64 protein-coding genes (2 of these 64 running past the window's edge) are annotated in these 56,078 nt (G+C 45.5%); 22 read left to right on the forward strand and 42 right to left on the reverse strand.

Annotated features, from left to right (window positions below; genetic code table 11):
* The 5 genes from BKB51_RS03855 to BKB51_RS03875 all read right to left on the reverse strand — a co-directional run.
* A protein-coding gene (locus BKB51_RS03855) for a S49 family peptidase (protein WP_085899764.1) crosses the window boundary here: on the reverse strand, positions 1 to 507 show its 5' portion. The gene continues 393 nt to the left of window position 1, outside the view; the window shows 507 of its 900 coding nt (coding positions 1–507); its start codon is at positions 505 to 507; its stop codon lies off the left edge, out of view.
* Between the two features lie 108 nt (positions 508 to 615).
* A complete protein-coding gene (locus tag BKB51_RS03860; RefSeq protein WP_085899765.1) occupies positions 616 to 1,386 on the reverse strand; it encodes a tRNA1(Val) (adenine(37)-N6)-methyltransferase in 771 nt (256 codons plus the stop codon).
* On the reverse strand, positions 1,386 to 1,604 hold the full coding sequence (locus BKB51_RS03865; protein ID WP_085900203.1) for a putative signal transducing protein: 219 nt from the start codon (positions 1,602 to 1,604) through the stop codon (positions 1,386 to 1,388). Before BKB51_RS03865 ends, BKB51_RS03860 begins: the two co-directional genes overlap by 1 nt.
* A gap of 113 nt (positions 1,605 to 1,717) precedes the next feature.
* Positions 1,718 to 2,476 carry a substrate-binding periplasmic protein gene (locus tag BKB51_RS03870; protein WP_085899766.1) on the reverse strand — a complete coding sequence of 253 codons (759 nt, stop codon included), beginning with the start codon at positions 2,474 to 2,476 and terminating at the stop codon, positions 1,718 to 1,720.
* Positions 2,477 to 2,625: 149 nt separating this feature from the next.
* The gene (locus tag BKB51_RS03875; protein ID WP_085899767.1) at positions 2,626 to 3,549 is read right to left on the reverse strand and encodes a LysR family transcriptional regulator; all 924 of its coding nucleotides are present in this window, start codon (positions 3,547 to 3,549) and stop codon (positions 2,626 to 2,628) included.
* A gap of 112 nt (positions 3,550 to 3,661) precedes the next feature.
* On the opposite strand from BKB51_RS03875, the gene BKB51_RS03880 reads away from it, so the two are divergent.
* The 6 genes from BKB51_RS03880 to BKB51_RS03905 all read left to right on the forward strand — a co-directional run bounded on the left by BKB51_RS03880 (position 3,662) and on the right by BKB51_RS03905 (position 10,347).
* On the forward strand, positions 3,662 to 4,384 hold the full coding sequence (locus BKB51_RS03880; RefSeq protein WP_085899768.1) for a glutathione S-transferase family protein: 723 nt from the start codon (positions 3,662 to 3,664) through the stop codon (positions 4,382 to 4,384).
* 318 nt (positions 4,385 to 4,702) lie between these two features.
* A complete protein-coding gene (locus BKB51_RS03885) occupies positions 4,703 to 5,671 on the forward strand; it encodes a polyprenyl synthetase family protein (protein WP_085900204.1) in 969 nt (322 codons plus the stop codon).
* Positions 5,672 to 5,995: 324 nt separating this feature from the next.
* Entirely contained in the window at positions 5,996 to 6,613 is a 618-nt protein-coding gene (locus BKB51_RS03890) for a LysE family translocator (protein ID WP_085899769.1), read from the forward strand.
* A gap of 157 nt (positions 6,614 to 6,770) precedes the next feature.
* Positions 6,771 to 7,436: a hypothetical protein gene (locus BKB51_RS03895; protein WP_085899770.1), complete on the forward strand. Its 666-nt coding sequence runs from the start codon at positions 6,771 to 6,773 to the stop codon at positions 7,434 to 7,436.
* A gap of 203 nt (positions 7,437 to 7,639) precedes the next feature.
* Positions 7,640 to 8,533, forward strand: coding sequence for a DMT family transporter (locus tag BKB51_RS03900; RefSeq protein ID WP_085899771.1), 894 nt, complete (start codon positions 7,640 to 7,642; stop codon positions 8,531 to 8,533).
* 110 nt (positions 8,534 to 8,643) lie between these two features.
* On the forward strand, positions 8,644 to 10,347 hold the full coding sequence (locus BKB51_RS03905; RefSeq protein ID WP_085899772.1) for a methyl-accepting chemotaxis protein: 1,704 nt from the start codon (positions 8,644 to 8,646) through the stop codon (positions 10,345 to 10,347).
* Positions 10,348 to 10,485: 138 nt separating this feature from the next.
* Here the strand turns inward: BKB51_RS03905 and BKB51_RS03910 are convergent, their stop codons facing one another.
* The 5 genes from BKB51_RS03910 to BKB51_RS03930 form a co-directional block, all read right to left on the reverse strand.
* Positions 10,486 to 10,728: a hypothetical protein gene (locus BKB51_RS03910; protein WP_085899773.1), complete on the reverse strand. Its 243-nt coding sequence runs from the start codon at positions 10,726 to 10,728 to the stop codon at positions 10,486 to 10,488.
* Positions 10,729 to 10,918: 190 nt separating this feature from the next.
* Positions 10,919 to 12,028, reverse strand: a complete 1,110-nt coding sequence (gene spbR / locus BKB51_RS03915; protein ID WP_158090139.1) for a SpbR family protein — start codon at positions 12,026 to 12,028, stop codon at positions 10,919 to 10,921.
* A gap of 259 nt (positions 12,029 to 12,287) precedes the next feature.
* Entirely contained in the window at positions 12,288 to 12,935 is a 648-nt protein-coding gene (locus BKB51_RS03920) for a substrate-binding periplasmic protein (RefSeq protein WP_085905393.1), read from the reverse strand.
* Positions 12,936 to 13,256: 321 nt separating this feature from the next.
* Positions 13,257 to 13,901, reverse strand: a complete 645-nt coding sequence (locus BKB51_RS03925) for a class I SAM-dependent methyltransferase (RefSeq protein ID WP_085899776.1) — start codon at positions 13,899 to 13,901, stop codon at positions 13,257 to 13,259.
* 188 nt (positions 13,902 to 14,089) lie between these two features.
* Positions 14,090 to 14,611 (reverse strand): DUF302 domain-containing protein, encoded by a 522-nt coding sequence (locus BKB51_RS03930; protein WP_085899777.1) that lies wholly within the window; start codon positions 14,609 to 14,611, stop codon positions 14,090 to 14,092.
* A 396-nt stretch (positions 14,612 to 15,007) separates the two neighbouring features.
* Between BKB51_RS03930 and BKB51_RS03935 the strand changes: the two genes are divergently transcribed.
* Entirely contained in the window at positions 15,008 to 15,526 is a 519-nt protein-coding gene (locus tag BKB51_RS03935) for an adenine phosphoribosyltransferase (protein ID WP_085900205.1), read from the forward strand.
* 185 nt (positions 15,527 to 15,711) lie between these two features.
* Here the strand turns inward: BKB51_RS03935 and BKB51_RS03940 are convergent, their stop codons facing one another.
* The 5 genes from BKB51_RS03940 to BKB51_RS03960 all read right to left on the reverse strand — a co-directional run bounded on the left by BKB51_RS03940 (position 15,712) and on the right by BKB51_RS03960 (position 20,500).
* The gene (locus BKB51_RS03940; RefSeq protein WP_158090140.1) at positions 15,712 to 16,971 is read right to left on the reverse strand and encodes an amidase; all 1,260 of its coding nucleotides are present in this window, start codon (positions 16,969 to 16,971) and stop codon (positions 15,712 to 15,714) included.
* 107 nt (positions 16,972 to 17,078) lie between these two features.
* Positions 17,079 to 17,429: a hypothetical protein gene (locus tag BKB51_RS03945; protein ID WP_125911779.1), complete on the reverse strand. Its 351-nt coding sequence runs from the start codon at positions 17,427 to 17,429 to the stop codon at positions 17,079 to 17,081.
* Between the two features lie 181 nt (positions 17,430 to 17,610).
* Complete coding sequence (locus BKB51_RS03950) at positions 17,611 to 18,201, reverse strand: hypothetical protein (protein WP_085899780.1); 591 nt, start codon at positions 18,199 to 18,201, stop codon at positions 17,611 to 17,613.
* Between the two features lie 133 nt (positions 18,202 to 18,334).
* The gene (locus tag BKB51_RS03955; protein WP_085899781.1) at positions 18,335 to 19,063 is read right to left on the reverse strand and encodes a GcrA family cell cycle regulator; all 729 of its coding nucleotides are present in this window, start codon (positions 19,061 to 19,063) and stop codon (positions 18,335 to 18,337) included.
* 366 nt (positions 19,064 to 19,429) lie between these two features.
* Positions 19,430 to 20,500, reverse strand: a complete 1,071-nt coding sequence (locus tag BKB51_RS03960) for an ankyrin repeat domain-containing protein (RefSeq protein WP_218043942.1) — start codon at positions 20,498 to 20,500, stop codon at positions 19,430 to 19,432.
* A gap of 194 nt (positions 20,501 to 20,694) precedes the next feature.
* Between BKB51_RS03960 and BKB51_RS03965 the strand changes: the two genes are divergently transcribed.
* On the forward strand, positions 20,695 to 21,108 hold the full coding sequence (locus BKB51_RS03965; RefSeq protein WP_085899783.1) for a hypothetical protein: 414 nt from the start codon (positions 20,695 to 20,697) through the stop codon (positions 21,106 to 21,108).
* The gene (gene murI / locus BKB51_RS03970) at positions 21,095 to 22,039 is read left to right on the forward strand and encodes a glutamate racemase (RefSeq protein WP_085899784.1); all 945 of its coding nucleotides are present in this window, start codon (positions 21,095 to 21,097) and stop codon (positions 22,037 to 22,039) included. The genes BKB51_RS03965 and murI overlap by 14 nt, the downstream gene beginning before the upstream one ends.
* 32 nt (positions 22,040 to 22,071) lie before the next feature.
* Here murI and BKB51_RS03975 read toward each other — a convergent pair whose 3' ends face one another.
* From BKB51_RS03975 to ada, 3 genes are all read right to left on the reverse strand, one after another.
* A complete protein-coding gene (locus BKB51_RS03975; protein WP_085899785.1) occupies positions 22,072 to 23,781 on the reverse strand; it encodes a methyl-accepting chemotaxis protein in 1,710 nt (569 codons plus the stop codon).
* Between the two features lie 161 nt (positions 23,782 to 23,942).
* The gene (locus BKB51_RS03980; RefSeq protein WP_218043943.1) at positions 23,943 to 24,683 is read right to left on the reverse strand and encodes a 2OG-Fe(II) oxygenase; all 741 of its coding nucleotides are present in this window, start codon (positions 24,681 to 24,683) and stop codon (positions 23,943 to 23,945) included.
* Positions 24,680 to 25,759 (reverse strand): bifunctional DNA-binding transcriptional regulator/O6-methylguanine-DNA methyltransferase Ada, encoded by a 1,080-nt coding sequence (ada, locus tag BKB51_RS03985; protein ID WP_245813208.1) that lies wholly within the window; start codon positions 25,757 to 25,759, stop codon positions 24,680 to 24,682. Before ada ends, BKB51_RS03980 begins: the two co-directional genes overlap by 4 nt.
* Positions 25,760 to 26,077: 318 nt before the next feature.
* Here ada and BKB51_RS03990 point away from each other — a divergent pair, with 318 nt between their 5' ends.
* Positions 26,078 to 26,842 carry an SDR family oxidoreductase gene (locus BKB51_RS03990; protein WP_085899786.1) on the forward strand — a complete coding sequence of 255 codons (765 nt, stop codon included), beginning with the start codon at positions 26,078 to 26,080 and terminating at the stop codon, positions 26,840 to 26,842.
* A gap of 87 nt (positions 26,843 to 26,929) precedes the next feature.
* On the opposite strand, the gene BKB51_RS03995 is transcribed toward BKB51_RS03990, so the two are convergent.
* Positions 26,930 to 28,939 carry a bifunctional metallophosphatase/5'-nucleotidase gene (locus BKB51_RS03995; protein WP_198946620.1) on the reverse strand — a complete coding sequence of 670 codons (2,010 nt, stop codon included), beginning with the start codon at positions 28,937 to 28,939 and terminating at the stop codon, positions 26,930 to 26,932.
* Positions 28,940 to 29,243: 304 nt separating this feature from the next.
* Between BKB51_RS03995 and aqpZ the strand changes: the two genes are divergently transcribed.
* The 3 genes from aqpZ to BKB51_RS04015 all read left to right on the forward strand — a co-directional run bounded on the left by aqpZ (position 29,244) and on the right by BKB51_RS04015 (position 33,536).
* Entirely contained in the window at positions 29,244 to 29,930 is a 687-nt protein-coding gene (gene aqpZ / locus BKB51_RS04000) for an aquaporin Z (RefSeq protein ID WP_085899787.1), read from the forward strand.
* Positions 29,931 to 30,302: 372 nt separating this feature from the next.
* Complete coding sequence (locus BKB51_RS04010; protein WP_085899789.1) at positions 30,303 to 30,929, forward strand: helix-turn-helix domain-containing protein; 627 nt, start codon at positions 30,303 to 30,305, stop codon at positions 30,927 to 30,929.
* 120 nt (positions 30,930 to 31,049) lie between these two features.
* Positions 31,050 to 33,536 (forward strand): GcvT family protein, encoded by a 2,487-nt coding sequence (locus BKB51_RS04015; RefSeq protein WP_085899790.1) that lies wholly within the window; start codon positions 31,050 to 31,052, stop codon positions 33,534 to 33,536.
* Here the strand turns inward: BKB51_RS04015 and BKB51_RS20720 are convergent.
* The 4 genes from BKB51_RS20720 to BKB51_RS04030 form a co-directional block, all read right to left on the reverse strand.
* On the reverse strand, positions 33,520 to 33,687 hold the full coding sequence (locus BKB51_RS20720; RefSeq protein ID WP_158090142.1) for a hypothetical protein: 168 nt from the start codon (positions 33,685 to 33,687) through the stop codon (positions 33,520 to 33,522). The two genes, BKB51_RS04015 and BKB51_RS20720, sit on opposite strands and share 17 nt — an antisense overlap.
* A 92-nt stretch (positions 33,688 to 33,779) precedes the next feature.
* A complete protein-coding gene (locus BKB51_RS04020; protein ID WP_085899791.1) occupies positions 33,780 to 33,977 on the reverse strand; it encodes a hypothetical protein in 198 nt (65 codons plus the stop codon).
* 166 nt (positions 33,978 to 34,143) lie between these two features.
* On the reverse strand, positions 34,144 to 34,857 hold the full coding sequence (locus tag BKB51_RS04025; protein WP_158090143.1) for a helix-turn-helix transcriptional regulator: 714 nt from the start codon (positions 34,855 to 34,857) through the stop codon (positions 34,144 to 34,146).
* An 85-nt stretch (positions 34,858 to 34,942) separates the two neighbouring features.
* Positions 34,943 to 35,608 (reverse strand): acyl-homoserine-lactone synthase, encoded by a 666-nt coding sequence (locus BKB51_RS04030; RefSeq protein WP_085899793.1) that lies wholly within the window; start codon positions 35,606 to 35,608, stop codon positions 34,943 to 34,945.
* A gap of 366 nt (positions 35,609 to 35,974) precedes the next feature.
* On the opposite strand from BKB51_RS04030, the gene BKB51_RS04035 reads away from it, so the two are divergent.
* On the forward strand, positions 35,975 to 36,511 hold the full coding sequence (locus BKB51_RS04035; protein ID WP_085899794.1) for a response regulator: 537 nt from the start codon (positions 35,975 to 35,977) through the stop codon (positions 36,509 to 36,511).
* A gap of 108 nt (positions 36,512 to 36,619) precedes the next feature.
* Here BKB51_RS04035 and BKB51_RS04040 read toward each other — a convergent pair whose 3' ends face one another.
* The 6 genes from BKB51_RS04040 to BKB51_RS04060 form a co-directional block, all read right to left on the reverse strand.
* A complete protein-coding gene (locus tag BKB51_RS04040; protein WP_085899795.1) occupies positions 36,620 to 37,393 on the reverse strand; it encodes an anti-sigma factor family protein in 774 nt (257 codons plus the stop codon).
* Positions 37,390 to 37,917, reverse strand: a complete 528-nt coding sequence (locus tag BKB51_RS04045; RefSeq protein WP_198946654.1) for a sigma-70 family RNA polymerase sigma factor — start codon at positions 37,915 to 37,917, stop codon at positions 37,390 to 37,392. Before BKB51_RS04045 ends, BKB51_RS04040 begins: the two co-directional genes overlap by 4 nt.
* Before the next feature lie 193 nt (positions 37,918 to 38,110).
* Entirely contained in the window at positions 38,111 to 38,605 is a 495-nt protein-coding gene (locus BKB51_RS04050) for a MarR family winged helix-turn-helix transcriptional regulator (protein ID WP_085899797.1), read from the reverse strand.
* A 167-nt stretch (positions 38,606 to 38,772) separates the two neighbouring features.
* Entirely contained in the window at positions 38,773 to 39,216 is a 444-nt protein-coding gene (locus BKB51_RS04055) for an organic hydroperoxide resistance protein (RefSeq protein ID WP_085899798.1), read from the reverse strand.
* 214 nt (positions 39,217 to 39,430) lie between these two features.
* Entirely contained in the window at positions 39,431 to 39,688 is a 258-nt protein-coding gene (locus tag BKB51_RS20620) for a hypothetical protein (protein WP_125911780.1), read from the reverse strand.
* A complete protein-coding gene (locus BKB51_RS04060) occupies positions 39,649 to 40,308 on the reverse strand; it encodes a LysR family transcriptional regulator (RefSeq protein ID WP_085899799.1) in 660 nt (219 codons plus the stop codon). Before BKB51_RS04060 ends, BKB51_RS20620 begins: the two co-directional genes overlap by 40 nt.
* A 168-nt stretch (positions 40,309 to 40,476) precedes the next feature.
* Here BKB51_RS04060 and BKB51_RS04065 point away from each other — a divergent pair, with 168 nt between their 5' ends.
* The 3 genes from BKB51_RS04065 (at position 40,477) to BKB51_RS04075 (ending at position 43,255) form a co-directional block, all read left to right on the forward strand.
* Positions 40,477 to 40,848 carry a VOC family protein gene (locus tag BKB51_RS04065; protein WP_085899800.1) on the forward strand — a complete coding sequence of 124 codons (372 nt, stop codon included), beginning with the start codon at positions 40,477 to 40,479 and terminating at the stop codon, positions 40,846 to 40,848.
* Between the two features lie 113 nt (positions 40,849 to 40,961).
* Positions 40,962 to 41,657: a glutathione S-transferase family protein gene (locus tag BKB51_RS04070; RefSeq protein ID WP_085899801.1), complete on the forward strand. Its 696-nt coding sequence runs from the start codon at positions 40,962 to 40,964 to the stop codon at positions 41,655 to 41,657.
* 125 nt (positions 41,658 to 41,782) lie between these two features.
* Positions 41,783 to 43,255 carry an ATP-binding protein gene (locus tag BKB51_RS04075; RefSeq protein ID WP_085899802.1) on the forward strand — a complete coding sequence of 491 codons (1,473 nt, stop codon included), beginning with the start codon at positions 41,783 to 41,785 and terminating at the stop codon, positions 43,253 to 43,255.
* Between the two features lie 14 nt (positions 43,256 to 43,269).
* Here the strand turns inward: BKB51_RS04075 and BKB51_RS04080 are convergent, their stop codons facing one another.
* Complete coding sequence (locus tag BKB51_RS04080; RefSeq protein WP_085900209.1) at positions 43,270 to 44,196, reverse strand: LysR family transcriptional regulator; 927 nt, start codon at positions 44,194 to 44,196, stop codon at positions 43,270 to 43,272.
* A gap of 132 nt (positions 44,197 to 44,328) precedes the next feature.
* Here BKB51_RS04080 and BKB51_RS04085 point away from each other — a divergent pair, with 132 nt between their 5' ends.
* Genes BKB51_RS04085 through BKB51_RS04095 form a run of 3 tightly spaced genes read left to right on the forward strand, consistent with a single transcriptional unit; the run spans position 44,329 to position 45,251 of the window.
* Positions 44,329 to 44,622, forward strand: coding sequence for a putative quinol monooxygenase (locus BKB51_RS04085; protein WP_085899803.1), 294 nt, complete (start codon positions 44,329 to 44,331; stop codon positions 44,620 to 44,622).
* A 16-nt stretch (positions 44,623 to 44,638) separates the two neighbouring features.
* Positions 44,639 to 44,857, forward strand: coding sequence for a DUF2798 domain-containing protein (locus BKB51_RS04090; protein ID WP_085899804.1), 219 nt, complete (start codon positions 44,639 to 44,641; stop codon positions 44,855 to 44,857).
* A gap of 19 nt (positions 44,858 to 44,876) precedes the next feature.
* Positions 44,877 to 45,251 carry a RidA family protein gene (locus BKB51_RS04095; protein WP_085899805.1) on the forward strand — a complete coding sequence of 125 codons (375 nt, stop codon included), beginning with the start codon at positions 44,877 to 44,879 and terminating at the stop codon, positions 45,249 to 45,251.
* Positions 45,252 to 45,281: 30 nt separating this feature from the next.
* On the opposite strand, the gene BKB51_RS04100 is transcribed toward BKB51_RS04095, so the two are convergent.
* From BKB51_RS04100 to BKB51_RS04115, 4 genes are all read right to left on the reverse strand, one after another.
* Positions 45,282 to 45,824, reverse strand: coding sequence for a GNAT family N-acetyltransferase (locus BKB51_RS04100; protein ID WP_085899806.1), 543 nt, complete (start codon positions 45,822 to 45,824; stop codon positions 45,282 to 45,284).
* Positions 45,825 to 45,999: 175 nt separating this feature from the next.
* Entirely contained in the window at positions 46,000 to 47,055 is a 1,056-nt protein-coding gene (locus BKB51_RS04105) for a cupin domain-containing protein (protein WP_085899807.1), read from the reverse strand.
* Complete coding sequence (gene pdxA / locus BKB51_RS04110) at positions 47,055 to 48,059, reverse strand: 4-hydroxythreonine-4-phosphate dehydrogenase PdxA (RefSeq protein ID WP_085899808.1); 1,005 nt, start codon at positions 48,057 to 48,059, stop codon at positions 47,055 to 47,057. The genes BKB51_RS04105 and pdxA overlap by 1 nt, the downstream gene beginning before the upstream one ends.
* Positions 48,059 to 49,135 carry a four-carbon acid sugar kinase family protein gene (locus tag BKB51_RS04115; protein ID WP_085899809.1) on the reverse strand — a complete coding sequence of 359 codons (1,077 nt, stop codon included), beginning with the start codon at positions 49,133 to 49,135 and terminating at the stop codon, positions 48,059 to 48,061. The genes pdxA and BKB51_RS04115 overlap by 1 nt, the downstream gene beginning before the upstream one ends.
* Before the next feature lie 74 nt (positions 49,136 to 49,209).
* Between BKB51_RS04115 and BKB51_RS04120 the strand changes: the two genes are divergently transcribed.
* On the forward strand, positions 49,210 to 50,079 hold the full coding sequence (locus tag BKB51_RS04120; protein ID WP_085899810.1) for a LysR family transcriptional regulator: 870 nt from the start codon (positions 49,210 to 49,212) through the stop codon (positions 50,077 to 50,079).
* A gap of 54 nt (positions 50,080 to 50,133) precedes the next feature.
* On the opposite strand, the gene BKB51_RS04125 is transcribed toward BKB51_RS04120, so the two are convergent.
* The 5 genes from BKB51_RS04125 to BKB51_RS04140 form a co-directional block, all read right to left on the reverse strand.
* The gene (locus tag BKB51_RS04125) at positions 50,134 to 50,550 is read right to left on the reverse strand and encodes a GNAT family N-acetyltransferase (RefSeq protein ID WP_085899811.1); all 417 of its coding nucleotides are present in this window, start codon (positions 50,548 to 50,550) and stop codon (positions 50,134 to 50,136) included.
* A 33-nt stretch (positions 50,551 to 50,583) separates the two neighbouring features.
* Positions 50,584 to 51,405, reverse strand: coding sequence for a bifunctional allantoicase/(S)-ureidoglycine aminohydrolase (locus tag BKB51_RS04130; protein WP_085899812.1), 822 nt, complete (start codon positions 51,403 to 51,405; stop codon positions 50,584 to 50,586).
* Positions 51,406 to 51,534: 129 nt separating this feature from the next.
* Positions 51,535 to 51,693 carry a hypothetical protein gene (locus BKB51_RS20725; RefSeq protein WP_158090144.1) on the reverse strand — a complete coding sequence of 53 codons (159 nt, stop codon included), beginning with the start codon at positions 51,691 to 51,693 and terminating at the stop codon, positions 51,535 to 51,537.
* A gap of 36 nt (positions 51,694 to 51,729) precedes the next feature.
* Positions 51,730 to 52,512 carry a substrate-binding periplasmic protein gene (locus BKB51_RS04135; protein WP_218043945.1) on the reverse strand — a complete coding sequence of 261 codons (783 nt, stop codon included), beginning with the start codon at positions 52,510 to 52,512 and terminating at the stop codon, positions 51,730 to 51,732.
* Positions 52,513 to 52,644: 132 nt separating this feature from the next.
* A complete protein-coding gene (locus BKB51_RS04140) occupies positions 52,645 to 53,547 on the reverse strand; it encodes a LysR family transcriptional regulator (RefSeq protein ID WP_085899813.1) in 903 nt (300 codons plus the stop codon).
* A 115-nt stretch (positions 53,548 to 53,662) separates the two neighbouring features.
* On the opposite strand from BKB51_RS04140, the gene BKB51_RS04145 reads away from it, so the two are divergent.
* Positions 53,663 to 54,217 (forward strand): DUF2000 domain-containing protein, encoded by a 555-nt coding sequence (locus tag BKB51_RS04145; protein WP_085899814.1) that lies wholly within the window; start codon positions 53,663 to 53,665, stop codon positions 54,215 to 54,217.
* A 27-nt stretch (positions 54,218 to 54,244) separates the two neighbouring features.
* On the opposite strand, the gene BKB51_RS04150 is transcribed toward BKB51_RS04145, so the two are convergent.
* From BKB51_RS04150 to tenA, 3 genes are all read right to left on the reverse strand, one after another.
* A complete protein-coding gene (locus BKB51_RS04150; protein WP_085900211.1) occupies positions 54,245 to 54,640 on the reverse strand; it encodes a methyltransferase family protein in 396 nt (131 codons plus the stop codon).
* A 131-nt stretch (positions 54,641 to 54,771) separates the two neighbouring features.
* The gene (locus tag BKB51_RS04155; protein WP_085899815.1) at positions 54,772 to 55,341 is read right to left on the reverse strand and encodes a phosphatase PAP2 family protein; all 570 of its coding nucleotides are present in this window, start codon (positions 55,339 to 55,341) and stop codon (positions 54,772 to 54,774) included.
* Positions 55,342 to 55,688: 347 nt separating this feature from the next.
* Positions 55,689 to 56,078: the 3' portion of a thiaminase II gene (tenA, locus tag BKB51_RS04160; protein WP_085899816.1), read on the reverse strand. Its footprint extends 291 nt past the window's final position; 390 of the gene's 681 nt are visible here — the last part of the coding sequence; its start codon lies off the right edge, out of view; it ends in the stop codon at positions 55,689 to 55,691.

Genomic DNA, 56,078 nt, shown 5'->3' on the forward strand with positions numbered 1-56,078 from the left:
ATCTTTTGGGTTTTCTTTTTCAAAGGGATCAAGTGTTGATTTCAGATCGCCCGCAGTACGAACACGGCGCTCGATACCATGTTTTTTAATGAGTTCTGGAAAACCGAAGCCAGACGAAATAACACCAATGGATCCAATCACAGATGATTCCATGGCATAAATTTCATCTGCAGCACACGCTAGCCAATAGCCACCAGAAGCGGCAACATCTTCACAGAAAGCATAAACCTTCAATTCATGTTTATCGGCCAGATCCCGGACCAAGCGACCGATCAAATCAGATTGAACAGGTGATCCGCCAGGAGAATTGATCGACAAGGCCACCGCCTTGATGCCATCCATCTTAAAAGCCTCTGTTAACTGATCTTCAACAGAGGCAAGCGTAAGACCAGATCGCATTGGACCTGCCGCGCCGATCACGCCATTAAGGGCGACCACAGCAACCTTTGCAGGTGGATTACGAAAACGTTCGACAGGGAGTTTAGCTAACAGCTTTTTCAGCTTCATAATGTGCCTTATTAAAATTGTTCCAAAAACTTGTAACTCTTGAAAAGAAATCCCACAACCGTGAACATCCGTACTTTATGGACCAAAAGCAAAAAATCTTTTCGCTTCCTAAAGTGGGAGTACTTCTCCCCTTCTTAAAGCCCCGTCGATAATATCCGTATAAGAGCCATCCGTTTTATGTAGTTTATGCCCCGCTGTAATGATCATAGGCTTTGATATTCCCCGGCGGGCACGCACTATGACACGCTTGGCTGGTTGTCCCTCGTAAGGCCACAGCGGGCAGACTTCAATTGCCCCTGCCTTCTTCTCTCTAAACACAGACAAGATTTCATCCAAGCGGTCCGCCCGATGAATAATGGTAATCACACCTTTATGTTTGACCAGTTTCAACGCTGCCAACATCCAGTCGCGCAAGGTCGCATCACCTTCATGGTTGGCAAGCAGCTTGATCGGGTCTGGAGATCCATGTGATGTCCCTTTGGGCATAAAGGGTGGATTACACATAACCTGATCAAAAGATCCCAAAGGCAGATCATCAGGTAATTGTAAAAGATCACCATTGACCAGAGACCAACGATCTTCCAGTTGGTTCGTTTGTTTGTTTTTTTGTGCAATTTGAAACAGAACTGTCTGTAATTCCAACCCGGTTACTTTTGCTTCTGGTACACGACCCATTAGACAGAGGCCGGCTGTTCCAACACCGCTGCCCAAATCTAGAATTTTCTCATCAGATTTCACATCAATCGTTGCCGCCAGAAGTACGGCATCAATACCTGCGCGGTATCCCTTGGCTGGTTGAAAAACAGTTACCTTACCACCAATAAACTCATCTTCTGTCAGATCAAAATTCTCGAGTAGATTCAAGGAAAGCTCGGGCATCAGATATTCTCCTCTATCTCACCCGCATCACTTAACACACGGCGGGCGCGCAGCGCATCTTCTTCCAGAACCATAACTCTCCGCTGGATAGCCCCGATCGACCCTTCAATAATAGAAGCATGCTGATCAAGCACGGCGCACTCTATTCCAGCATCAGACAATAAAGCCTGAAGCCAGGAAAGTTTGACAATATCATTGGTTCGATAAATTTCGATCACACCAGCCAACCAAACATAAGGGATAAACTTTCAGGAAAGCTACAGCTCAGACGACACTTCGACAAGCAGGAAGAAATATAAGAAAAAGGGAATAGTCTTTTTTTAAAAGGCTGTTATTGGACCAATTGATAAGTTGTCATAGCTGCATAGGTTCCATCAGCACGCATTTCTCTTAAGACTTCATCCACCTGGTCTCTCAAAGACTTATGCTTTCGCTTCTTTGAAAAGGCAATGTAACTTGGTACAGACTGGATTGGGGGCGATAGTTCGACAACATCATTGACGACACCAAGGCGCTGAAAGCGGTAATATCCTCCCAAGCGATTAAAAGGTATAACATCCACCCTCCGGCTCAACAGCATCTTGATCAAAGCATCTCCCTCTGTGGCCCTATAGACAGATTTTATCCTTTTGCTCTCAACAGCCTGATCAAATTTGTCACCATAGCTGACACCACGTCTGGTACCAAAGCGGTAATTTATGAGGTCTTCTAGCTTCGTATTATTGTCTAACGGAAAGCTCTTCCGGACAAAAAGAGAGACTTCCTGTGGTATAAGCATTTCTTGAGAATAATCGAGAAAAAGTTCCCGTTCCGGTGTTCTATAGACCGTGAAGATAGCATCTGCCCGACCGACCTCAACCATTTTCAAAGATCTAGCCCAGGGAAGAACCTGTATTTCTATTTTACGATCAAGCCGTCGAAAAATTTCCCTTACAATTCTCACAGCTACGCCCTTAACCTTGCCGTCTTCCTTATATTCGTACGGAGGATAGTCCAGAGTGACTAATTGCAATGGTTCTTGAGCAACCGCTACATAAGTGGGAGCACTTAAGGATAGTGCTAACAGAACAGTAAAAACCAAGCTTCGCATAAGGCTTTCCTTTGGCCTTTTATAAATCCACGCGAGCTTTAATCGAGTTCGGACCCCGACATCAATGATCTTTAGAATATATGGTAAAGCTTAAAAAAACCTTGAGCGACTATAAACGAGACATTCGAGGCTCTCTTCACCTAGTCTCCTTATGAAAAGCTGCCCTCTAGTAATATTTTCTTGTTAACAATAGCCTGCGTCAAAAAATCCATACACACCCTGATTCGTCCCACCTTCTGAAGATCAGGGTGCGTAACCAGCCAGAGTTCATTATCAAAGCCTGGCAGAGGTGCTTTTAACGGTAAAAGTGTCGGATCAAGCCCAGCCATAAAACAGGGAAGTATCGCTACACCACCGCCATTTCTAACGGCATCGGCCACAGCCAGCAAAGAATTGTATCTGGTCTTTACCTGTTTATAGAGACCGTTTTTCTCTAACCATTTATATATCCGGAGATGCGCGAGACTTTCATCTGGACCAATCCAGTTACAATCTTTGAGGCCATCCAACTCGTCGATTGTTTTTTTGCCTTGTAGTAGTTTTTGATGCAAACCAATCGAACCATAGATTCCAAATCTTATATCAGAAAGTTTGCGCCCCACCATGTTGTCCGGACTGGCCCTTGACGGGCGAATGGCAATCTCTGCCCCCCTGCGATTGAGACTAACCAACTCATTTGAACAGTTTATATCCAGCTCTATTTCAGGGTAGGCCCTTTGTAAATCAGCAAAGATCGGAGAGAGAAAATTTATCAGCATTGTATCAGTTGTAGTGATCCTCACCACCCCTTTGGGTTGAAGCTCCTCTCCCAATAGTTTGCGTTCTAAAACAAGGAGATCACGATCAAATCTTTCTACCCGTTCGACAATGACTTCTCCCGCTGGGGTCAAACTGTAACCTCCCCTGCTCCGTTCAAAGAGTTTCACTTCCAGCTTTTTTTCGATCTGATTTATATGTCGAAACACGGTAGCGTGGCTTATGCCAAGCTCTCGCGCCGCAGAAGATAAGGAACCTGTCTGTGCCACCGCCAGAACTGTTCTGAGGTCTCGCCAATACTCACCCTGTACATTCATGCAAATATTTCTTTCAAATTTTGCGAATTGATGATCATGAACGTACAGCTTAAATTATAATCATCAGAGAAACAAATCGCTGTAGATGGAAAATACATCAGGAGTTTGATTTATGAGCAAGACAACCCGGGCTGATATAGAAAGCCAATCAATAGATGATACACAAGGCGTGTTAGAGCTGGTTAGCTTTGATCTTTGCCCCTATGTGCAGCGTGCGATTATAATCCTGGATGAAAAAAACATCCCCCATAAGCGCACCTATATAGATCTTTCCAACAAACCTGACTGGTTCAAAGAAATATCTCCTCTCGGTAAGGTTCCACTCCTCAAGACAGAGCAAGGTGTCCTTTTTGAATCAGCTGTAATAGCGGAGTATCTGGACGAAACAACGGGCGCTGCATTACATCCCAAAAATCATTTCGAAAAGGCGCACCATCGTGCCTGGATAGAATTTGGATCATCCATTCTTGCTGGTATTGCCGGACTTTACAGCGCACAAGAGCATAAAACCTACACAGAAAAACGTGCCCTTTTGATTACCAAATTTGAGCAGCTTGAAAACAAACTAGGTACCTGTCGATATTTCTCTTCAGATCAATTCCAATTAATTGATTCCGTTTACGGGCCAATTTTCAGATACTTTGATGTCTTTGAAAGCTTTTCCGACGACAACTTCTTCGAGAGCACCCCGAAGGTTCAGAAATACCGGGAAAATCTAGCCGAACGTCCTTCCATTGTTAATGCCGTATCTCAAAACTATCCCGAACGCCTTACTCAATTCTTGCTCCACAAGAACGCCTATATCTCGCAACTCATCCGAAAAGAAGCTGCATGAAAAATTAAAGAGGCAGTTGTTCTTTCATCATCTGCATAGCTTGTTGGGATAACAACTGCCTCTTTAAAATAAACGTAAAAACTCAACACATAATTACAAAGCTACGGGAAAACACTGCTTCCTCTCGTCACAGCCTATAAAAATAGCGTTATCAGGTTTACTCCCCCCTGGGCTTCCTATAAGAACGACCTATCGGGATTATCGGCCCCAAGGACATGGGTGCCACTTTATTATTAGGGGAAGCACGTGGCCATTGCTGCGGATGTAAAATCTGATCAAAAAGATCCTCTCTCTAACGACGCAGGATCCAAGAACGGTATGGAAGTCCTTATGGATCTCGTTGCCGACGATCTTAAGGCTGTGAACGCTTTGATCATGAAACATATGCAGTCCAACGTGGTTCTTATTCCACAGCTGGCTGGTCATTTGATTGCCGCCGGGGGCAAAAGATTGCGTCCTTTATTAACCCTGGCCTCGGCAAGGTTGTGCGGTTACCAAGGCGATCGTCATTATGGTTTGGCTGCCTGTATTGAATTCATTCATACAGCGACACTTTTGCACGATGATGTGGTTGATGAAAGTGACCTGCGCCGTGGGCGTGACACAGCCAACGCCATCTTTGGTAACAAGCCCAGCGTTCTCGTCGGTGATTTTCTCTTCAGCCGCGCTTTCCAGCTTATGTCACGTGACAGCTCTCTCGAAGTAATCCGTATTCTATCAGACGCCTCTGCTATTATTGCCGAGGGCGAAGTCCAACAGCTGATGACAACAAACGATCTGGAAACAGATCGCGATGCTTATCTGGAAGTTATCAGTGGTAAAACAGCCGTTCTTTTTGCAGCATCCTGTCAGCTTGGGGCCGTAGTTGCAGAACGCCCGAAGAACGAAGAGCAGGCATTGGAAAACTATGGTCAGTATCTGGGCATAGCTTTCCAGCTTGTCGATGATATCCTTGATTATTCTGCCAAACAGGCTGCCTTGGGCAAAACTGTCGGGGATGATTTCCGCGAAGGTAAAATGACCCTGCCCATCATTCTCGCCTATGAACGGGCAAATGATGAAGAGAAAGCTTTTTGGAAGCGCGTCATTGAAAAGCTTGATCAGAATGATGATGATCTGAACACCGCCATCGCCCTGCTAAACAAATACAACGCACTTGAAGACAGTATGGCAACTGCCCGTGACTATGTTGAAAAAGCCATCGCTGAATTGGATATTTTTCCGGATAGCCCCGAAAAATCCGCACTCATTGGCGCAGTGCAGTTTTCGATCGCCAGAGAATTTTAAGAAATAGAATTTTAAGAAATAGAATTTTAAAGACCGTGTTTTAAGACTGAATTATAAAAGATCCTGTTTTAAAACAGCACTCGATTTTCCAACCAGGTCGACGATACTATTACGGATATTCAGGATTCTTTGCGATAGAGGAGTACGAATATTGATTACCAAACATATACCCATTCTATAGTTGTACTTCCTATTGCTAAGCAAAAACATAGCCTGTAATCTGATCTTCCTCCTCGAACGATCAGGCCGTTAATTCATTCAGCCAGATCAACAACAAATTATTATTTAGATATGTTTGTTTAAGTTTGCCAAAGGTTGAGACTTATGACGATCGAATTCTTATTAACTTCTATTGTGATCATATTAATTCCAGGCACGGGCGTTTTGTACACCATTGCAACCGGACTGGCTGCTGGACGAACAGCTAGTATTGCAGCTGCCTTTGGATGCACACTGGGTATTGTTCCCGCACTTATTGCCGCTGTTTTCGGGCTTGCAGCCATCCTCCACACCAGCGCGCTCTTATTCCAAGCTGTTAAATTTGCGGGCGTCGCCTATCTTCTTTATCTCGCCTACCAAACGTTTAAGGATAACGGCCCCGTGTCGCTGGAACAAAAAGATCGCCTTCCTATTAGCGCAAAAAAAATTGTCTCCACGGGTGCTTTGATTAATGTTTTGAACCCAAAGCTCTCCATCTTTTTTCTCGCTTTTTTACCTCAGTTTGTCGAAGCAAAATCAGCCACTTGGATGATGGATACCCTCCTCCTGGGGCTGACCTTTATGGCCATGACTTTTATTGTTTTCATAGGATATGGAATTTTCGCAGCCTTCATCGGAAACTTTGCTCTAAAAAGTGAACGTTTTATGTGTTGGTTCCGTAGAACAACAGCCGCAGCCTTTGCCGGATTTGGCTTTCGACTGGCCTTTAGCGATAACAACTGACCCCCTTCACATATAATTCCTTTTCACGGAAAGCCTCCGCCCCGATGAGAGTGGTTAACATCTGTTAACACTCTATCAATCAGGATGAATTATGCTGCTTCACGTGAATGTTCGGCCAAATAAAGCTGGCCAAGAGGAGAGTTCGGTACGATAGGGCATGAATAAATTTAAAACCACAAAGACTGTCAGTCGCTTAAGCATCATACTTGCGATACTTGTACCTTTGGTATTCATCGGCATTGTCATGCTGAAAAACCAGAAAATTCCAGCTGGATTTGAAATCATTAAATTTGGTGGCATCATGCTGGCCATTGCAATCGCCGTATGGGTTGCCGTTCGTATCACAGCCTTGCTCGCAACAATTCTTGGCGACTGGCTAGATAACATCCTTTCAAAGGCCCTCGGCAATAAGAAATCTGATAAAAAAGAAGACGATCCAAACTCTCGGGCAAGCAATATCATTGATGCTGAAATTGTCGATGAAGAAACATCCGATGGCGTCTGGAAAAACGGGGGTATGCCAACCAAAGCCGAACCCGACTGGGCCAAAGCAACAATAGACCCGCATGGAGCATTATCTTCTACTCAAGACACAGATCAAAAGAACAAGGAAAAACGCGTTCTTGCGCCCCCATCAAAAACGACAAAAACCATCATGGTTGTTATTGCCTTTGTCGTTATTTTCGGGTTGATCAGCAATCTCTTTGATGACGAATGGTTAACTCTGCTTGCCCCCATCCCGGGACTATGGGCCATCATAAGTCTCTGGAGGATTTGGGACCCAAAAAATACAGACAAAAAAACACAAAACCTCTCGGATTAAGACTGCGCAGGCGACATATTGCTATTAGAATAAGATTATCGGTAAAGCCTCTAGCCAATTCAGACGATGATACCCCAAATTAGGAAAACTAATCTTTGAATATAGTTTTTATCGGCTTGTCAGATTTAACAATCCCGCTAAAGTCCCAAGAAGGCATAATCAAAAACATAATAATAGAATTTTCTCAATAACAGGATCACCCTATGTTTCTCGTTGAAATTGCGGCTCTTTCTGCCGCGACCTGCTGGGCCGTTGGCAGCATTGTATCAGTGATGCCCGTAGAGCGTCTGGGAACCATAGGGTTCAACCGCGTTCGTATGATCATCGTTTTTGCCATGCTCGGCAGTTACGTCACGATTTTTGGCGGTTGGGAAACGATCCAGAAAGATCAGATAGCAGAAATAATGTTATCCGGCTTTATCGGTATCTTGCTAGGGGACACAGCTCTTTTTGCAACAATGAACCGGTTGGGGCCACGCCGCACAGCTATTCTTTTTTCCACAAATGCCCCCATGAGTACGCTTTTGGGATGGATATTTCTGGACGAAGCCCTGCCGCCGATGGCGCTTTTAGGAACCATTCTGGTGATTGCCGGGGTTATTCTTGCCATTGTTTATGGTAAACGCCGCGACCAACTCCATAAATGGGAAGCCATCAAGGGTCCATTAATTGTGGGCGTTGGAATTGGCTTGATTGCCGCTTTGGGTCAATCTGTAGGTTCTCTTATCGCCAAGCCTGTAATGGCATCCGGGGCCGACCCCTTTGCTGTTTCTGCCATGCGTGTGGGCATCACAGCTCTTGGCTTGATTGTTTTGTGTTCTGCACCAGTTCAAGCTTTCAAATTAAAGACAAAGCTTGATACTCAGATTATCACCCATATTGTCATATCCGGTTTTCTCGGCATGTTCGTTGGTATGACACTGATCCTTTACGCTTTGGCAAAGGGAGATGTTGGTATTGTTGCCACGCTATCAGCAACAACACCCGTTATCATGCTTCCCATGATGTGGTTCAGAACCAAAGAGCGCCCGGCAATTGGTGCTTGGGTCGGGGCAATGATCGTTGTTATCGGGACCGGGTTAATTTTTATGGGATAGCCGACTCCCCAATAAAGTTGAATTAAAACGGTTATAATTAGCGAAAAAGATATTTTTAATCTTTTCGTCATACCCTTGTATTCCTGACGTCATATGAACCGGGAAGACAAATGAATATAATAAAGAATGCAGGGTTCCGTATCGGGCACAGATTGATCGCCTTGATCATCTTTGCTTCATTGGGCCTACTCATCGTCGGCGGTGTTTCTCTGAGCAGTTTGAGAAGTGACCTGTTCCACCAAAAACAAACTGAACTGAAGCATATTATTGAATCCGCCATCAATCTGTCCGACGGATACTATAAACGTGCCCAGGACGGTGAAATGTCCGAAGAAGAGGCGCAGAAAGCTGCCCTGACAGCTATCAATGGTATTCGCTATGGAGATGGTGACTATCTATGGGTCAACGACAGTAATTCAGTTGTTATTATGCATCCGATTAAACCAGCGCTGGAAGGCAAGGACCTCAGCAAACTGGAGGATCAAAATGGCAAACTAATATTCCCGGCCTTTGTCAAAGTTGTACAAACATCAAAGACAGGCGGCGGTTATGTGGATTATCTATGGCCTAAACCCGGCTCAGAAGATCCCGTCGAGAAGCTGTCCTACGTTCAAATATACAAAAACTGGGGCTGGATTATCGGCACCGGTGTTTATATGGATGATTTTGATGCAGCCCTGTTAGACCGCACACAGCTTCTTATTGGCATTATGCTCACAGTACTGATCATCACGATCATGATTTCCATCGCCGTAACCAGAAGCATCACCTCCCCCTTGAGCAAAATGACACAGGCCATGATGGATCTCGCTCACGGGAAAACTGATGCAGAAGTCCCGCAACCAAAATTCAATGATGAAATAAAAGACATGGCCGCTGCAATGGAAGTCTTCCATGCCAATGCCGTCGAGCGCGAGCGGCTTCAAGGTGAGCAGGAAGAACAACAACGGCGTGCCAATGAAGAGAAACAGGCAATGTTGGCTGAACTTGCCAGTAACTTCGAGCAGTCTGTTGGCGCCCTGACACAGCAGGTGGCCAACGGTGCGGTTCAATCCAGTGCCGGTGCCCAGGAAATGGCCGCAATTGCCGGTGAAACTAGCAGTGAAGCCAGTGCGATTGTTGAAGTTTGCCATGTCGCATCAAAAAGTGTGAATGCCGTTACGAACGCTTCCCAACTATTAACCAACTCTATCGAAGAAATTGATACACGTGTACGTGAATCTTCTTCCGTGGCAACCGAAGCCGTTAGCCAAATCAAAAAGACGAACGAAGAAGTCGAAGGTCTTTCCGAAGCAGCTCGTAAAATTGGTGACGTTGTCGGCTTGATTTCTGATATTGCTGAACAAACTAACCTGTTGGCCTTGAATGCCACCATTGAAGCTGCCCGTGCTGGTGAAGCGGGCAAAGGTTTTGCGGTTGTTGCTTCCGAAGTGAAATCTCTGGCGACGCAGACAGCCAAAGCAACCGAGGAAATTTCAGAACAAATTACCTCTATGCAGTCCGCCACAGGTACTGCTGTCGGTGCGATTAAAGGTATTCAAGATATTATTACCCAAATCGATGAAATTTCTGGTACTATATCAGAGGCTGTAGAACGTCAAAATCAGGCGACGCAGGATATTGCACAGAATGTGCAAGAAGCCTCATACAGTACAGGTCAGGTCACAGATACTGTAGATCGTGTTCGCAGCACCGCCGAAAATGCAAATGCTGCTGCTCAGGCCGTTGAAGGTATGATTACCCAGATGACTGACAATGCAGACCAGTTAGGTAAAGAAGTGGAAGCTTTTTTAAGCAAGGTTAGGGTCGCTTGATCTCCATCCCCTAACTTTTGTTTGATGAGCAGGCCCCGGTACATCCCCCCACCGGGGCCTGTTCTTTATCCAACGCCCAAGATTCAAAGTTCAATTTTGATCCAGAACACGACTTGGATTTAACACCACCTGAACGCATCAGCGTCCCATAGATCTGTTTGCAGACATATGTGCAACAAAATCCTGCCCGCCAAGCAACCCGACAAGGTGTGGCACCATTAAAACAACTACGATCAAGGCCATAAACTGAATCGCAGTTGGAGAAATCCAACGTATTGTCCCCGGAACCCTCGGTCGCTTTGCCCACACGCCGGCAAGAAGGATCACCACGAGACCTGAAAACATTATCGCAAGAGTAATCGTTAAATCTGGTCCGGGCATTTTCTCATCTTGGGACAGCGCTTTTTAGATATGCGTTTTCAATACAGCGTTTTATAGGTTCTTTTCGATTTATTCTTCCCTGCAGTTCTTTACAAGGGTAAATAGCTAAGAGTTTGCAGAATAAGTACAAAAAGTAAAGCGGCCTGAAAACAGACCGCTTTACACATAATCAAAATCAATAATGAAACAATCAGACAGAATACTGCTGAAGTTTATTCATCAGATATTCAATTTCATTAGGGCTAAGTTCCTCATCTGGAACCTCAAAGATGGTCAAAACACGTTCCAGCAAACGACTGGCAAAGACTTCACGATCATTCCCCTCGCCGCTATAATCCATTTCCCGATAAAGTTTAATTGCAGCAGCAACAAACGGGAAATAAGCCATCAACATCCCGGCCTTGTTATAAAGCGATTTAAGACCTAGTTGACCTTCATCATGAATAAGCGCTTGGGCATTGGTCAACTTGATTCCAGCTAATTCAGCCATCGCAGTTTCAAAAAACATCATATCCCCTGAACAAAGGGCGCGCAGTACCAAAGATGGTGTCAACTTGCCCCCTTTATGAAGCTGCTTCACAAGCTTTTCCAACTCTTCCTGACTTGATCCTTCTTTGAGCAACGATACAGTCGCGCGCTCTCGGACCTGAAGAATAAGATTGGATGCCTGATCATAATCGAGTTCGTGCTTACTCACGATATAATGACGCAAACGATCCGACAAAGAATTCATCAAACGTTCTGATACTGATGCCGGTAAAGAAGGGCGTCTGGAGAGAGAACCAGCAACGATCTCACTTTCTTTATACTCGCTCATCACGCGGCCATAACCGTGTTCCGTGATCGCAGCACCTTCATTTGCAACCAGTTTGGCAACGGCATTTTCATTACCAGTGTCAATGACAGCCTCAGAGACGACTTCGGAGACATTTGGACGCAACGCAATTGCTTCCTGTTTTGCCGCACTTTCTGATTTTAAAATATTTACAAGATCTTCGTCAGAGAAGACATCAGAAAACTTCAACACTGGCAAAGAGACAGATTCAACATCCGCAGCCATAGCCAAAGCGACATCTTTTGGAAGATCATCGGCAACTTTCAATGAATTTGCCAAGGCTTCCCTGACAACAATCTCGGCATCTTTGACCAAAGCACGGAAAATATCTTCCGCAACCGCTTTTTCTTCATCGGTAAATTCTTTAGCTTCAAAATGCGAAGCAACTTTGATTGTGGTCTCTGCCCTCACCTCTGGTGAAGAGTTTGCCAGTAATTTAGCTACATCTTGCTGCGTAAGACTCATGGTTCTCCAGCTTCTTTCAAACCCGTTGGTCACAAATCCGGTATGGATTAATAACATTTCCACGGAACATTATGAGTATAGCCAGTTAATTCATGCTTAATAAAAAAATAAAATATTCCGAATTTTTTAATTATATTCTGTAAAAAACAAAACAAAAAAAATCCTGAATAAATATAAATATCAAATACTTAATAAAATATCACAATATATTTAGCTTTAATTTAGTCAAAAACATTTTTTATCACACACCGTATAATTTCTAAAAAACAGACGGCAGCGCACCGTTCCAGTCTGGTAATCCATAAGCTTTCATAATCTCAGGGACACGGCCTGCTTTGACCAAAGCCTTCATTTTCTGGTCAAAATATTCCATAACTTCCAGAACAAAAGCCCTTTTGTTCAAATCAGGCGTAAAAGCCATATAAACGTTTGCCTTGGACACACAGCCCGCTGCAGAAATTTTATCTGCATAGCCTTCCTTTTTAAGTGCGTAAATCGTTGAGTTATAGGTAAACAGGAAGCTATTTAAACGCCCCCTATCAACCATGCGAAAGCTAAGCGGCAAGTAACGGGGTCCATAGGTCAGAAAATGGAAGCCTTCTTTATTTTCAGCGATAAAATCATTTAGCTCTTCTATAGACGTATCATGAGCGATACCAATCATCTGTCCCTTTAAGGAAGCTTCCCCCTGATAAGTCCAGGTTGATCCACGTGATCCAAAAAAACACATTTTTTGGGCGCCGACTTCTTCTTTCGGATAGAGAAGATCAGGTGCTTCGGCACGTGCTGGCGATAACAGAGCATGCACTTCGCCCGTCCGTGCCATATGTATCGACCGAGACCAGGGATAGGTCACGATTTCCAACTCATAGGGACTATCAGTAAAAATTTCTTTCACAGTGTCCATAATGTACCCATCTTGCTTTCCCTTTGGACAAAGCTGAGGACACCAATCAATAGAAGCGACTATTAATTTTTGTTTTGGAACTTTGATTGAATCTTGAGCTTTAACAGGATGGATTGCCAACAGTACTGACAGGAAAAGCGAGAGAAATATGCGCCTAAAAATCCATAAAGCCGACATCAGTAAAAAGACCTCAGCAAAGAGCTCGACAAATTTCGGCAATAAAATAACAAGAAGAAGTACACTCTCATCATTATCGTATAATAACAGATAAAAATAATTTTAGGAAATTACTTGAGGATGTTCTTTGGGAACTTGTGACAGTCATTCCACCATAAAAACATCATACCGGGTCGATTTTCCCATTAACTGATGAGATGGTTTTCTGATGTTCGGTAGAGGGTCACCCTTGGCTGGCCACTTCAAAACCACTCGTTTCTTTGCCACTTCCAAAGCGACTTTCACTAATTCTTCGGCATCTGTGTCTGCGCCCACATAGCTCCGAAGAACTCTCATTTCTTTTTTTACCAGCGCTTTGGTTTTACGGGGTGGATGCATTGGATCAACGACGACGACATCCGCAGATAAGTCTGGAAGAAGCTCTTTGGCATCACCGAATAATAGCGTCATTCTGGAAATTATTTCTGCGATCTTTTCATCAGCAGCACGCCCCCGCTCCAATCCCTCTTCCAACATGGCATGTACATCAGGCGAACGTTCGATCAGCGTTACTTTTGCCCCCAAGGATGCCAAAAGAAATGCATCACGGCCAAAGCCCGCAGTTGCATCTATAATTGACGGTGTCCGCCCCTTGGTAAAACCAGCAGCTTTTGGCAGAGCTTGCCCCCTACCGCCACCAAACTTCAAACGATGCCCGACCGCGCCCCCGGCAAAATCACAAACCAAATCATCTTCGGAAAATTTACCGCTATCTGCTTCGGTCGGCGTATCTTTAACGCGGCGTTTCATTCATGGCCTTCTGGAATCAGCTGATTATCGAAGTTTATCAAAGACACTTCTCTAACCGAACATCATAAAAGGGTAAAGCCATAACAAAAGACCGCGTCAGTATCAAAAGCCTGGGTAGAACAGTACATCTTCTATTGTCAGCCTTGGGTTCTATTGTCAGTCTCGGGCATCGCTCTATTAAATCGAGGCTATTGTGTCGCCCCCTTGGCAATAGCTTCGAAAATACCATCAAGTTCTTTTGCCATCACATCCAGATCAGCAGAGTTATATGGCGCGAAAACCGCCGTTGGTTTACGATACGTCAAAACAGATGTGCCATCACTGCTCTCCGTCAGATAGAACCGGATTGGTGCTTCAATACCTGCAGGAATAGATGCAGTCAGCATGCGCCGGGCAAAATCATTACGATAAACACCCACAACCATGTTTCCCGGTATCGTAATCCCCGCCTTGGCCGCACCACCAGAAGCACTCGCACGAGTAACAAGCCCCATCTTGTTTGCCTTGATAGAATCTGTCAGGTCATCTGCGAGGGCTTTGAAGGACTTCTCAGTTTTCATCACAACCATCCCTTCATAGGGATACCCTTGATCAGCCTGTGCTCCTGACATGAACAAAGACGGAGACACCACACTGCCAAATAAAACCATTGTAAAAAGAGGTAATGATTTCAAAATAAACCCGATTAAACCGTACCGACGCCTGATCATTTGACTTCTCCTGCCATAAAAAACTGAATTTTGGAAAACGCTAAAAAACCTGAAAATAAAAATTGAACACTTCAGGTAGGAAGCAGAGATTGCGACCACAAGATGTTTGTTTCCCTTAAATTATCTATTCGATAGCAACACAAGCTTTATAACATGACAACAGGCCTCACCACTTCGTGATAGACCGCACTCTGACACTCAGAATAACGTTTGCACTGTAGTTTTATTCTGTCTGATTAGCAGTTTCTCTACGCTTACGGTTAAAGTCTTGTTGCAGAATCATTGCAAGTCCGGCGCAAGTTCTGCATAAACGTCAGTGTCATTTATAAGGCAAAGACAACGACCTTCCGTTCAAGCCAACGAGACCAGTGAATAAGGGACATAGAAACTATGAGCATCAACCTGAAAGATCATATCCGGGAAGTTCCTGATTACCCCAAGCCCGGTATTCTTTTTTATGATATCTCTACCCTTCTGGCGCATGCAGAAGCTTGGCACGAAACTATTGAACGGCTGGCTGTTGTAATTGAGAAAGAAAAGCCTGATGTCCTCGCCGGCATTGAATCCCGTGGTTTTCTTCTCGCGGCTCCCCTGGCCATGCGTTTGGGCATGGGTTTTATGATGATCAGGAAGAAGGGCAAGCTGCCTGGTAAAACCATTCCCTATACCTACGATCTGGAATACGGCACAGATACCATCGAAATTCAGGAAGACGCCATCAAATCCGGCCAGCGCGTTGTCATGCTTGATGACCTGTTGGCAACAGGTGGCACAATGGAAGCTGCCGTCGCCCTCATGCAACAAGCGGGCGCCGACGTGCGCAGGATTGCCTGTATTATTGAATTGAACTTTCTTAAAGGTCGGGAAAAACTGGGCGGGTTACCTGTTACATCCCTTATTCAATACGACGACTGATAGGTAAGGAAAGTATTAAACTCTTTCCAGTGACCGATGCCGCTGCAGGGGCAGCTCAACAATGAGTCTGTCCCTAGTATGTAACCTAACTTTCCAGAACTATTATCCCGTTTTGTGAACCAAAAGACATGACTCTTCACTTTCATTTGGTCAATCTTCGGCCCACACATCAAGCTCTTGGTTGATCAAAAAGGTGAAAGACTTTGCTGTTCATCTTCAACAGAACAAAAACTTTCGGCGAAGGCCAAAAGTTCCAAATCGGAACCATGATCCCCCATCAGCGAGAGACCCAGCGGGCATCCATCGACAGTCGCCAGTGGCATCGTAATCTGAGGGTTTCCTGCCAAACCAGACGCAGAAGTCAGCGACAGGATCTTGGACCTGTGTGCATTCAACACATCCGGATCTTCCTTAATCCGTGGAGCAATTCCAGGGGCCGATGGCAAACATACAACTGTCTTGGTTGGGATCAGGGCTTTCATACGTGCTTTGAACAGAGATCTTTTTTCAAGGGCATCGCTAACCTGTTCATCGGTGATTGTTTTTCGCCAATCCATGCGCTGCTGAATTTCCGGACCCATTTTAGGTTTCACGCGATCAAACCATGCCCCATGGGTATCAATGACTTCACGTCCTTGGGTAACTTGGAAAAGAGTAGCCAACCCCTGCAATCCCACTCCTTGCATTCCTTGCAACAACTGTTCATTGAAGCCGATTGCGTGCAAGTTATCAGGATTGAGAGAAACATATTCCGCTTTTCCCAGACGTTGTTCAAGGCGCTCCACATGCGGTTTGAGGGCAGTCCGTGATTTTTCATCCAGCATGTCAAAAGCGTCAACAGCAACCAGCAGCTTTTCAGGCATCTTATCCTGATCGGCCTTGGCTTCCATCAGGACTTCGCCGACGAGATTAAGCAACCAGGCATCGCGGGCAAACCAACCAACGGTATCAAAGCTATCAGCCAAGGGAAGAACACCCTCTTTGGTTAATCGGTCATGCGTCGGGCGCAGACCAAACAAACCACAATAGCTACCTGGAATCCGAATAGATCCTCCGGTATCCGACCCCAGAGCGAAGTCAACCAAGCCACCAGCCACCGCAGAGGCAGAACCGCTTGATGATCCCCCAGGAATACGACCGGGAGCTTCGGGATTTGCAGGCGTGCCATAATGATAATTCTGCCCATCGAGACTACTGGCAAATTCGTCCGTGATCGTCTTGCCAATGACCATAGCCCCGGCATCCAGCAGCTTTTGTACGATAACAGCATGTTTTTTCGAAGGACGACGGCGGCTCTGCCAATCAGGATTGCCATAACCCGTCACATATCCTTCAAGATCGTAGATATCCTTGACCGCGAAACCAAAACCTTTCAAGGGGCCCTTCTCGGCTCCTTCAAAAGTCATATTACCACCGGGAACAAAAGCACCAAGGCTATCAAACATTCCAACCACTCCTTCTTTACGCATCTCTGCTTAAATGAGTTACCTTTGAAAGAGCTATACTGCAAGCCGCGTCTATTTGAATGTTTTATCTTCGCTTGCCAAATAATTTATATCTGTTTGGAATCTTCGGTTTCTTCTGGTGCCGGGGTTTCGTCCAGGTCTTCCCAATCGTCTTTTTGTTTGCGGCGGATAATGATATCGCCGTTTTCTGTAATAACAGGCATTTCGTATTGTGGGATGGAATCAATGACAAGACTGAGGGATTTCATCATAAGCTCAAGGCTTTCCCGGGCCAATTCACCGGGATTATCTTCTTCCTGTGCCCAGCTTTGTTGAGGCAAAGCAGCTGAAAGCACAAGACCACCCATGACAGTCCCACCTGCAACGACCAGAGACAGAGAAAGTTTTTTTAGGGAAACCATAAAACCTGTATCCGACTTTTGAATATTCTTTGTCACAAGATCATCCTCTTTATGCTGTACCATCTTCAATAGAGCTTTGAGCAAGTAGTCTGTCGCTCAACTTTGTGAGAACTCAATAAACCCTTATTCATTCACATAAACATATAATTCTGGCGAAAGTCTGGCAGTATTGGGATTTTTACTTAGTTCACACACATTATGACTGTTAAGGTTTTGCTTAATCCAGAACTTCCTTCAACTCTGCATCCAGTCGTTCGATATCCACATCCATTTTGACTAAAATATCAGTCCGGGCTTTTTTCGCGGCCAATGCCATTCTTTTAATTGAGTTTTGAGCAAGACCATTTGGTTGGCTTTGTTGAATAAGGACCGTTTTACTCTGCTCAACAACACTATAAAAGCGTCGAATATCTGTAAGCGTTTCCGGATTAAGCTCAAAGGTCGTCGAAGAGTTCCGCATTGTTAACCAGATAACATCATCCAATTTATAGCTCTCACGCGGTGCAAATCGACTATCGTGCCATAACATAGGGCCGTCACTGTAAGAACTGGCCCATTCTTCTACCATACTTATATTATCAGAAACTTCTGCACGAAGCGATATTTCCAGGTTCCGCGCATCCGATAGTCTTTGATAACGATCAAAATTTACTGCAATTTCAAAACCTGCAAAGCTGGCCAGATATACACCAAGCATTGTGGAGAGTAGAATCACAGCCTGGGTAAACCAAAATTCAAGATTAGGTTTACCCCCAATACTCAAAAAACGAAACGGCTTAACAAAAGTTCGACCAGCAATAAAACGCATTACATAACTGCCTAATAACAATACTGAATATCAGAAAAGAAAATGCTCAAGAAAAAGCATTAATAAGATTAAACACGCCCCACAAAAAAGGGCGCCCTATGGCACCCTTTTTCATCATTGGCTTAAACCAATTCTAAGCTTGTTTGCTACCAGCTTCGTTAGCCTTGGCTGCCTCGCCATCATTACTTTTTTCATTCTCATTACTGGAATTATTATTGCTACTATTACTGTTGCTACCACGGCTGCTTTTTGTAATGTAAGCGCGCGCGCAGTGTTCCGCGCAGTAAGGTTTGCTTGGCACTGCTGGTGCACCACAGAAATGGAAGTCAGCATCCCCGGGATCACCGTGGGGCCAAAGGCACTTTGGTCCTTTGCGCTTTTCCATTGCCCCACTGAAAAGCTTGCGATCGGCTGCATCCATGCTGGCCTTACGACGTGCTTTTGCTGGCAATGAAGCCGCTTTTATTTCAGCAGCTGTAGGCTGAGCCGCAGGCGTTACAGATCTTGGTGCTGCAACACGGGCAGCCGGAGCAACAGGTGCTTTGGGCTTTGGCGGGACAGGTGCAGCAACGGGCTTTGCTGCGACAGGCGCAGCAGCGGGTTTCGCTACTGGTTTTGGTGCCGCAGGAGCTGCTGGCTTAGCGGCTTTAGGAGCTGCCTTTTTAGCCGGAGCATCTTTTTTGGTGCCGTCACTTTTTGCACTTCGTTTAATAGGGGAAGGTCTTGCCGCCAGTTTCATCCGGTGCGCCTTACCAACCACAGCGTTTTTAGAAACGCCCAGCATTTTCCCTATTTGTGAAGCACTATGGCCTTCTGCCCATAGTTTTTTCAGAAGCTCAATACGCTCTTCTGTCCAGTTCATCAAGACTGCCTTAAAGTGTAAATTAAAATCAAATATGAAGCGAAAACCAAGACACTCATCAAGATACCCAGTTACCGCGAATGACGGGCTACCTTATAGATTTAGGTAACACGAGTCGAGTCTCTGATTTGAAATATCTTTCGATAAATCACCGATAACATCAAAAATCAGGCAAAAGTTCTCAAACTTCCCACATTTTTTGATAATGATGTGCCTCACCGCTCCAAACGGTGCGAGGAGCTAAACATCTGAGCCGATCTTGTCAATGAAAGAGTTCGTATACTTGAGAAGCAAACAGTAAGGGCCGACATCAAAAATGTTCCCTCACCACAAAGGGAAACAAGGCTCATCACAACTTAGAAACAACTACTCAGTTGTGATTGAGGCAGCCTCAAATGGGTTTTCTGTTTTATCTGCCTGAAGCGATGGCTCGTCCGCTACTTTGTCTTCAAGCGTGTCCAACAACAGCTTACGAACAAGCCCGGTTTGTTTTTGACCACTGTCTTTCTGGAACTTTTTCACAGCTTCGGAAGTTTTTGGTCCTGTTTTGCCATCGGCACTACCTTCCAGATAACCAAGAGCAATCAAAAGCTGCTGTGCCTCTTTAATCTGATCTTCTGGAAGTTCTAATGTTGAGAAGTAGCGAGCAATAGTCACATGTCCAGCCTGTTCAGCCATATATTCAGCTGTTTCACCAACGGTATCTTCCTGCTCAATATCAGCACCGGATTTAACCATAAACGCGACCAATGGTTTATTTCCGGCCACGGATGCAGCCATTAAGGCGGTCATTCCCAGAGGATCAGCGATATTAAGGTCAGCGCCTGCCTCAATCAAAGTTTTTGACGTTACCCGATGATTATTAAGTGCGGCAAGCATAAGGGCCGTCCAACCGTCTTTGTCTCTTTTGTTGAGATCAAACCCGCCTGCAATCATTTCTTTAATCGTTTTGACGGTGCCTTTTTCTGCCGCTTTAAACCACCGCAGAGCCTTCTTGTCTTGGGTCGTCAGTTCAATTTTTTCCGTCCCGGGCTTTACGTCAATAGGCTCCCAGCTTGCGACAAGCTTCTGAGCCAACGCCAGCTCTTCTTCGGAAAATTTTTCAACCAGATTCTGCTGCTCATCTGCAGCGATTTTTATCTGCTGTTGGGCTGCCAAGGTAAAATAAAGCGAGGCAACAACCTTGTCTTGATTGGTTCCCTTGCCATCCCGGTAAAGACGCGCCAGTTCCAACTGTGACTTTGCTTCGCCCTGATCAGCACTGGTATGCCAATAGCGAAAAGCGGTTGAAAAGTCTTCAGCATCAAATGCCTTTTTTCCCTCTGCAAAATCAGCAAAGGCTACTCTTGGATTTATCCCCCCCAGGACAAGTACAAAGAGAACGATAAAGACAATCGTACCGACAAACGGCAACAGGCCGAAAATTGGCTTTCGCATTAACAACACCGTGATATATTCCGCAAACAACATCCCTGTAACAGGGACGTTACCGGGATCCCCCAACTCAGGTCGCACTCTACCCCGAAAAAAATGGCCCTCGGGATAATTAGGCCTATATAGTACAGCAGTACATAGAAAGTACATAACCAAACACTTCTATTTTTTACACAGGAATTGAGTTCAAAGCAACCATGTCAACAAACAAGTGGATCATCAGCGGCTTAGCAGTTATTGCCCTCCTCTCACTCTCATTATTTTATATATTTCCCCCCTTGTTTTTTTGGGAAAACCCCGCCCCTGATCAGCGACAATTTATCCGCGCAGCAGTTGGCAACTACGGATCACTTAAAGACAAAGGGATCGGACAGGTTGAAATTCTTTCGGATCGCGAAGTACGTTTTCTCATTACGGGTGAGTCGGACGAGAATGCTCTCTCTCAAGAGACACTGGACGGAAACCTGAAAAGCTTCTGCGCTCTATTACTTCAGGAAGCCGCGAAAAGCCCTGTGGAGCTAGTGCCAGATACGGAATTTCAACTGAGCTACCACCATCGTCAAATTGCCGCCATAAGTGGTGTTTATAGCTGTAAAAATGCCCAAAGCTAAAATATCCAGACCAGACCAATCCGACACACCAAATCAATCGTACCCTATTGGGGTTTTTGATTCAGGTTCTGGTGGTTTGACTGTATTGCATGCGCTTCAGGTCGCCTTTCCGACGAACGATTTTATCTATTTCGGAGATCATCAACGGGCACCTTACGGCGAGAAAACAGGACCTGAAGTTTATGAAATGACACGACAGGCGGTTCAGTTCCTGTTTGATCAGGGATGCAATCTTGTCGTTCTGGCCTGCAATACCGCATCGGCCATTGCCCTGCGAAAACTGCAGCAGGAATGGTTACCTTCTTATGCACCCGACAAACGTATCCTCGGAGTATTGGTTCCAATGGTTGAGACCATCACGGATCGTCCTTGGATCAAGTGGGAACAGCACCCTCAACAATATCTGCAGGGAACCGTGGGTATCTTTGCCACCGAAGCTACGGTGAAAAGCAAAACCTATCTCGTTGAAATTGGTAAACGTGCTCCACAGCTTGACGTAATCCAACAAGCTTGCCCGGAATTGGTTCCTGCGCTGGAAGCTAAAAAAGGCACGGCAATAACAGATGCGTTGGTTGAGGACTACGTCAACCAACTGGTTGAGAAAAATAACAAAATCCCCAACTGGATCATGCTGGGCTGTACCCACTATCCCTTGCTAAAAAACGCCTTTGAAAAAGCAGCCGCAAAGATTATTGGTAATATTATGGGGCAAGGTGTCCCCATTCTCTGCCAGCCCTCTATCTGTGCAGACAGTCTGAAAGATTACCTTAAAAGACATCCTGAACTCGTAACAGATGCAACAAAACAGCAAGGGGAAACGGCATACTTCACCTCTGGCGACCCAGACTATGTAGAAAAAACAACCGCTATTTTCAGATCACACACTCCGTCTGGCAATAACAATCAAGCGTTATGGATAAAAGCTTTATAGATAAATGAGCGACATGATTACAGCGAGTTCATTCAGGGTGCATAGCCCATGCGTAAATTACCCCATTGCTTTCCCTTAACCATGATAGGCGTGCTTAAGTCTTTCATTAAAATAAAGTTCCCTCCACCCATATCTCGTAAATAGCTTTGCAATAGATACTCCTGAGTATTGGCCCCGGCAGAAGCACCTGTTCTATCTTCAAAAATGCGTCGATTTCGGCAATTACCCGCATTCCAAACCGGATCGTCCGGCCTTTGCGGATTGTTATAAATCAAGTTGTGGGTTGGTAGATATCCATTAACATCAACTGCGGCACAAAAGGCGATTTTGTCATGGAAATCAAGAACGGGTTCCTGAGCTTCGGGAAGGACGCGATCAGTAAAATCCAAATACCTTGTTGTATGTTGCTGTGGATCACTGTTCTCAACAACTTGATAATCTCTATCAAACAAGTCATCCAATGATATTTCGCCTGTATCAACCCCTTCTTCAAAACGTTGAGATATCTCTTTCGCTGCACTGATGCCCTTTGCGATAAAGGGTTGATCAATTGCAATCACACCTTCCAGACATGTTCTCGCGAGATCTCTGGACTCCTGGCTAAAAGAGACCTTAGTTCCTGATACAAGAACACCTTGCACAACACCACGAAGGTTACCATAGGGACGCAACTCTATCTCAACAGACGTCCCCTCATCTAAAGTTGTATCCAGCTTGCACAGCAGGACACCGTCTTTGGTGAAATTGCGTAGTGTTACGGGTTCGCGGGTTCCTTGATAGGTCACGACACCGTATAGGTCATATGGAATACGTTCGAGTTGTTCTCCGTCATCGGAGTGTGTCTCTTTGACAGCAGTCTCTAGACGAAGGTTAAGGGCTTCAAGAAGATCCCGCATCTTATTTGCACTGGTTTCCTGAGTTCCCGTTAAACCACGAACATCGTTCACTTCAGCAACAACTTTCGACATGGAGTCCGTCACTTGCCGTGTACTAACCGCAGCTTGCTGGGCGTTCTTTCCAATTTCATTAATCGCAGAGACCTGCTCCTGCACACGATCAGATACTTCCGAAGAAAAATCTTCGACAGAATTAATAACAGATGAAATGTTCGAAATGACCTCGACCACCTGCCCAGTCACAGATTGAATTTCACTAATCTGATCGGTTATGTCTTTTGTTGCCCCCGCAGTCTGTTGTGCAAGGCTTTTCACTTCACTGGCAACAACTGCAAATCCCTTTCCGGCATCCCCTGCACGGGCAGCTTCAATCGTTGCATTAAGAGCAAGTAGGTTTGTTTGCCCAGCAATACCTTCAATCAACTTGACAACATCCCCAATACGTTCAGAAGCCTGGGCCAGGACCTGAATAGTATCCGTTGCCCCTTTGGCCTCTTCCGCAGCCCCCTTTGCCCCTTCAGCAGTTTTGGCAACATGCTCCCCGACTAGGGCAATAGAAGCATTCATTTCTTCCGTTGCAGCTGCGACAGCATCAACGTTTTGTGTTGCAGTATTCGCGTCATTTTCCAGTTGATTAGCTTGAGCACTGACACTATCCAACGCATTGCGCGTTGCCGTACTTGCATCTTGCATTGCATCCCCGGCCAACTTGGCCTGAGACATTGTACCTTCAAATTCGCCCTGCAAGGCATCCCCAAGTGTATGAAGATCACGACGAGCTGCATAAGCGCGCCGCTCGGCTATCGTTAAATTATCCGTATCCCCATCAGTCGCAATTTTCTCCATTTGACAGTAACACCCCCTGTTTTTAGGGCATCCTGTAACGCCCTTTACACCTCAAATCGCAGGTAAAATGTCGCGTATTTAGGTTAACAAAAGGTTTGTTGCGGATAAGATGTTTTATCTCAACATCTTAGATCTATAGCCATAAATAACTCTCACAAATATTACTGTGCATCGTGAAAGATAATACCGAGTGTATGACGTTGGCCCGATCTGATTTCGCTTACGCCATGACGCATATTCACACGGTAAATTCCTCGCGTTCCCTGCTTGGGACGATGGCGGACCGGAAAAATAACCGCATCCCCTTGATCAAGGGGAACAACCTCGACACGCGATTGCATTCGGGGACGCTGCTCAGTAAGGACAAATTCCCCCCCCGTAAAATCTTCTCCGGGTTTGGATAGCAGGCAAGCCACCTGTAATGGAAAGAGTAACTCTCCGTAAACATCCTGATGCAAACAGTTATAATCCCCTTCACCATATTGCAGTATCAGCGGCGTTGCTTTTACCTGTCCGGCTTTGTGGCAAACATCCAGATACTGTTGATGCGTTTCAGGAAAGCGTTGATCTATATTCATCAACTCATTCCACCTGTTGCCAATTATGGCCAGAGGCTCATAGAGCTTTGTTCGCAACCGGGTAATCAGATCAGGCAATGGATAGCCAAAATATTTGTACTCTCCCTGTCCAAACCCGTGCCGGGACATAACAACGCGGGAACGATAAGGATCTTCGACGTCATACCCATCAGCCAAAACCTGACACTCAAGTTCAGAGATCACTCCCTTGAGAATAGCATAGCCTTTTTCGTCAAGGCTTTGGGTGATTTCCGCTTCGGACATTCCAAAAGATATTTGCCCAGAGGATATCTCTGCCGCGTTCAGGTTATCAAGAGCTCTCATTGTGCAGCAACCGCTTCACAGTCCAGCAGTTGCTGTTTACGCTCTACTCCCCAGCGGTAGCCAGACAATGCGCCATCACTACGAACAACACGATGACAGGGAATGGCAACCGCGATATGGTTTGACGCACAGGCGGAAGCCACAGCCCGAACCGCCTTGGGAGATCCGATTTTCTTGGCGACTTCCGCATAGCTCAATCGGCTGCCCACCGGAATATCAACCAAAGCTTTCCAGACCCTCTGTTGAAAGGCGGTGCCACGAATATCCAGCGGCAAATCAAGACCAATCGTAGGGTCATCCACAAAACCTACCACCTGAGCAACCCATTCTTCGAATTCCGCATCACCACCTTTCAGGGATGCGTTGGAAAAGCGATCTTGCAGGTCCTGTACCATGGCTTCAGGGTCATCACCGAGCAAAATGGAACAGATCCCTTTTTCACTCGCAGCAACCAGAATGGATCCCAGAGAACACTCCCCTAGGGCAAAGCGGATTTCTGTATCCTTACCCCCTTTGCGATAACTGGTCGGCTTCATGCCCAACAGTTTTTCAGTATTGGCATAAAAACGGCCATTGGAATTAAAGCCCGCGTCATAGATGGCTTCTGTCACCGTCTCGCTTTTGTTCAATCCTTTGCGTACTTGATTACCCCGGTGCGCGTTGCTATAGGCCTTTGGCGTAACACCCGTAATGGCCTTGAAAGTACGGTGAAAATAGAAACGGCTCATCCCAACGGCTTCTGCCAAGGTGTCAAGATCGGGCGCGGTCTCGGCTTCTTCAATCAGGCGACAGGCCTTTTCAATTGCAAGAGCCTGGCGTTCTTCCTTTTTCATTTCATTGGGACGACATCGCTTACACGGGCGATAGCCAGCTTTCTCCGCATCGGCACAGCTGGTGTGGAAACGGACATTTTCGCGCAAGGCCAAACGTGCTGCACAGGAAGGTCGACAGTAAACACCGGTCGTTAGGACGGCATAATAAAAAACATCATCTGCCGCCGGATTACGATCTACAATCGCTTGATAGCGGTCATCATCCGTTAAAAATTCTGATGAGGCACTCATAACATCTGCCATTGCTTTTGCTCCTGTCATCCAACTTGTAACACAACATTTCGTCAGTTTCTAAAAGCTATCTCAAAGGTCAAAGAACCAAACTCTGATTCTTGCTTTTGAATTTTGTTTTTGTTTCCTGAACTCTCTACAGTCCAAACCTTTACCCAATCTAAGGGACCCAATCTAAAGATCTTAGGCAAAAAAATTTCATCTCCAGAAGTATATCAGAAATATGAATGGCATTTTGAATTACGGAACAAGAAGCGGAGTTTCCTGAAATACTCTTACCTCAATACTGATCCTTCAATATTTGACCAGAGATCATAAAGGGATCAAAAAATGAGTAGATTAGAAAACCGTGTTGCCATCATAACCGGTGCAAGTTCTGGTATTGGCTATGCCGCCGCCAAACTGTTCGCCCAAGAAGGAGCAAAGGTCGTTGTGGGAGCCAGAAGACAGCAAGAACTGGACAAGCTCATCGAAGAAATCCGTGTCTCAGGCGGACAGGGCATTGCAGTTGCTGGCGATGTAACAGATGAAAGTTATGCCGAAGCATTGGTTGAAGTTGCCACTGGCACCTATGGAAAGCTGGACATCGCCTTTAACAATGCCGGCACTCTGGGTGCAATGGGGGATACTCCTACACTGACCAAGGATGGATGGCATGAAACTATCAATACCAATTTGACCTCTGCCTTTCTTGGGGCAAAACATCAAATTCCAGCTCTCCTCAATAGCGACCATGGATCTTTGATTTTTACGTCCACTTTTGTCGGACACACCATTGGTATGCCGGGCATGGCCCCTTATGCAGCTTCAAAGGCCGGGATTAACGGTATGATGCAGTGTCTCGCGGCGGAATACGGCCCTAAAGGTTTGCGGGTAAACAGCCTGCTGCCCGGTGGTACAGATACGCCCATGGGGCGCTCTGTTGCTTCCAACGAAGAAATGGAAGAGTTCGTCAAAAGTTTGCATGGCTTAAAACGCATCGCAAATCCGGAAGAAATAGCAGCCGCTGCATTATTTCTGGCTTCTGATGACGCAAGTTTTGTTACAGGTACAGCCATGCTGGTCGAAGGCGGCGTTTCCATAAACAAAACCTGATTTAGAGATCAATACCCAAACAAGGCCAACCCGTGGGTTGGCCTTGTTTTCCAAAGCTTATAATTTTTTAAGATTTCCCCAAAAAAACTATCCCAAGACAACAAGCCGTCCATCAAGCTTGGCACCTGTTTCAGGTGAAATAACCTGGCTATTGCGAATGTGAGCAATAACTTCGTTTCGATAGATCAATCCTGTATGGTCGTAGTCCAGCTTGCGCATATCAAAACTTGGAATTTCTCCCGGAACGCCACCGCCAATTGGCTTACCGTTCCAGTTTTCACCAAAGCCGCCAAGTGCAAGATAGGTATTCACAACCATTGTATAATTTTTATCCAAACACTTCTCGATAGGTTCACCTTTCAAGGTGATGTTCACCGCTCTCGCATCACCTGCCGATGTTCCGGGATCAATTTCATACCGAATGCCTGAAGAAAAATGCAGGAAACCACGCGAAACAAATCCGTCAAGGTTTGTGCTTTCTACCTCTTCCTGACGTAGCAACCGCTTGGCATTTGATTGCAGCATTTCATTTATCTGTTGTCCGTTGAGACTTGCGATGTGAATGGCATCTGCATAGGGCATAACATCGTACCAGTTCTTAAAGCTTAGCGGTCCTTTCTCCACTCCGGTTGAAATACCTGTCGCGTTAAACTGTGCAAAATCGACCTGCCCCCCGGCAAAGCTTTCAGATCTCGCCAAGACCGCATCATTCATATAATTCGCGAGTTTGTTTTCCCCGACATAACGCGATGCAATCATCTTCTCACGGGTCAGTTCAGAACTTTCAACCTTACCAATTATCTCTGCTAATTTACTGTCCAGCGCCTTGATCAGCGGGGCGATATGTTGCTTTTCAAACTGAGCATCATAGTCATCTTCGTTTTGAAGCGATGGAAATTTGGGGTCGTCAACAGCAACACGTTTATCCCGGCGTTTAATCGGATGCAGAGAAACCGAACTATACCAGTCTTTGCGACCGTTTTCTGCCGCAATCGACATGGCAATATCCCCCAGATACTTACCATGTGCTTCTGCCTGCGTAATCAACACACCATCAATTAGATTGTTTTCATCCATCTTCTCTTCATTGAGACGCGTGTGCGTATGCCCGCCAACGACGACAACAGGCTTGTCAGTCAACTTGCTGGCAAGTCCGGCGATTGCAAAGTCGCCTTCCCCAACATCGCGTACTGTCGCTGCCTTACCTGATGTATGCTGCCCCACGCCATACCCGCAATGAGAAAGAATAACGACAACATCAGAAATTTCAGCAACGGCTGGCAAGATGTTCTCAATCGCTTTCAACGGTCGATCAACGGCCAGTGTCTTGTCATCAGGCTGTCCAACACGGGTATCAATGTTGGTGGTCAAGCCGACCAAACCGATGCGCAGACCTTTAATTTCAGCAATGGCCGCTGCGACGTAATCTTCGTCTCGTTTCAGATGCTGCGAGGAATGAACATTTGCTGACAACAAAGGGAAACGCGCATCTGTTTGCACTGCTTTTTTCAAAAGTTCCGCACCGCGATCAAACTCGTGATTACCAATGGCCGCAATGTCCAGTCCTGCTGCAGAATAGGTTCTATAACCGGCATCCGCGACGAACTCATCTACGTTCCACCCCATAAGCTCATCAAAAATTGATCCGGTGTGGTCATCCCCGGCAGAGACAAAAAGCACCGCTTCGTTTTCAGCAGCTGCCGCACGTGCCGTCTTTACCCGCTGCACAATTTGGGAAAAGCGATAGGTATCCCCTTTTTTCCCATGCATTTCAGTGATGTGATTATGCATATCATTGAAATGGAGAATTCGCAGAACGCGTCGTTCTCCAGCAGCAAGTTTCGGGGACGGAACAGGATTACCTTCTTCTGTGACAATTTGTTTAATCGTGCCCCTTAACGGATCTCCCTTGAGCAGAAACAGTTTTTCTATTGATCCCAAAGGATTTGGTGTAGCTGGAACCAGTTGCAGTTCCCCGGCCAGTGGTGCCGCATTACTGCGCATTGTTAGAAAAGGTGAAAAACCAACAGCAGATGCCGCAACGACACCCCCAAGAAGCAACCGACGTCGGGTCATCCCCAATGTAACATTACGCATAACAAAAAAATCACTTTCGACAAGAAGGATAAAAAAGAAGTGGCACAAAACTACGTCACTCTGCCCCCTATCTGTTACCTGCCTGTTACCGGGATATGACCCTGTCGTGATGTCTGAATGAAAGTAACCATTCAACTCAACTGTCCGTCAGTTTCCAGAAACTAAGTATCTTTACGCAGCATCTTTTCTAAATGGGCGTGATATTATTTTGCGCATCATAACTCTATAGCCCCGGTATAAAGCTCAAGGCTGTCTGGGTTCGCACAATATCAATTTGGCTCGCATAAAGGGGAGAGATTTCAAAATGAACACAAAAGCATATGGTGCCGAATTTCTTGGCACCTTCTGGTTGGTTTTTGGCGGTTGTGGCGCGGCTGTTCTCGCGGCAGGTATTCCTGACCTCGGCATTGGTTTTGTTGGTGTTTCCCTAGCCTTTGGCCTTACCGTTGTTACGATGGCTTATGCCGTTGGACACATATCAGGCGGACACTTTAATCCTGCCGTTACCCTTGGCCTATGGGCGGGTGGCAAATTCGGTGCAGGACAAATTCTTCCCTATTGGATTGCCCAACTCACTGGGGGTATTGTCGCCGCCGGATTACTCTATGTGATTGCAAGTGGTATTCCGGATTTCTCCGTAAGTAATGGTTTTGCTTCAAATGGATACGGCGAACACTCGCCTATGGGGTATTCCATGATGAGCGGCCTTCTTATCGAAGTTCTTCTAACCTTTTTCTTTCTTTTCATCATTTTGGGTGTCACGGATGAAAAGGCCCCCGCAGGCTTTGCCCCCTTGGCTATTGGCCTCGCGCTTGTTCTCATTCACCTGATCTCCATCCCGATCACCAACACCTCGGTAAACCCGGCTCGTAGCACTGGCCCTGCTCTCTTTGTTGGTGGATGGGCACTGGAACAACTTTGGCTCTTCTGGATTGCCCCGTTCCTTGGAGCACTGGCCGCAGGTTTCAGCTATCGATGGTTCAAATCTTGAAATAGTGTGAGATCAAGAAAGGCTCTAGGGCCTTTCTTGATTTATTCGTCTTACCAGTTTTCAGGGGGGTAACGTAATTAATAATCCTGCAAACTTCATGATTCCATTTGGACGTGAAGACCATTCTTTGTTTCTCAAAAACTTTCACAACATTACGAATTTTCACTAACTTCTTGCTCTTCATCTCCAGCCGAAATCTCTTAAGTTATTTATAATTACAATACATTAACTAAAATTTCACTCATTCAATCCTAAACACGATTTGTGTAATTTTATTGCGTTTTTTCATTAATATGAAATTTTGACTATCTTTTTTCATTTCACTTGTCTTTAATGTGCCAAACATCATTTAAGTAAAGTTTGGTGATACAGATGGCACGGCCCAAAGTTGAGCATCTCCATAAGCACGATCTGGATAAACAGGATCTCGAAAGTGAATCCGTCACCGTCGGTGGGCAGATCCGCGATCTGCGCAAAGCCAAACGCATGTCAGTGACGACACTCGCTGAGAAAATTGGCAAGTCTGTTGGCTACGTCAGTCAGATTGAACGTGGTATCTCTGCTGTTTCCATTCCCATTCTCAACAAAATTTCTGCAGCGCTTGAGGTCTCAAATTCATGGTTTTTCCATGGAGAAGATGACGCCGACCCGACCGAGAAGGCTCATGTTGTGCGCGCGGGCAACCGTCGTCGCCTCAGCTTTACCGGATCAGGCATGGCCGAAGAGCTGATGTCCCCCGATCTTAGCGGTGATGTCGAATTGATTATGGGTCGTTTTGAGCCGGGCTCTGCCACAGGTGAAGAACAAATTACCCGGGAAAAGGTTGAAGTTTCCGGGCACGTCATAAAAGGAAACATCGCGGTTGAAATCGGAGATCGCACCTATGAACTCAGCGTTGGTGACAGTTTTCGCATCAATCCCGGCGATCCTCATAAAACCTATAACAACGGCGCGGAAGACGCAGAAGTCCTCTGGATACTTTCTCCGCCCCACTATTAACGCGATCAGTGATCGTTACTTGTTGGGGGCTGTGTTCAAGACTGATCCCAACAGAACAAAGCAATATCCCGGGGCCGCATTCCTCTTGCACTGAGCCCCCTCTTGTATGGAATTAGTAAGATGGCGAATAAAAAAGCTCTTCCCGAACAGGCACAGGTTGTCATTATTGGCGGTGGTGTAATTGGTTGCTCGGTGGCCTATCACTTGACCAAACTCGGTTGGAAAGATGTCCTGCTACTGGAAAGAAAACAACTTACCTGTGGCACGACCTGGCATGCTGCCGGTCTGGTTGGTCAACTCCGTGCAACGGAAAACCTGACCAAGATGGCAAAATATACTGCTGATCTGTACAAGAACCTTGCCGCAGAAACCGGACAGGAAACCGGGCTGGTTCACACGGGCTCGGTCTCTGTTGCCCAAACCGAAGGACGCTTTGAAGAACTCAAACGCGGCGCATCCATGGCCCGCAACTTTGGCTTAGAAGTTGACGTCATCACACCGGAACAAATTCTTGAACACTACCCTATTGCGGATGTCAGTAACCTTGTCGGTGGCGTTTATCTGCCGGGTGACGGGCAGACAAACCCGATTGATACAACACAGGCGCTAGCCAAGGGTGCCCGTCAGGGCGGCGCCACGATTATCGAGGGTATCAAGGTCGAAGACATTATCACTGAGCCCGGTCCCGATGGTGGCAAAGTAACCGGTGTTGTCACCGACCAGGGTGAAGTTCGTGCTGAAATTGTTGTAAACTGCGGTGGAATGTGGGCACGCGAAGTGGCCGAGAAGGTCGGTGTGAATGTTCCCCTTCATGCCGCCGAACACTACTACATCGTGACCGAAGCCATCGACGGTCTGCCCAAACTACCTACTCTTCGCGACCCGGATGGCTATAATTACTACAAGGAAGACGCGGGCAAGCTTTTGATCGGCTGCTTTGAGCCAAATGCGGTACCATGGGGTCACAAAGGTATTCCAGATAACTTCTGTTTTGATGAGCTACCGGAAAACTGGGATCAGTTTACCCCCGCACTGGAAAACGCCATGGCACGTATCCCTCTGCTGGAAAGTGCTGGCATTCATACCTTCTTTAATGGTCCGGAGAGCTTTACCCCCGACAATCGTTTCTACCTCGGCGAAGCGCCTGAGATGAAGAATTTCTATGTTGCCGCCGGCTTTAACTCTACAGGTATTCAATCGGCAGGCGGCGCGGGTAAAATTCTAGCTGACTGGATTGTTCAGGGCAATTGCCCCGTTGATATGTGGGATGTTGATATCCGTCGTGTCCAACCTTTCCAGGGCGGCGACAAATATCTCTTTGATCGTACTACAGAAGCCCTAGGTCTGCTCTATGAAATGCACTGGCCTGAAAAACAGCCCGTCACCTGTCGCGATATAAAACGCTCTCCCATTCATGATCGCCTGGAAAAAGCCAACGCCTGTTTTGGGCAAATGGCTGGCTGGGAACGCGCGAACTGGTTTGCCCCCGAAGGGGTTGAACCAAAATATGAATACTCTTACGGTCCGCAGAACTGGCATGACTACTGTGGCGCAGAATGTAAAGCAGCCCGTGAAAACGTCGCTCTTTTCGACATGAGTTCTTTCGGAAAATACATGGTGCAGGGCAAAGACGCCGTGAAAATTCTGAACCGGATTTCTGGCGCCAACATTGATGTTCCTGTTGGCAAGATGGTCTATACCCAATGGCTCAACGAACGCGGTGGTATCGAAGCCGATCTGACAGTAACACGTCTGGCAGAAAACAGCTTCATGGTGCTCTCGTCCGGAGGCACCCAGACTCGCGACTTCCACTTCCTCAATCGCCATATTTCAGAAGACGACCATTGCTTTGCAACAGATGTCACATCCGGCTATGCACTCTTTGCTGTTATGGGGCCCAACAGCCGCGAGCTTTTGAAAAAAGTAACCCCTGCCGATCTTTCTAACGATGCCTTCCCTTTTGGCACCTGTCAGGAAATCGAAATGGGCTATGCCAAGATCAAAGCCGGACGCATCACCTATGTGGGCGAATTGGGATGGGAACTTTATATCCCATCTGAATATGCCGTTCATATCTTTGATACCCTGATGGAAGCAGGAAAAGATATGGACCTCACCCTTGGTGGCATGCACGCCGTGGATACGCTACGTCTGGAAAAAGGTTTCCGCCACTGGAGTCACGAAATTTCGGATGAAGACACCCCACTGGAAGCAGGCCTCGGCTTTGCCATTTCCTGGGACAAACCAGATGGCTTCATCGGACGCGACGCATTGTTGGAACAGAAAGGAAAACCGCTTACCAAACGGATGGTTGCCCTGCAGCTCAAGGATGCCAAAACAGCCAACGGTGAGCCACCGATGATGTACCACAACGAGCCAATCTACAAAGGCGACAAGATTGTCGGCAAGATCACATCTGGCCGTTACAGCCATACGCTGGGCAGCACGATCGGTCTTGGCTATGTCCACGATGAAAACGGTGTTACCGCCGACTGGGTGAAAGAAGATAATTTCTCGGTCGAGATCGCCTGTGAACGCTTCGGAGCCACATTATCCTTGAAACCACTTTACGATCCAAAGTCCGAACGACCTAAAGCAGACGGGTGAAGGTCCGGGAACAAGCCCCAGCCGATTGTACCAGCCAGTCATCGGCTGCGGGCCTTCCCCGCTCGACACCACCTGCCAAGCGGGCACTCACAAGCCCGTAGAAAACCACTGTACGCCCCTCATGCTCTCCCAAGCCAGGATCGTACACCATGCATTAACTGGGTTCTATCAAATAAGGAACCAACTCTCACCGCAGCACTCTTCACCGAGTGTTGCGGTATTTTTCTTTTATCGCAAAGCCAGTTAATTCAACTTTTTCAGATCTGATAATAAAAAGTCAAAGACATCACTACTTCTTTGATCTTTACTATTATGGCAACTCGTAAAGTTATCAGAATTTTTGAGTGAAACGCGCTTGGCTTGCTGTCCCGCTTGCTCCATAGCAGTTACCGCGTCAAGAGCCTGTAACAGTGCTCGACTGCCTTTTAGGTTTGTAGCCATTTATGTGCGCTCTCACTTATCCGCGTATGAAGTTTCTAAAAATACGTTGCCACACTCCAAATATAATTCTGCGAAAACCACACTTGCGTTAACAACTAATAAGTGTACACTTTAGACAAGGTATCAACCCAAATAAACCCTAGGAAATAGGGGTATTAACGATTTTTTAACCTAACAATCCAAGTTCCAATGCCCGCCGAACTGCAGCAGGCCGGGACTGGGTACCCAATTTATGCAAAATACCTGTGATTAACTCATTTATATAAGCTTCAGATTTTTGCAGTGCAGCGGCTATTTCTTTTGAAGACATCCCATAGGACGCCAAGGTCAAAACTTGTTTTTGTCGCGGTTTCAGCACCAAATCATCAGGCGCTAAAATTTGGATCGCAACCTGATGGAAACATTCCGATAAAATTCTTATCATTGCAGCAATTGAAGGATCAGGTTCTTTTAAATCTTTATTTTCTTCTGTCTTTGCAGCAACAATTGTCATAATCGCTTTAGCTTTAGAACTGGACTTTAAAGGTGTTGTTAATCCAGCATAAATTCCATACACCGCTGCTTCTTCAAAAAAATGTTCAACACCCTTGGTAAACTCTGACATACACGCAGACCAAAAGAATGTTTCTCCCGCCTCAAAAGCTTTTATGAAAACAGGATCTACCTGATCATATCCTTCTTGAAAATACCTGATTTTCCACGCTTCACTGAACGTATAAATAGAATGTTCTATATCAACATTATTTCGAGCAAAACGCATATACGCAAACTGTTGAAAACCCAGAACTGAAATAGCTTGAGAGAAACACTCCTGCAATTCGCTTGGAGTCTGGCATTGCTTCAGACGTGTAATTATTTTAACTAATTCGGCATATTCCATGTTCTTATCTCTCCTTAAAGTAGCAGCAATGTACCCTAATTTGTTAGGGTACATTGCTGCAAGGAAATCCGAAGATGATTAAACCTTAGCTTGCGGTTTTCATCTCTGCAAAAGAGCGCCGTTCTAAAACGGGTTGAAACAAGATCGGGTTATAAAGCTCAGATTTTTCGCCCACAGCTTGTCTGGCTCGATCAGATATTTCGACAGCAAGGGCAACAGCCTTAACAACTTTACCGCCATCCAATTGTTTTTGAGGTTCACCTAAACGTTCATAAGGCCAGTTGGCACGCTTTACCAATCTTTCCATACGTAAATCAGTGACAGTTATAATCTGGGTTAATCCTCGTCCCAGACCGAATTCTATCATTGATAAAAACAACTCATAGGTTGTCTTTGACAATTCAGTATCCCCGCGACTTTTCAGCAAAGCTGTATCGACAGCAAATCGGCTTGATTCCATGATGCTTTCTTCTGCGGGACAGTCTTTGCCAGACAAAAGTTCCGGAAAAGTATCACGCAGCATATTCGCGCCTGTAGATGGCAGCAAACGGACACAGGCAGATACTGTCCCGTCGGCTTCCTGCTTGATCAGATAACTAGGGGACAGATCATCAAAATGATCCCGTTCCATCTGATTTTCACCAGGAACCCAGCCTAAACGTTCACAAAAAACGCGATAACGCAGCTCAAACATGGACTTCATCTGTGGCTGGAAATGTTCGTAGTGCTTGGGATCTATTTGGAAAAACATATTTCTCTCCTTTGGTTTGAGGAAGAGAAACCATAATTCAATTAACACCTGAATTTTGGATACTTTTATCAATTTATCAGAGCACACAAAAAAGTGATGGAAAGGTGCAGATACAAAAGCCTTTGGCGAGATCAACAGTAAAATGGCCAACAGTAAAATGAATGACAATATTCTCGCTGCTTAACGAAAAATAAACCAAGAACACGCCATATCTATCTCTTTGATTACACGACACTCTATAAAGTGACCTGCCAATTGGTTTCAGATAGAATCTGCCCTCGTTTCAACGAGGAATATTCTTCTGACGATACTTTTGGGAATATTCTTTTTAGAGTTTCAAACAGTGTGTTTTAGAGTGATACAAAATTGACAGCGGCCTACGATCTTAAAGACATCGAATTTTTGATTGTCGATGATAACCCCGTAATGCAGCGTATTGTGAAGACAATTCTGCGTGCCTTTAATGTCAACAACCCGCGGGTCGCCTCTTCAGCAGAAGAAGCTATTCATGCACTGCGTGCCATGCCCTCGGATATTGCAATTATTGATCTCGATATGGCACCAGTAGATGGAAATGAGCTTATTCACCAGCTTCGTACAGAAGAAAGTAGCCCGGCCCCCTATATCCAAATCATCGTTCTCACTGCGCACGCAGAAAAGGAACAGGTTACAGAATCACGGGACCGGGGAATGAACGAGTTCCTGCTTAAACCTCTTTCCCCTATGTCGTTATACAAGGCGATAGAACGCATTATCAAACGTCCTCGCCCCTTCGTCCGTATTGATGGGTATGTCGGGCCCTGTCGTCGTCGACGGTCAGACGACCCTAAAGAGGACCAAAGAGACGAAAATGACGTGAGCTTTATTCCCGAGAACACATTTCCCTGGAACAGAAACAGCTAAGTCTGTAATATTCAATAAAGAGTATTCAGTTTAAAATACCCAGCATTTTAAATAAAAACATTATATTCCAAGTAGATAGCTATCTACCGTTCAGCAACTTCAATAATTTTATAGTAATGCCTTAAAACGTTCCGCACCCTCACGGATAACAGCTTCATCTTGCCCACCAATAAAGAGATATGCGTAACCATCCTTACGCCAACTGGCAGCGACCATTCCCTCTAGCTCATCCATACCAATAGCTTCCGTATTGCCCTTGTTCGTTCGAATAATACAAAGTGCAACAGGTTGTCCCTCGGGTGAGAGATAAGCCAGTTGAACCAAAGGCTTCCCTTTAAAGCCCAATAGCTGTGCCCGTTTAAAATCAAGCCCGGAACCAGATGTCATTTTGGCAAGATCAATGCCCATTTGGCTGGACAGATTATCTAGGTTTTTCTGTGTCTGTTCCGGTGTTAATTCAATACTATTTAACGTGTCGCCGACATAAAGCGATTGATAGGCAGCAACATAACTCTTCCACCCCTGAACTTCAGTTGGTGCAAAATAAATCTTTCCAAACACACCCCCGATAATCAGGCTAATCAAGATAGATGCCGCCAGAGATCCTGAATAAATCCAGTTACCTATGCCTTTGTTTGATGCCTGTCTTTTTGATGTAGATGCGGTGTTCGTCAAAACATCGGGAAGGTCCGGTGCCTGATCAGTAACCTGCTGCATTGCTTGTCTAAGCTCATCCACGGGCAAAGAAAGATCTTCAAGACGCTTTTGCAGAGCAACATCAGAATCAAGAGCACGCTCTATTTCCTGCGCAAGGTCTGCTGTCGCTTCCCCATCAAGAAAAGCCGTCAGATCTTCATCTGTGAAATGTGTCATCTGGCTCATTCTGTACCTGTCTTTTCTCTGTCCATTCTTTGCGAAATCCGTCCGCGTGCCGCTGCCAATCTGCTCATAACTGTGCCAATCGGTATATCCAGCACCTGTGCCGCATCCTTGTAGCTAAAACCTTCGACATAAACCAACAGAACGGTTATGCGCTGTGCTTCAGGCAAGAGGTACACCTCTTTTAACACCTGAGACGCATATATATTCGTTTCTATGTCCGCTTTCGTATCTGGCAAATCAACATCATCGACAGACACCAAACCACCACCGCGACGGACAGTCTGGGATCGAAGTTCGTTTAACCAGATCCGCTGGGCAATTCGGAATATCCAACGATCAAGATGGGTGCCGGTTTCAAACTTGTCAGCTTTTTCCAGCGCTCGTTCACATGCTGCTTGCGCTAGATCGTTCGCATTGTCCTTGTTCCGTGTCAGAACCAGACAATAACGCCATAACCGAGGGAAAATTTCAGCTAATCCCCGCCGGACAATCTCTCTAGATTTTTTTTGACCAAAGATCCGAATAGTCCTGGCCTTTCACCTGTTTATTTAGGTAAAGCAAAAATGCTGTACCCCTGCCAAATCCTCAGGCTTTTACCAAAAGCCATCAGAACAGTTACCCAGATATCACATATTTATGCTTTCAGGCAAAGTTCTCTACAGCTTCGATTGTATAATTTACCCAACATAATTTAATGGGCATAATTTAATATCCGTATTACCTTTTCGTCCCCATAACCATGGCCATGTGATTGAGCTGCCCGAGAAGGTTTTGAAATTCATCCATTGAAAGCCCTACAGAGCAAGATACGGCGTGCTGCATCTTCGCGACGCCATCCTCAAGAGAGCGCCCCTTCTCCGTGAGCTTTATCATGACTCTGCGCTCATCCTCAACAGAGCGATTACGGCTAACAAACCCCGCTTGTTCCATTCGCTTTAACAACGGCGATAACGTACCAGAATCAAGACCAAGATCTTTTCCCAATGCATTTACGGTGGTTTCTTCCCTTGGCTCCAACGCCAAATACACCAGATACTGGGGATAGGTCAGATTTAGTTCTTTAAGATAAGGCTGGTATTTTTTGATTATCCCTTGTGAATTACGATAAAGCGCAAAACAAAGCTGCTCTTCCAAGTGTGAAACTTGCGGCAAGCGGGATATCTCTGTCGAAGACTTTATTTTCGGGGATTTTTTAGGTGCGCTATTCGTCATATAATTCAGGTGAGCTTATCCAACATTTTGAATTATCCAAGATTACCTTACCGCCAGATCTTTGCAACGGGAAAGCTACTCAACAACATTAAAGCGCACCCCCCCTATCTTTGTAGAAATAGAGGGGACACACTCTAATTTACCCGCTGCTCTCAGCTTGTGCGATCTTATGAAACAAGCTTGAGTTCAACATCCACATTTCCACGTGTTGCATTTGAATAAGGACACACCTTGTGCGCTTTTTCGATGAGGTTATTTGCAACAGATGCCTCTATACCCGGAAGGCTGATGTTCAAAACAACAGCAATATTAAAGCCACCAGGGATAGGGCCGATACCAACCTCACCCGCGATTTTGGTCGTATCCGGAAGCTTCACTTTTTCCTGACCGGCAACAACCTTGAGCGCCCCGATAAAACACGCAGCATAACCACCAGCAAACATTTGTTCCGGGTTCACACCGAATGTTCCTGCACCACCAAGTTCTTTTGGTGTTGTCAAAACAATATCCAGCGCCCCGTCATCTGACTTAATCGTACCTTCACGGCCACCAGTGGCTTCTGCATAGGCGGTGTAAACAACTTTCTCGAGTTTTTGTGCGGCTTTACTCATGATATTCACTCCTAATATAATTAAATTGTAATCAATTATATTGTGCACAATTTAATTTGTTCAAGACATTATTTTATGATCATCTTATAAAAACCCAGAACTATGGAGTGAAACCTGAATAGAGAATTGATATTAAAGAAAAAAATATATAAAAAGCATCTTTGTATAAATACATTTTTTATTATTTGATCAGGATTAAAAGACAGGAAACACGCTACCCATAAGTAACACGTTTCTCAACTGACAGAGCTTTTCCTAAAAACCCCATTAGAATTCGAATGCGCTCAACTTTACGTAAATCCGGGTGTGTCAGGACCCATAGATGGTTCCTTCCGGCTTCTTCCAAAGTAAAACACCGCTTCAATGCCGGGTGCTGGATATCATCCGGCAGGAGTACAAGTCCGTGATGATTAGCTGCGAGGTACGACATGGTCACAAGATCATCACAGCGTTGTACAATCTCGTTGGGCATATGCCTATCCAACCAGGAAAAGCTGTATTCATCGCGAGATTTCCTGATGCGCCAATAATACGATGTCCGGTTAACCCGCCTCCATCTACAGGCTCACCATATTCGGCTAGATATTGCTGTGTTCCATAGATCCCCCAATTGATATTGCAGACCTTACGGCCAATCAGATTTTCAGGGGGGTTATTTGAAACACGCAAAGCCAAGTCCGCCGTACGATTTGACATATTAAGCTCTTGATTACTTATCAAAAGCTCAACCGTAATTTCAGGATACAGAGCATTAAACGTTCTGAGGTATTCTGGCAGGAACCAATAGGCAAAACTGCTGGGGGCTGTCAGCACGACTTTCCCCCGAGGCTGTGTATCTTTTCCCGCAAATCTCCTGTCAATCTCATGAAAAGAACTCTCGATATTTTGCGCGAGGCCAAACATTTCTGCGCCCAGCTCGGTCAGTTCATAACCACCTTTCCCCCGATCAAACAAACGGGCACCGACTTCATTCTCGAATGCGTTCAAATGCCGAAAAACTGTTGTACTACTAATATTCAATTCTTCTGCTGCGCCACCCAGAGACTTTCGCGAAGCAATCGCCAGGAAAAGTTTTAAATCGTTCCAATTCATCAGTATATTTCATATTTGCAAAGATAAATTTCATTACTGCTTATTTAATTCATTTTTGCAATACACTATTTTGAAACTCAATTCTTTCATTACAAACAACGCACATGCTGTAATCAAAGAATTGCGAGATGTGACATTTCTGAAAATCACTTTAACAAGAGAAAAACAATGATTGGCTATACTTCCCTTGGCACCAACAACCTGGATCTTTCGGTAAAATTTTACGACGAACTCTTTTCTCTTCTCAACGTCAAACGACTAATGGAAGTTGAAGACTTCATTGTCTGGGGAACAGATTTCAATACCCCTTGCTTCTCAATACATGTTCCCTTTGATGGCAACCCAGCCACCGTTGGTAACGGCGTTATGGTCGCCCTAAACGCCACCAACAGAGAAACCGTAAAAACAGTTTACAACACAGCACTGGAACTCGGTGCTTCATGCGAAGGAGAACCTGGTCCACGAGGAGATACAGGCTTTTACGCTGCCTATTTCAGAGATCTCGACGGAAACAAACTCAACATCCATTGCATGAGTTAGAGACGCGTATTCCCTTTTGAAACAACCATCACTTAACTGGACAACACAGCTACGGAGGATCTTTCTTCCAGACCAAGGTCTTCCGTAGCTAAAACTTTTGATACGAGACAAAATTGAACGATTTCTCTCCCGATACTTTCCACCTTATTGGTCATAAGCTTTGTCCCTATGTTCAACGTGTTGTTATTGCGTTAGAAGAACTGAACGTGCCTTATAAGCGCACAGATATTGAGCTGGAAAATAAACCTGATTGGCTAGAGCAACTCAGCCCCATCAACAAAGTGCCCCTCTTGCTCATCAACAAAGATCAGTACCTCTTTGAATCCGATGTAATCTGTGAATATCTCAATGAAATTTCCTCAATACCCCTGCACCCAAAAGACCCTATACAAAAGGCACAGCACAGAGCTTGGATTGCTTTTGGGTCAGGTATTCTGCAACTGTTTGCAAACTTGATTTATAACGACAAATCTGAGGCCAGCTACCAAAAAACACTGCAAGATATCAAACAAAAGCTGTCCTTTCTTGAAAATCAGATAACAGGATCAGCTTCTTTCACTTCTACTTGTTTCCACTTAATCGATGCATCATACGGACCGATATTCCGTTATGTGGATTATTTTAAGAATCATCTTAACTATGATTTGCTCAGCAATTTAAAGAGAACCAGGAACTGGGCAGCCCATCTTCGAAATCGCCCCTCGGTAATACGTGCTGTCCCCAAAGGATATAATGATCAACTTTATAAATTCATCGCTCAGAACAATAGCTATCTGGCCCAAATATCACTCAACAAACCCGCCTTATAAAAATATAATCACAAAATAACCTCAAGAATTCATTAGACAATTAACGCCCAAGTAAAACATACTACTGTATGTTGAAATAATACCCGAAAAATCGGGATAATGGATAAGTTGTTGGCGTTTTCTTCATGATAAGAGCTATAGGGCGATACCCCCAGGTCATCGTAACAATTTTTATATTTGGAGTTCTTGGACTCTTTATTTTTGGATCCCGCTATTACATCGAGCAATCTCGCCAGGCACTCGCGCTCGAAACAGCAGAAGCGTTCGAGATTTCCATATCTACGCTGCACCTTTTCTACTCCAAAGAAATTGTGCCACGTGCAGAAGCAGCAGGCGTTGAGCTAACTGAAAACTTTCGAGAGACAACAGACAAGATTCCTTTTCCGGCAACGATGACAATGAACTACGGAGAAGAATTGCATGCGAACCGTACTGGTATGAGTACGGCAATGTACAGCCATTACCCTTTCCCAAACCGGGCAAATAGAGAACTGGATAACTTCCAAAAGCAAGCGCTTGCCTTTTTGGAAAAAAATCCCGAAGACCCTTTTGTGAAACTGAACACCACTGATGACGGGGATGTTATTCGTTACGCCCGTAGCATTATTATGGAACCAGACTGTGTGCAATGCCATAACGATGCAGGTGTTGGCAAACCATGGAAAGTCGGTGACTTTCGCGGCGTGAGAGAAGTGTCCATAGACCTTCCCCGATCCAGCGTCATCGAAAATGAAATGAAGAACCTGACGATCGGCCTCAGTATCACCATAGCTGTTTTGGGGATGTTACTGATGCTGCCTACAGTGAATATCTTGCAATCAACATCCCGTGCGAATGAAAAACTTGCCGCAGAACTCGCCGAAAAGAATACAGACTTGCAACAAGCTGATCTGCAAAAGAGTCGTTTGATGAAAGGCGTTGGACACGACTTAAAAACTCCCTTAAACGCAATCATTGGTTTTTCAGATGCGATGCAAAATGAACTTTTTGGCAAAATGAACAACGAAAAATATAAGGACTACGCAAGCTCTATCCACTCAAGCGGCGTGCACCTAATGCAGATGATCGAACAACTGTTGACCACAGGCATTATTCAAGATGGCGGCTGGAGCTACCATGAAGAAGAAATCGACCTGAGAAAACTCCTTCATTCTATGGACCCAATTTTAAGAGTCACGGTTGAACAAGCCGACATGGAATTAACACTCCACCCTGCGAAACAAGATGTTTTCCTTCGTGGCGACGGTAGAGCAATCCGTCAGATATTAACGAACCTTGTGGATAACGCCGTTAAATATAGTAAAGCGTCCCAAATTGATATTCGGTGCGATGTCAAAAAAAATGAGCTGATCCTCTCTGTTCAGGATAATGGGATCGGTATTCCGGAACGGGATCTAAAGAAGCTAAAAGAAGAGCATTACAGAGGCAAAACTTCCCAGGAAAACAATTCGGCCGGGCTTGGTATTGGGCTTTGGCTGGTGGACAACTTTGCTAAAATCCACGGTAGTGAACTTATCATCAACAGCACCGAAACCCAGGGAAGCCATTTTGAAGTTCACTTCCCTCCTGAACGGATAAGCTTGAAAACAACAGTCTGATTTTTCTATCTCGACTAGATCCAGCTTGGTATAGCCCCTTGTAAAACAGTGTTTCTTGCAATGAAATCTTGCATGAAATCCCGTAAACACTTCGCCCGGGCACTTAACAAACGCCCCGTGGGCCAGACTGCGAAAATTTCTCGTTGCGCTCCCTGCCATTCAGGTAACACACGAACCAGTGTCCCCTCTTCTAATTCTTGCTCAATCTCACTTACAGGCAAAAGGACAATACCAAGTCCATCACGGGCAAGGTGTTTTGCCAGTGCAATATCATCAATAACGGTTGTCGCCCGGGGACGCATTTCTTCCCATCGGCTTTTATTCACACTGCCCTCCGGGCAATAGTGGAGCTTCCATAGTGGTACAGTATTCACGAGAAGAATTCGATGTTCCTGTAAAGCATCAAGATCATCTGGTTCCCCGTGATCAGCAAGGTATTCAGGTGAGGCAACCAAAATTGTCGACACAATACCCAACTTCTTTTGGAAAAGTTGAGAATCTTCCTGGGGGCCAATGCGTAATGCCATATCCACCTGTCCCTGGTGAATATCCTTGGTCTGATTACTCAGGAAAAGGTTGAGCTGTATTTCCGGGTAGAGCTGGATGAATTCCGACCACATCGGCTGTAAAATTCCAACAGAGGCATTGGTAGGCGCCAAAACGGTTAGCTTACCGTTTAGTTGATGCACATCAGCACTTAAATTCCGACTTGTGGCTTCAAATTGCTGCACAAGATCTGCATAGGCCTGATAATAGACCTTTCCCTCTGCAGTCAAACTGAATTTACGTGCCGAGCGATGGATAAGCTGGCACCCCAGCTTATCTTCCAGCTTTTGCAATCGGCGCGAGACAGTCGCTGCAGGCAAGCTCAAACTTTGTCCAGCTGCGGAGAGACTGCGATTTTCTACAATACGAACAAAAAGGGTAATATCGTCAAACATGATCTCATAAATGAAATTTAAAAACTCATTATTAGACATATATCCTGATTATGAAAACATATAAAGCTATTGCCTGTATCACTCGTAATTTAAACAACGAGAAACTATCCAAATAACTTAAAGGAAAACAAAATGAACAAGCTCTGGATTAGTGCAGGCATCGAACTTCAAGAGGGCGCAGATTTAAGCACCGTAAAAACTGCACTCTGTCAACTGGTTGCCGATACCGTCAAAGAACCAGGCTGTATCAAGTTTGAAATTCTACAGCAACAGGACAAGCCCGAATGTTTTACCCTGTGGGAATGCTGGGTGAATGACGATGCCCTCAAGGCACATTTCGAAGCCCCTCATACCAAGGCCTTTCTGGAAAATAACTATACAAAAGTGAACTACATAGAGCGTCTGCAAATGAATACTGCGGCCTAAAACAAAGAGACATCCTATGAAACACCGCATCGTCTTTTCAATCCTGATGTCCTTAATCCTATCCTTACTAATGACCTGTTGGGTTACCTGGATCAATTTGGGATGGGAAACCGACTTTATAGATAAGTGGTTCATCGCCTTTCGACTGGCTTGGCCGGCTGCTGCCATCATCGCCTTTGCCCTCGGACCCTTTATTCAACTAACAACCCAGCAAATCGTTCGTAAGATTTCGTAATCAAGATAGGTAGAAAAACATGTCATTGGAAAGAATCAATTACCCAGAACTTGGACTACCCGTCGGACCCTATACCCACGCGGTTATACAGGGAAACACCCTCTACACATCAGGGTTTACAGCTTTTGGAACCGCCCAACAGAGTGCTTCTATCGGGGATCAAGCCAAAGCGATTTTTTTGCAGTTGGAAATCATTGCCAAAGCTCAAAACACATCTTTACAAAACCTTGTTAAAGTTACGGTTTTTGTAACAGACATGTCTGACATTGACGCTCTTCGACTTGCTCTGACCGAGATTTACGGTGATCACACACCCGCAAGTTCCTTGATAAAAATCGAGGCACTCTTTGCCCCGGAGTTAAAGATTGAGATCGAAGCGATTTTCGCTCTTTAGCCTCTGAATATTAAAAAATTCAGGTGTAAACTACTCCGGAAGGCTATTACTTCCATCATTAAGAGGCCGCTGCATGAGAACGCTATCCATCCAGCGGCCAAACTTAAATCCGATTGATTTGATCGTTCCAGATACCTCGAACCCCATTTTTTGATGAAACACAATAGACGGCAGATTTTCTGAATCACCAATAACAGCAATCATCTGGCGATAGCCACGGTCCTCGCACTCCCTAATCAAATCATTCAATAACAAGCGGCCAAGCCCTAAACCACGGGCGTTCTTGTGAACATAGATCGAATTTTCCACCGTATAGCGATAGCCAGGTCGAGGGCGATAGGAAGAAGCATAGGCATAGCCCACAACTTTATCGTTTTGAACAGCAACCCGATAAGGATACCCCCCGCCAACAACACCATTTTTTCGCGCAAGCATTTCAGCGTGATCTGGCGGCGTTTCTTCCCAACTTGATACCCCGTGCAGAACTTCGTCAGCGTAGATTTCCTGGATACAAACTATATCGCCGCCATCAACATTCCGGATTATGATTTGATCTTTTGGTAAGCTGCTCATGATGATCTGATCTTCTGAAAAACAATGCGTTTACTATCATCGTTACAGCTAGATTCTTGCAAGCCTTAAGAATATTACACCAGCCATATGACAGCCCCCTATTTCTTATTAGTCACTGCCCTAATGAGAGGGTACACACGTCTAGATCAGAACATTTTATCTCTATATTTTATCTCTATACTTGGACCAAATCCGTAACTCGTCGTTCATCCTGCGTATTGCCTGTATTAACGGTCGTCGCGGGCTCCAGAAGCAAAACTTCACAGATATCAGATATGGCAACGGGACAGTGTTCAACACCGTGAGGCACAATAATAAACTCCCCTTCATTCACCATTTCATCCCTATCACGGAACTTTATCATCAAGCAGCCTTTGTGAACAAAAAACAGTTCATCTTCAACGGCATGGTGATGCCACACAAATTCACCTTCGAACTTTGCCAACTTCACCATCATATTATTAACCTGTCCAGCAATACGCGGGCTCCAGGTTTCGGTAAACTTACCAAAAGACTCATCAAGGTTTTTTGTTGAAATCCTGGAAACGTGATCGTTCACATCGGCAACGTCTTTTAAAATAGACCGAAGTTGCGCATCCAGATCATTTCCCTGTGCGGGGTAGATGCCATCCAGCGCAGCTGTGCCGATTGTAAAGCCGCCAGCCCCCGAGTTTTTAACATCGGCTATACGTGCTTTGGTATCAATAGATCCTGCCATGATTACAGGCTTATTCGTAGCCGCACAGACCGCAGCCATCAACTTCCCAACATTTTCCTGTGACCGATAGGCCAAAAGATCTAATCCATCAACACCTTCACGCGATGCCAGATCCTTTGCACTGTCTGCGATTTCATCAATCGATCCTGCAAGAACACTCGGATGACCCTCAATTTTTCCAGGGAAAGGATAATACTGAATACCTGAGCCTTTAATTATCGGTAAGACTGCATCAACATTGGTACCGCCAAGCAAGATGTCCACGCCAATCTCTACAGCAGCTTTTGCAGAAGAAATCTCGCTTTCCTTATCCAAAGACACGACTTCCAGATAGCTCGTAGCACCGTCTTCCTTTATGGATTGGTTCAAGCTTTTCAAACGAGCAAAAGGAAGCCCGACATCTTTAAAACCAATATGATGAACACCCGCGGCAAGGGCCGTTTCCAAGTGTTCCTCTGCATCATCAACCGTTTTATCGTTACGTGTAAGCATAAAAATAAATCGTAATCCCATTACGCGACATCCTTCATTTTAGATTTCAGCAGTTGATTTGCATACCTGATCGCGGTTTTAAAACTTGCTGAATCAGCAATACCCTGACCGGCAATATCAAATGCAGTCCCATGGTCTGGACTTGTTCGAACAAAGGGCAAGCCAAGAGTTATATTAACCCCCTTTTCAAGTCCCATATATTTGACAGGAATTAACCCCTGATCATGATATTGAGCGACGACGATGTCGAACTGTCCCTTACGTGCCTGCATAAACACCGTATCACCGGGCCATGGACCAGAAACATCAATTCCTTCTTTCTGCGCAGCCTTAATCGCCGGAGAGATAATTTCAATTTCTTCGCGACCAAATAGCCCCCCCTCCCCGGCGTGCGGATTTAATCCTGCGACAGCTATCCTTGGCTGAGAGATCCCAAGTGCCCTTGCCCCTTCGTGCGCCAAACGAATAGCCGCCATTTGTGCATCATAGTCTGCACGTTGAATGGCCTCAAATAACGAACAATGTACCGTAACCAGAACAGTGCGAATTTCATCATTCCCGAGTAACATTGCGACACGCTCAGCCCCTCCAAGGTCAGCCAGTATTTCAGTGTGTCCGGGATATGGAACACCTGCTGCGGAAAGAGCTTCTTTGTGTATGGGGGCGGTTACAATACCACTGACCTTTCCATCAACAGCATGCTTGATACTTTGAACAATAGCATCATAAGCCGCTTTACCACACCCGGCATCCACAGTTCCAAAGGACGGCAGAGAAGTAAAGAAACTGGTTGGTATGACCTCAATAACGTCGGGAGAAAAATTGGCGTCATCGATCCGATCTAAAACCCGAACGGCAAGATTACGCTTTGACTGGTTCACTGCGCGTTCGATCACCTTCGGGCATCCGAACACGATGTTTTTTGCACCATAAAGCTGTTTGCACAAACTTTCGACAATGATCTCAGGGCCGATACCGGATGGATCACCCATTGTGATCGCCAAGGGTTTTAAAGCATTACTCATCAGATCACTTTCGATAGTTCAACACTTGATAACTGAAGTCGCTCTGCAGCCCGCAGTAATGTTTCTTCTATACCAAAGCCACCTGCCTTCATCGCGATAATGATACTATTTCCATTCGGAAGCTGAGCAATACCCAAGGGAAAACCGGGTTCAAATTCACTGACCAGAGAAAACTCATCTATATCCAGCACTTTTAAAAGCGCATCCATTGTATCGCCACCTGTAGCAATTACCGCCCCGTACTGACCACTTTGTGCAAGGTCAGCTGCATGAGATGTCAGTGCAGAGAGAATGGTATTGGCATCCTTAACTCTCTTTTCCGGCACCATAAGGCAGGTGATATAGGCTTTATCCTGTGTCCGCTGTGCCTGTGCACGACTAACGGAGTTTGCGCTACCAACAACGACGAGAGAGCTTCCGACATACGGTATTGGGGGCTTGCTAACCTTCTCACCAAATAATGCAGTCGCCAACGCAATCGCTACGCCCGGGGATCCAGCCCACAATATTTCTTCTGGATGATCAAAAGCCGCCACCTGCTCATTCAATTCCATCTGCGTTTTTGCATTCAGGATATTCACGGTCTCAATGCCATCAGGGATCAAATCAGAAATTCTGGACGTACGTGCTGGATGAACCGGATCATTGGCATAGGAAGTCTCGGACACAGGAATACCATCAATCAGTTGAACATCTTTTTGCGTTGTTCGTCCAGCCATGGGAAATGCGGGCGCAATGACAATCCTTTTGCGTCCGGAAACATCAAAAGCAGCTTTCAGTTCTGCTTTAATGTTCCCTCGCAAAGTTGAGTCTATTGTCTTTAATAAAATAGCAGAATCAGGCGCTCTCTTCACGGCCTGACCAACCACAAAAGTTGCTTCCTTTTCATTCATGGATCGGCTACCGCAATCAATCGACATAACATCTGCGGATAATTTCACTGATATATCTAAGTCCCATCTTCGTACTGTGATATCGAGCCCTCTGCCAAGAAAAGGGGCGGCTCCATCAGCGGCTGAGGTAAGATCATCTGCAACGACAAAGATTGTTGGGCATTTTAAGTTTATGTTTTTCATATCGTGATAATAACAAACATATAAACTATGAATATCTATATTAACTAACCATTATTCGTGATATATAATCACAAATGAAAAGATCAGAAGTTCCCTCTCTAGATGATATCCGAGCCTTTGAGGCCGTGGCGCGACTGGGCTCCGTCAAGGCCGCATCAAAAGAATTGGCCCTCACCCATGGTGCTGTCAGCAGACGCATAACAAAGCTATCCCAGGAAATTGGGGTACTCCTATCCGAGCCCGACGGACGCGGTATTCGGATAACGCGTGATGGCGAAATTCTCAGCAAAGCCGCCCGTAATGCTTTGGATGAATTGTCCGAAGCCGTCGCAACAATCAAGCAGGATAAAAATAATACCCCCATCGTTCTCTCGTGCGAACGATCTGTTGCCATGCGGTGGCTCATCCCAAGGTTAAGCGAATTTCAAGACCGCCACCCGGACGTAGAACTTCATCTGTCCGTGGGCGGAGGCACATTAGATTTCAGGCGTGACAAAATAACCCTGGCAATACGCCGACTGGATTTTCCGCTAAGTCCGGATTGGAAAGTCGAAATGCTTATGCAAGAAAAAATAGGCCCGGTAATGAAGCCCGGGATGCGCGTCCATTTTGACAATCATAATTACATCGGTCTGTCATCCAGAACCCGTCCTGATGCTTGGAAAGAGTGGTCTTCGCAACAGAAAAGCACGCCCAAACCAAGAGAGATCCGGTCCCTGGACCATCATTTTTTGATGGTAGAAGCCGCGGCCAATGGTCTAGGCGTTGCACTTTGCCCTTATGTTCTAGCCATCGACGATCTTGAAAAAGGACGGTTGGTCGCCCCTTTGGGTTTCCAGGAAGACGGTAGCCAGTATGGACTAATTTATCCCCGAAATCTGTCACTGACAAACCACATTCATCTCGTTAGGAACTGGCTTGCCGAAATTTCCGCAGGCGTTTGATATGAATATTTCACCTGATTCAAACAGGAAAGCCAGTCTAGGCAGGGAAATCTCTCAAGTTTTTTGTATGGGCTTAAATTTTTTCGTCATACCGTGACTAGCTGGGGTTACAAGCTTGTAACCCAGTTTTTCATAAAAAACAGGTTCATCAGCAATCATTGAAACATATGAACCAACAAGAGCCATCGAAGACAAATAATTATCTATATGTTCCATCACTTTTCGTCCCAAGCCTTGCCCTTGATAATTGGGATTTACAGCAACATCTACGATTTCGAAGTTACATGCTCCATCACCAATAACACGGCCCATCGCTATAAGCTTTTCGCCATCTCTGACGGATACACCATAAAGAGAATTTGGGAGTCCAATTTTGGCAGCGTCCAAAGATTTCGGTGACAACCCTGCTGTCACCCGCAGATCACAGTATTCTTGGGGACTCGGCACTTGTTCTTCAAATTCTAACGTCATCGTTTCCTGCTTTTTGATGCAGCGGCAATACCCTTAGCCCAGTTTCATGTGGCGGTTTACGTCTTTATAGAGCAAGTAGCGGAAGGGACCGGGACCGCCGGCGTAGCAGGCTTGCGGGCAGAAGGCGCGCAGCCACATGTAATCGCCGGCTTCGACCTCGACCCAATCCTGATTGAGACGATAGACCGCTTTGCCTTCGAGCACATAGAGTCCGTGTTCCATGACATGGGTTTCGGCAAAGGGGATCACGCCGCCGGGCTGGAAGGTAACGATATTGACGTGCATGTCGTGGCGCAGATCGTCCGGTTCGACAAAGCGAGTTGTCGCCCATTTGCCATCGGTATCGGGCATGGCGGTGGGGGCGATATCTTTTTCATTGGTGACAAAGGCGTCGGGCTTGTCCATCCCTTCAACGGCTTCATAGGCCTTGCGCACCCAGTGGAACTTCACTTGGGCATTCGTATTGTTGACTAGGCTCCAGTTACAGCCCGCAGGCAAGTAAGCATAACCGCCCTCGGTCAAGTCGTGAGCTGTTCCTTCGATGGTCAGGCCTAGGCCGCCCTCGACCACAAAAATCACCCCTTGCGCCTGGGCATTAGGCTCGGGCTTGGTACTACCACCGCCGGGCTGGACCTCCATAATGTATTGACAAAAGGTCTCGGCAAAACCGGACAGCGGCCGTGAAAGCACCCAGAGCCGGGTTTTGTCCCAATGGGGCAGGAAGCTGGTGACGATATCGCTCATGGTCCCCTTGGGGATCACGGCATAGGCCTCTGTAAACATGGCGCGGTCAGTCAAAATTTGAGTCTGTGGGGCCAACCCGCCCTGGGGGGAATAGTAAAAAGAGTGCGACATGTCTTTGACCTCGAAAAAGGGTAGTGAAATGGAAAATGGATTAAGTAAATATTGCTGTGAGGTAATATCACTATTCTAGGCTCTGTTGCAAAAATTTCAGAAGTCCTTATGCATTTTTGCAAGGCCCTTTTAAGCAGCCAACCTATCTGTGCCGTCACGATAGAACGAGATAACTTCGCTCAAGGCATTACGTCCAATACTGAAGGCACTCTCAATCAGACTGACTCCTCCCATGACACCAGACTGGATTTGTAAGATACTGGTTTGACCTTTCTTTAATGACCTCATGGCTTCACCTCCCCCTATAGCCTGGTTTCGTGCCAATCAACCACTTGGGCTGGACGTCACGCCATAAAGGCGTAAATAGCGATCATATATTTTCTCGTATTCACCGCTATCTTTTATCTTTTGCAGTGCCCGGTTAAATTTCATACAAAGTTGGTCATCCCAAAAGCCCATTCGGCTATAAACTACCGGAAGTATATCGTGGACCGTGAACATATTGGCAGATGCATCATCCCCACTTATTTTTTTCAAACTCTGCAAAAAAATAAAAAGATCCCCTACACTGACGTCAACGCGCCCATCCCATAGCGCTTGAGCCTGCACGCCCGGCTCTGAGGCAACAGCAAAAATACTATCATCTACCACGGCGGAAAACTCTGGACCAAAAAACTCCTTAGCCCCTTGAAAGGCAATAATATTGAACCCCTTCAGGTCTTTAATCTTCTCAAGAGAAAGGTTTCTTTCTGCCCGAGTTATTGCAACATCCCGAAATCTGAACACAGGATCAGTCCTACATCCCTGGACCTCAACGCTATCAAAAAGATTGGAAACAGCATCAACCTTTCGACGACTAAAATCCTGCCAGAGCCTGTTATTTGGACGCCCAAAGACAAAAACAGGCTCGTGATCAGGGATTTCCTGAAAAACCGCTGTAATAATATCAGTGAAAATACCTGTTTCATCCGCAGCAATATAATAAGGTTCAAAATTACCCATGCCGATAGTGACTTCTTTACTCTCGGCTTGTGAAGAGAGAAAAAACAGACTTAGACAAAAAAGCTGAAAGCGCTTGAATTTATTAATTAAACGCTGTGATGCCAATTATGTTCTCCTATAAGAGAAACCTTTACACCAACCCCACACGGTCAAAAGGTTAACAAAGAACATTAATGATTTCCTTAACAACACCATGCTTTTGTCGTCTCAGCTTCTATACTCAAAATCAGACAAAAGTTATTTTCCTAATGATCTTCGTTTCTTTTCACATGCTTCAAGATAGTCAATAAAACGATGTGTCAGCCCTTCACGGGGTGCATTCGGCGGCCAAATGGCATAAACAGGTAAACTTTCAACTGTCCACTCGGGAAAGAGTTCAAGCATACGTCCTTGCCGAATATCATCCGCAACCAGAAAATCAGGCGGTGTAATTACGCCTGCTCCTGCCCGGGCCAACTGTACAACAGCATGAATGCTATCCAGAACAATTTGCGGGTCATACGTTAAACGCACAGACTTTCCCGATTTATTTGTTAGCAGTTTATCATTTGGTCTCATCTTAAGACCAATAAAATCCCAACTCTCCAGATCTTGAACTTTACGCGGTTCCGGGTGTTTTCTGTAATAATCCGGCGCGACAACAAGCTTGCGTTTGAGGTCAGTCAACTTTTTTGATTTCAGGGAACTGTCCTGTACCGTGCCCACACGAATAGCCAGATCAATGCTATCACGAATGATATCCTGTTGATGATCACTAAAATTAACAGAAAGGTTTATTCTGGGGAAAGCCTGCGCAAAGCTGGCCAGATCATCCACCATTGGTCCGTGAATAAATCCGGCAGGAAGGGTAACATTCAGCTTTCCCGCAGGTACAGTTGCTCTTTGAGCAATCGCATCAAAGCCGTTTTCCGCCAATGCGAGCATTTCTTTTGCATAGCCAAAAAGCTTTTCTCCATCACTGGTTAACGACAGGCGACGGGTTGAGCGATATAACAAGGCAACACCCAGCTTGTCTTCCAGTTGCGAAACATGATGACTGATCACAGAAGGTGATAATCCCAACTCACGGGATGCAGCCCGAAAAGATCCAGTTTCGACAGTCTTGGCGAAGACTGCCATAGCACGCAAGTCATCAATCATTAGATAATATTTTCAAACAGTGAAACTTAATTAACCCACATTATCAAATAAAAATGAAAAAGCTACTGTTGTTCAAACTGTTCAGCCTGCAATGAGTTACAAGAGGTAAATACGCATGGAGAAGGCAACAGGAGACAACCTAACGGCCTCCAGTGACACTTTAGCCAAAGAAACCGGAATTAAACAGACGGGGACAAAAGGATCCAGTACTCCTCATACATCAAGGACAACATCTATTGCGGGGGCGATAGATCTCCCGGCAACACACAAGTGTGCGATTGTTGTCGATCAGGAAATGCCTATTGGCTTCATAGCCAATACTGCATCTGTCTTGTCACTCTCAATCGGAAAACAACATCCGGAAATAATCGGGCAGGATATCGTTGATAATAATGGAAACCCACATCAGGGAATTACAATTTTACCCGTCCCCATATTAAAAGGGACGGCTGCCTTGTTACATAAACTCCGAGAGCAGATGCGCCCTTATGAACAAGAGTTAACCGTTGTTGACCTGATTACCGCAACGCGAACAACCCAGACCTATGTCCAGTATTCTGAAAAGATGCTTACGACACCCGTGGAGCAACTCGGTTACTGTGGTATAGCACTATACGGCACAAAAAAACTGGTGAACAAATTTACCGGAAATCTTGGGCTTCTTCGTTAAAGAGGCCCTTTGTTAAATCCATCGCCCTTATACCCACCGACGAACTTTTGCTTTGTAGTCCATGTAGGCCTCGCCAAAAGTCTCAGCCATCACTGCCTCTTCATGGGCGATATACCAACGGTCAGCAACAACAATAAACAAAACGCAGATCAGGAAAGGTGACAAAGCCCCCAAATAGAGCGCAATACCAAAGGTTGAAATTGCAAACCCCAAATACATCGGATTACGGCTAAATTTAAAAAGCCCGGATGTAACAAACTGATCTGGCTTGTTAAACGTTTTCAAATTGGTCTTCGCACGCATAAACTGAGCGCCAGCAATCACAGTTATACTCAAACCTCCGATAAGATCCAAAAGCCCTATCAGTGTCCATGGATACTGCAAGAAACGGATGACCGGATAATAAGTACTCAATAGACCCATTAACACGATACAGATCAAAAAGAAAAAAGGCGGTAATAATCTTTGCACATTCCTAGCCTTTCATGTTCTTTGACCTTTCATGTTCTTTGGCCCTTAACCTGTTAGAAATCAGGAAAATTACAAAACTTGTATCAAGACATTATACTTAAATTTTTCTGGCTGGATGTGGAATAGTACCGTAGTTTTTTCTGGCCGAGAACAAACAGAACAACGACAAGAGCGCTAGCTGCACCGATAACCATTCCCAGTAAAATCTGAGATGGAAAATAATTTCCAACCAAAATAACACCCCAAACATTTGCCGCACTAAAGCCCAAAAGACAGCTACAGACCACGTAGTTTCTAAACCATATTATACACCCAAGTGTAAGCGTGGATAAAAAGATTGGATAAGCCCCCATCCATTGCCCTAAAGAAGCGCCTCTCATCCAGGAATATCCAACATTAATATCATTGGGTGTAACCAACGGGTAAATCCATACAACCAAATGATTTAAACAGATCGCCACCCCAACTGTCGCAAGAACAGGTAAAACCCCGCCAAGGATATCATCGTTTTTACGAAGGATCAGGATTAACAGCCCTGAAACAGCAATAAGCTGTGGCCACCACGACAAAAACCGTCCCCAGTCAATCAACCACAGCGCCGTGTCTGATGTTGCGTTGATCATCGTAAAAAGATCTAAATTCAATTCCTGCATTCACACACCAAAACTTTTTTGCCTCCAATTGAAGCTGCCACGACAGCGCCCCTAAAGATCTGAGCTGCATCAATTTTCGTCAGTTCCATAAAAAAAAGAACCCATGCTAAATGCACAAAACTCTTCGTGTACAAAATATAAGGCGCGTTCCTTACAGAAACCTGACGGTTTATTTATATTCGCCATTAATCATCAGGAATATTTAGGTCAGATATTTTTCACCTGTCGAACGCTTCGTAAAATAAAAGAATCTGGGTAAAATAAGAAAATCCGGATATCAAAAAGGCAGTGAGGAAAACCTTCACTGCCTTTACGAATACGTCTGTAAACTAACAAAACAAACGATTTTACATAGATCCGGTCATTCCCATTTCCCAGAAACCCGCTTCCAGTCTGGTTGCTGTTGCAAAGGTATTGCACAGATCTTTCCAACGCCCTGAATTCTGATAATCCTCACCTAGTCGGGACATCGCCACTCGTTCCAGCTGACCATAGGCACCTGCTGCAGCTTGCTGATAATCGCTAGAAGCATACATTTCAATCCAGGGGCGATAGGGGTTATTTTCCATATCTGCCATATGTTCTTCGGCCAAACGGGATCCAATCTCGGCATAGCCCATGACACAAGGGGCCAAAGCAACCAAGAGATCCAGAATGTCACCGGAAAGCCCGCGTTCCATCACATAGCGAGTATACGCCAAGTTCGCCGATGCCTCTTTCTCTGCCTCGAGAACATC

This window comes from Kiloniella majae, assembly GCF_002118315.1.
GTDB lineage: Bacteria > Pseudomonadota > Alphaproteobacteria > Kiloniellales > Kiloniellaceae > Kiloniella > Kiloniella majae.

Bases quoted from the DNA above. Each gene is read 5' to 3' on its own strand.
- BKB51_RS03860 (WP_085899765.1), bottom strand. From the start codon at position 1,386: ATGCCCGAGCTTTCCTTGAATCTACTCGAGAATTTTGATCTGACAGAA.
- BKB51_RS03870 (WP_085899766.1), bottom strand. From the start codon at position 2,476: ATGCGAAGCTTGGTTTTTACTGTTCTGTTAGCACTATCCTTAAGTGCT.
- BKB51_RS03875 (WP_085899767.1), bottom strand. From the start codon at position 3,549: ATGAATGTACAGGGTGAGTATTGGCGAGACCTCAGAACAGTTCTGGCG.
- BKB51_RS03880 (WP_085899768.1), top strand. From the start codon at position 3,662: ATGAGCAAGACAACCCGGGCTGATATAGAAAGCCAATCAATAGATGAT.
- BKB51_RS03885 (WP_085900204.1), top strand. From the start codon at position 4,703: ATGGAAGTCCTTATGGATCTCGTTGCCGACGATCTTAAGGCTGTGAAC.
- BKB51_RS03890 (WP_085899769.1), top strand. From the start codon at position 5,996: ATGACGATCGAATTCTTATTAACTTCTATTGTGATCATATTAATTCCA.
- BKB51_RS03895 (WP_085899770.1), top strand. From the start codon at position 6,771: ATGAATAAATTTAAAACCACAAAGACTGTCAGTCGCTTAAGCATCATA.
- BKB51_RS03900 (WP_085899771.1), top strand. From the start codon at position 7,640: ATGTTTCTCGTTGAAATTGCGGCTCTTTCTGCCGCGACCTGCTGGGCC.
- BKB51_RS03905 (WP_085899772.1), top strand. From the start codon at position 8,644: ATGAATATAATAAAGAATGCAGGGTTCCGTATCGGGCACAGATTGATC.
- BKB51_RS03910 (WP_085899773.1), bottom strand. From the start codon at position 10,728: ATGCCCGGACCAGATTTAACGATTACTCTTGCGATAATGTTTTCAGGT.
- spbR (WP_158090139.1), bottom strand. From the start codon at position 12,028: ATGAGTCTTACGCAGCAAGATGTAGCTAAATTACTGGCAAACTCTTCA.
- BKB51_RS03920 (WP_085905393.1), bottom strand. From the start codon at position 12,935: ATGGACACTGTGAAAGAAATTTTTACTGATAGTCCCTATGAGTTGGAA.
- BKB51_RS03925 (WP_085899776.1), bottom strand. From the start codon at position 13,901: ATGAAACGCCGCGTTAAAGATACGCCGACCGAAGCAGATAGCGGTAAA.
- BKB51_RS03930 (WP_085899777.1), bottom strand. From the start codon at position 14,611: ATGATCAGGCGTCGGTACGGTTTAATCGGGTTTATTTTGAAATCATTA.
- BKB51_RS03940 (WP_158090140.1), bottom strand. From the start codon at position 16,971: ATGTTTGATAGCCTTGGTGCTTTTGTTCCCGGTGGTAATATGACTTTT.
- BKB51_RS03950 (WP_085899780.1), bottom strand. From the start codon at position 18,201: ATGCGTTTTATTGCTGGTCGAACTTTTGTTAAGCCGTTTCGTTTTTTG.
- BKB51_RS03955 (WP_085899781.1), bottom strand. From the start codon at position 19,063: ATGAACTGGACAGAAGAGCGTATTGAGCTTCTGAAAAAACTATGGGCA.
- BKB51_RS03960 (WP_218043942.1), bottom strand. From the start codon at position 20,500: ATGCGAAAGCCAATTTTCGGCCTGTTGCCGTTTGTCGGTACGATTGTC.
- BKB51_RS03965 (WP_085899783.1), top strand. From the start codon at position 20,695: ATGTCAACAAACAAGTGGATCATCAGCGGCTTAGCAGTTATTGCCCTC.
- murI (WP_085899784.1), top strand. From the start codon at position 21,095: ATGCCCAAAGCTAAAATATCCAGACCAGACCAATCCGACACACCAAAT.
- BKB51_RS03975 (WP_085899785.1), bottom strand. From the start codon at position 23,781: ATGGAGAAAATTGCGACTGATGGGGATACGGATAATTTAACGATAGCC.
- BKB51_RS03980 (WP_218043943.1), bottom strand. From the start codon at position 24,683: ATGAGAGCTCTTGATAACCTGAACGCGGCAGAGATATCCTCTGGGCAA.
- ada (WP_245813208.1), bottom strand. From the start codon at position 25,759: ATGGCAGATGTTATGAGTGCCTCATCAGAATTTTTAACGGATGATGAC.
- BKB51_RS03990 (WP_085899786.1), top strand. From the start codon at position 26,078: ATGAGTAGATTAGAAAACCGTGTTGCCATCATAACCGGTGCAAGTTCT.
- BKB51_RS03995 (WP_198946620.1), bottom strand. From the start codon at position 28,939: ATGCGTAATGTTACATTGGGGATGACCCGACGTCGGTTGCTTCTTGGG.
- aqpZ (WP_085899787.1), top strand. From the start codon at position 29,244: ATGAACACAAAAGCATATGGTGCCGAATTTCTTGGCACCTTCTGGTTG.
- BKB51_RS04010 (WP_085899789.1), top strand. From the start codon at position 30,303: ATGGCACGGCCCAAAGTTGAGCATCTCCATAAGCACGATCTGGATAAA.
- BKB51_RS04015 (WP_085899790.1), top strand. From the start codon at position 31,050: ATGGCGAATAAAAAAGCTCTTCCCGAACAGGCACAGGTTGTCATTATT.
- BKB51_RS20720 (WP_158090142.1), bottom strand. From the start codon at position 33,687: ATGGTGTACGATCCTGGCTTGGGAGAGCATGAGGGGCGTACAGTGGTT.
- BKB51_RS04020 (WP_085899791.1), bottom strand. From the start codon at position 33,977: ATGGCTACAAACCTAAAAGGCAGTCGAGCACTGTTACAGGCTCTTGAC.
- BKB51_RS04025 (WP_158090143.1), bottom strand. From the start codon at position 34,857: ATGGAATATGCCGAATTAGTTAAAATAATTACACGTCTGAAGCAATGC.
- BKB51_RS04030 (WP_085899793.1), bottom strand. From the start codon at position 35,608: ATGTTTTTCCAAATAGATCCCAAGCACTACGAACATTTCCAGCCACAG.
- BKB51_RS04040 (WP_085899795.1), bottom strand. From the start codon at position 37,393: ATGAGCCAGATGACACATTTCACAGATGAAGATCTGACGGCTTTTCTT.
- BKB51_RS04050 (WP_085899797.1), bottom strand. From the start codon at position 38,605: ATGACGAATAGCGCACCTAAAAAATCCCCGAAAATAAAGTCTTCGACA.
- BKB51_RS04055 (WP_085899798.1), bottom strand. From the start codon at position 39,216: ATGAGTAAAGCCGCACAAAAACTCGAGAAAGTTGTTTACACCGCCTAT.
- BKB51_RS20620 (WP_125911780.1), bottom strand. From the start codon at position 39,688: ATGCCCAACGAGATTGTACAACGCTGTGATGATCTTGTGACCATGTCG.
- BKB51_RS04060 (WP_085899799.1), bottom strand. From the start codon at position 40,308: ATGAATTGGAACGATTTAAAACTTTTCCTGGCGATTGCTTCGCGAAAG.
- BKB51_RS04065 (WP_085899800.1), top strand. From the start codon at position 40,477: ATGATTGGCTATACTTCCCTTGGCACCAACAACCTGGATCTTTCGGTA.
- BKB51_RS04075 (WP_085899802.1), top strand. From the start codon at position 41,783: ATGATAAGAGCTATAGGGCGATACCCCCAGGTCATCGTAACAATTTTT.
- BKB51_RS04080 (WP_085900209.1), bottom strand. From the start codon at position 44,196: ATGTTTGACGATATTACCCTTTTTGTTCGTATTGTAGAAAATCGCAGT.
- BKB51_RS04085 (WP_085899803.1), top strand. From the start codon at position 44,329: ATGAACAAGCTCTGGATTAGTGCAGGCATCGAACTTCAAGAGGGCGCA.
- BKB51_RS04090 (WP_085899804.1), top strand. From the start codon at position 44,639: ATGAAACACCGCATCGTCTTTTCAATCCTGATGTCCTTAATCCTATCC.
- BKB51_RS04095 (WP_085899805.1), top strand. From the start codon at position 44,877: ATGTCATTGGAAAGAATCAATTACCCAGAACTTGGACTACCCGTCGGA.
- BKB51_RS04100 (WP_085899806.1), bottom strand. From the start codon at position 45,824: ATGAGCAGCTTACCAAAAGATCAAATCATAATCCGGAATGTTGATGGC.
- BKB51_RS04105 (WP_085899807.1), bottom strand. From the start codon at position 47,055: ATGGGATTACGATTTATTTTTATGCTTACACGTAACGATAAAACGGTT.
- pdxA (WP_085899808.1), bottom strand. From the start codon at position 48,059: ATGAGTAATGCTTTAAAACCCTTGGCGATCACAATGGGTGATCCATCC.
- BKB51_RS04115 (WP_085899809.1), bottom strand. From the start codon at position 49,135: ATGAAAAACATAAACTTAAAATGCCCAACAATCTTTGTCGTTGCAGAT.
- BKB51_RS04120 (WP_085899810.1), top strand. From the start codon at position 49,210: ATGAAAAGATCAGAAGTTCCCTCTCTAGATGATATCCGAGCCTTTGAG.
- BKB51_RS04125 (WP_085899811.1), bottom strand. From the start codon at position 50,550: ATGACGTTAGAATTTGAAGAACAAGTGCCGAGTCCCCAAGAATACTGT.
- BKB51_RS04130 (WP_085899812.1), bottom strand. From the start codon at position 51,405: ATGTCGCACTCTTTTTACTATTCCCCCCAGGGCGGGTTGGCCCCACAG.
- BKB51_RS20725 (WP_158090144.1), bottom strand. From the start codon at position 51,693: ATGAGGTCATTAAAGAAAGGTCAAACCAGTATCTTACAAATCCAGTCT.
- BKB51_RS04140 (WP_085899813.1), bottom strand. From the start codon at position 53,547: ATGATTGATGACTTGCGTGCTATGGCAGTCTTCGCCAAGACTGTCGAA.
- BKB51_RS04145 (WP_085899814.1), top strand. From the start codon at position 53,663: ATGGAGAAGGCAACAGGAGACAACCTAACGGCCTCCAGTGACACTTTA.
- BKB51_RS04150 (WP_085900211.1), bottom strand. From the start codon at position 54,640: ATGGGTCTATTGAGTACTTATTATCCGGTCATCCGTTTCTTGCAGTAT.
- BKB51_RS04155 (WP_085899815.1), bottom strand. From the start codon at position 55,341: ATGCAGGAATTGAATTTAGATCTTTTTACGATGATCAACGCAACATCA.